Genomic DNA, 57,671 nt, shown 5'->3' on the forward strand with positions numbered 1-57,671 from the left:
GGGCGTGGTGGAGAACTGGACGCGGTAGCGCGGCGCGTTGTTCCAGGCGTTCCAGGCCAGCTTGATGCCGAATTCGCTTTGCTCCGTGAACTTCAGGCCCGTGGGGAACGGGGAATCGGTCTTGGTGCTCACTTTGATGGCGTCCGAGTAGGGACTGAGGGCCGTCGAATTGTCGGCCGCGAGGGCTCGGACGCGGAAGTAGTAGGTGGTGTCCTTGGTGAGCCCCGTGATTGTCGCACTCGTGGTGCCGTACCTGTAGTACGTGGCACCGGACATGTCGGGTTTGGTGGAGAACTGGATGCGGTAGCGCGGGGCATTTGCCCAAGCGTTCCAGGTGAGCTTCACGCTCGTAAGCTCCTGGGATGGGGAAGCGAGACCTGTGGGCAGATCGGAGGTCTGACTGATGGTCGAAGGAATCATCAGCGGGGTGGCAGCTGCGCCCTGTGCTCCGACGACGAGAAGCAGCATCAGCAACGTGGTGACGACGCTCGTGATCTTTGTAAGGAAAGGCGTGTTGGAGAGAGGGCTGGTCATGATTCCTCGTGGGCTAGGTATTCCGGAGGCACGCGCTGTAGAGGCGTTCAGGAGACTTAAGGACAGGCACGCAATGAGGGAGTGTCGGCTAGCCGACATCAGCAGGCATGGCAATTTCGTGAGCAGGTACCGCAGCCGGCGCGGCGGCAGAACGGATCTTACGGGTGTTGCGTGGGGGGCCTTCGATGTGAGGTCCGAGCCGGTGACGGGTTGGAAAAGAGAACGTGATCGGTCGTCCTGGTCCTCTCTTTCAGGGAAGACGCAGGCTCGGGCAGTGACAGCGCATTCGGAAGCAGGAGCATAGTGAGACCTCGGCGAATAGTGGTGCCTCCAGCGGGCATGACGAAATCATGACACCTGCGATCACGTCGAACCCTGACCTGCGGCAAAGTTGTCCGAATACTGCGCTGTACTTAAAGGAGTGCTCGCTGCCACGTCAGGAGCCGCGCTGACGATCAAGGTTCGCGTGCTTACCTCGTTAGGGGCGTCTCAGTTCGGCAAGCTTTCGGTCGCACCACTGAAGCTTCGGCGAGGGACCGGACCGAGACCGGCTGGAGCAATTGATCGCCGGGTCTGCCCTGGAGTCGACTGTCCGGCTGCCGGGGTTACAGCGACACTGCACGACCTCTGGGCGGCGTCCTTCACCCTGCTGACCAGCACCACAGAGGGTCTGCCCCTGGTCCTGCTGGAAGCGATGAGCGGTGGCTGCCTGCCGATCGCCTACGACATCCCGTACGGTCCCGCCGATCTCATCGAGGACGCCGGCTACGTCTCCTCCTGCCACGAGGAGACGTAGCCGGCGTCGCTGCGCGCATCGCCACGATCGTGTCGTCGTCCAGCGACGATCTGCGTGCGATGCGGACGGCTGCGCGCGCCACGGCGGAGCGTTTCTCCGATCAGGCCGTGACTGCTCGATGGGCCGGCGAGATGGAGTTGGCCAGCGACAGGAGGCTTCACCAGTTAGCCCTGCCATCGTAGGAGGTGTGGAGACTGCCATGGACAGAAGACCGGGCTCGGGGGACACAACTCGGCTCATGACCGCAGCCAAGAAGTACTGATCTCGAACGGCTCCGACACCCACCCGTTCGAGATCAGTACTTCTTGAGAACAGCACTTTCGGCAGGTGCGTAGTCTCTGCTCCTAAGAGGCCACTCCACCATCACGTGATTCCAAAGCTCGTGTTCCTATCGCCCTGAGAAGCTTCTCCACGCCATCCCCGAACGATCTATGACCCGTCGGGATCGCAACAGCAGGTAGGTGGTACTTGCCTCCGAGTTCGACAAGCCCTGTCTTGCCCATCAGCTCTCTCACTCTCACCTTTGCTTGCTCTGTCCGTCCGATGAGTTTGACTGCTATCCGGCCCGACTCGTCAATGAGGTCGACGGCCATCGGCAGTCCATCGACGCGGAAGTCGACAACAAGGCAATTCGGTCTGTAGAACCACAGGTGCACTCTCTTCAGATTGTCGAACCGAGATTCCGAGAGGCGTGCCTGAATCTCCAGAAGCAGCTCACTGGGTTGAGGCGCTGACGGATCGTCTAAGCCCCAGACCAACGCTCGGTCATCCCTATGACTCGGGCCGAAGACTCGACCGAGTGCGGCGGTCAGGTCCCGGTCCAAATGGTGCACGGTAGGGTCCAGCGGAACTTGATGAGTTCGTGCTCGTTTCCAGTCTGAGTTGATGCCCATGAAGTGGCGATGCTGGATCTGGGTGGAGGGAGTCAGGTCGACTCCTGAAATCTGATGTGTCTTCCACTGCGCGGCGTCCCGGGTGAGGCTTGGTCGGGCCACCCATTTGCGGGTGGTCGGCACTCTCCGATCGTCGAAGTACTGGAAATCCGCGAAGCTGAGAAGGGCATCCGTCGGAGCACCGACCGTTTCTATCCACCGACCGTGATAGGTCATACCGGGCGAACCGGTCTTCATGAGCAGATCGAACACCGAGCCCCCGGCTCCGAGCAAAACGAGCTCATCGATATCGGCGTTGATCACTGCAGCCGCACCCGTGAGGAAGCGATATCGAGCGTGCTCCATGATCCCGTATTCGCAGAAGTCCGAATCCCAGGGAGCGTTGGTCAGGCGATCCCAGTTACCGCCCTGAGGGCCGAAAGGGAACGGCCATCGGACGACCACGATGACATCGAGACCAGGGATTCTGGCCAGAGCCTCCACGACGTCCTCGGGCACGTATTCGGTCGAGCCGTTGTCATACAGCAGGACTGCGTCCACCCCGTGTGTTTCGACATGGAAAAGAGCCCAGTCATGGATCCAGTCGAGTCGATTGTTTTTCGACTTGGTGAAGAGCACCTTCCGGTTCGCGAAGAGGTGGCCGAGGTCGCGGCTGACTTCGGTACTGAGGGTCACCAGGGGGGTCGTCATCGTCAGGAGCTGCGCGCTCGGGGCGTCGTGGATCAGTGAGCGCTGGGTCCGGTCCAGATCCGTGAAGGTCGGGGTGAGGGGAGCGCCGAGCTCGGTCGAGAAATCGGCACGTTCCATCTCCGGCTTGAGGTTCAGCAGGGGTGGCCCGCTGAGAACGATGTCAGAACCTGAGTGGAAGACATCGTAGAACAGCGTGCGGAAGTCGAATTTTTCCTTATAGGACTTCTGTTGCTGCCCGGGCGGCCTCGGAGGCTTCCGCGCCATGCCGGCGTGACGAGGAATCACCATGGAGGATGGAGTCACAGTGAGATGTTTCTTCGCAGACCCGATCATCGATACTCGCCATTCCGTGTCGTCGAGACACCTCGGAATGCCCGACATGTCGCCCAGCCGGACCTCAAAGAAAGATCCCGCCGAATTTTTTCGCGAGAAGCAGGTGCCTGTCACGATGTCCTGAACCGTCGAACCCGTGGCCGTTCGACGTTGCGCCGAAGGCTGGGTGCAGTCCCTCGGACAAAATCCCCAGAATCGACACCATCAGCGGAACGTTGTACTGGAGAGTCTCGGCATGGTTCCTGGCGAGATTGGATGCTGTCGATATTAGGTTGAAGTTTGTGTAGCGATTCAAGCTTTGTTGCAGCGGCTCCAGATAGTCGATGCAGTGAGGGTCGTATGGCGACGTCAGGAGGTACATATGACGCTCTTTCCGCTCATCTGAACGGATCGCCTGCGGAACGAGGTCATTCAACCACTCCACATCGGACGGCTCGGCAGATCCGGCCATGTGCTCGATGATGGGGAACCGTTTTCGGTTTTTGAGGTAGGTGCCGATGGCGATCTGCGGCGATGAGGCGACGATGTTGCCACAGTTCGCCTTGATACCGATACGAATCGCAGCTGACGCTCCTTTCGACATTCCTGCCGTCGTGCATTCGTCATCGGCGAGGCCGAGCGCTTCCTTGAAGACCTCTACGAGTGCGGTAACTCCCGATTCGATATCGAACTCGCGGTTCCGGCAGGCGTAGTACGAGTAGTCGGCGTCGAAATCGTCGTAGATCCAGAGCAGGTGGGCTCTATTGTGCTTCAGGAGTGGCTTGTCGTGGAGGAAGTCGAGAAGGGCGTTCGATTTCCTGATGGAGGTGAAGATGACGATGAGGTGACGGGTCTCCTTGCGTGCCGCCTGATACTCGAAACGGACGTCGACAGGGCCGGACCGGTAGGGGCTCGAAGGAATCACTGGCACCTCCCTCGATCGGCCGACCCGTGGTTCTTCCCGAGTTTGACGAACGGGCGGCTCACCGCTGACCTGCCGAAGATCGTTGCGATCCGGGTTCGCCGACCGTTACGGGAGCCAGGCAGGTGAGAAGAAACTGCTGCAATGCCGACGTACGGTACAGCTCGTAATCGAAAGTGAATCGGGGGAAGTCCGCATCTTCCAACGAGTCGAATCCCCGGGCCAATCCCTCCTCGGAATTCTCCACGATCAGACCGTACCGCCCGTCCAGGACCTCGCGCGGTCCTGGTACGTCGGTACTCACGATGCGCTTGCCGAGGATCATCGCCTCGAAGAGGACCATCGGCTGGCCCTCGTGCAGGGATGGCAGAATAAAAGCATCAGAGCGGGCGAGTATTGCATAGGGATTGTTCCTTTGTCCAGCGAGCCAGATGTAATCGGAAGCGTCCAGATGGTGGATGAGTTGTTGCAGATCCGTCATCAGCGGTCCGGTTCCCACGATGACCAGCCTCGAGAGCGGGTGTGACCGGTGGTATCGGCTGAAACTGCGGATGAGCTTGGCGTGGTCCTTTTCCGGGGACATTCTTCCGATAGCCAGGAAGTTGGTGCTGGCTCCATTCATCCAGTCGTCGATGTCCTGATCCACCGGCTCGGTCGCCGACAGCAGCACTGACTCGGGATGAATCTGATTGTCGACGTTGACGAAGGATGATGGCGTCAGGGAAAACCTGGTCGATAGCGCATCTCTGTTCCTCTCCGAGACTGCACGTGCCACTGAGACGTATCGATCATAGAACCGGTACAGCCGGAAGACGGCCTCCAACTCGGGGAACTTCATCTTCTCCTCGTTCCCCATGTCGTTGTGGAGATAGATGGTGCGCGTACCGCTGCCCGGACTGAAGGCGGCAAGCGACGTCCAGAACGCGGAGTAGCCGTCGAACTCGATGATCGCGTCGAAGTGCTTCGTGCCGAAGATACGTCTGTGTTCCCGTTCGAAACTCGTTCTGTACAGACCCCATTGTTCGGGAGACGCCAGGTCGTGCTGCGAATTGAATTTGTTCACCGTCCACTTCTCTTCCGGGGTGAGCGCGTGCACGCCTGTCCGCCCGATGATCTGGACGTGATCCGGAAGGGCGACCAGATTGGCCAGCCGCAAGGCATCCCGGGCGAGCACCTGCGGTTCGACCACGAGAACGATCCGGTAATGCTCGGGATCTATGCTGTGCATCAGGTTGCGGAAGGAGGTCGCGATCCCGTTGGGGATGAGACCGTGGTGGAGAAGTACGGTGGGCCGATCGACCGGCCTCTTCGAGGCAATGGCGTCCGGATCATCGTCGAAGAAAAAGCGCTTCACCCGCTCCGAGGACAGGCCATCCTCTTGGGAGCAGAAGCGCGCGATCGCCGACTCATAGGTCGCATCGGACCTCCAATCGCTCGAGAGGCCCGCAGTAATGGCCGGCTGCAGTTCTTCTGCTGTAGCGCAGACCTGGCCCGGCATGTCGGTCAAGTCGAAGTAGAGGCCGCGGTCCGACGCATATTCTTCCTCGTCATACGCGAAGAACACGATCGGTTTCTTCGTGGGCAGGAAGTCGAAGAAGATGCTCGAGTAATCAGTGATCAGGAGATCGACCGCCATCAGCAGGTCGTTCGTATCGATTGCCTGAGGTACGACGGTCACATCGAGTTCGACGTCCTGCAGCAGGGACTCGGTCAGTCGGTGGGCCCGGAAGAAGAGATGATGACCAGGGCTGGTCATGCTTTCAAGGTCCTCCCGGAGCTGACCCACGTCTACGCTGCGGTCGTGAGTCTCACCCCGCCAGGTCGGAGCGTAGAGCACCACCGGGCGACCATCGTCTGGGGCGATTCCCAGGTCTGAACGGAGCCGCGCTCGGTCCTCGTCGCCGGACACTACGAGTCGGTCGATCCTCGGTGATCCGGTGACGGCTATCTTCCCTTCGAACAGCCCCTCGATGTCATGCCGCGCAATGAGAGCATGCGATGTGTGTTCGTTGGGACTCATGATGTGCGTGCTGTGCAGGAAGTTCCGTGCAAGATTCGCGTGCGGAACAACTCCCTGTTTCATGTCTCGGCCCAATGTCTTCAGCGGTGTTCCGTGCCAGGTATTGAGGTATCGCTGCCCCTCCTTCCGAATGAAGTAGGGCGGAAATGAGACGTTGTTCACGAGGAAACGGGCGCTGGCCAGGTAGCGCTTGTAGGCGTCGGTATGGAGTTGGGCGAAGACGACGTCCCGTCGTCCGGCAATCTCCGCCGGAACTACCGCTTCCGGTGTCACTGCCCACACATGCAGGAAATTTGCATAGGCCGGGTCGGCCACCACATTCCGGAAGAGTGCAAGCGGATGACAGCCGATGGACGCGCCATGGTTGCTCTCCCACAGGATTACATCGGGCCTGATCCTCAGCGAGGCGTAGAGGTCCGTGTACTCAAGACTGTTCTTCGTCTTCGGCGATCGGAGATACTTGCCGACATCGACGCCGTCCGACGTGTTGAAGAGTCTGGAGTCCACGAAGGCGTCCGCGGCCGCATCGAATTCGCCGGCTCTCGTCAGTGCCATTGCCCTCAGCTGTCGGAGGTTCACATCGAACGACTGAGAGCGGTCGACTGCGGCCGAGAGTTCTTCTATCGCAGCTCGCCAGTCGCCTGCCGAAAGAGCAAGTTCGCCGGCTTTCCTCCGCTGTGTCGTCGAGTTCGACCCCTCGCGGACCGTTCGGGACTGGCGGACCACGTCCACGATGTACGCACGGGCGCTTTCTGTCAGCGGGGACGTCTCGGGCAGGACGTGGTGCTGCTCCTCCATTGCACGAAGGAAGGACACCGCGGCCAAGTCACTAGAGCCCATTCGGGTTAGTGAATATCCAGACCTGTACGCCCAGTATTTCTTGGATGGATCGAGGCTGTAGGCGTGATCGTAGGCTTGGGCGGCTTCGCCCCAGCGTTCCAGGCGCTCGTACGAGAGGCCGAGCTTGTAATGCCAGTAGGGCACATCGTCACGTAGGACGATGGCGAATTGGTAATGTCGCGCAGCGTCTCCCCAGAGATGGCATCGATCGAATGACAACGCGATCCTGTACCGTATTTCTGCCGTATCAGGTGCGACTTTCGCCGACTCCTCGTAGGCCTGGATCGCTCTCTGCCACAATCCCCGATTCTGGAAGAATGCGCCGATGCCCAGCACAGCCGAGTTCAACTTCTTGTCGGCTGCCATTGCTTTCGCGTAGGCTTCGGCGGCGCGCTGCGGATTCCCGCTGAGCTCCCAACTGTGTCCTTCGAGAAAATAGTTGTCCGCACTACCGGGTTCGAGTAGCGACGATCTGCTGAAGGCGAGCGCAGCCTCATCATATTTCTTCATTGCATACGATGTTGTCGCCAGATCGATCTGCCATGCATAATCGGTTGCGTGGGCGGCATTGCCGCTCCTGAGGATGTCGAGCTGCTGCCACTTAGGGCCTTTGTCCGCTCTCAATGACTGCAGACGGTGAGCGTCGTCGAGGACTGCGACATCATCAACGTCCTGGTCGACCGAGCCCCTGGTGCTCCTGACCGCCTGTCTCAGGCCTTCGAGCTTCGCGCGATAGCGCTCGTGGCTCGGCTCGAGCTCGACGGCATTCTGGTAATGCTGAAGGGCCTGACGCGTATAGTTCAGTCGCTGGTACACGAAACCCAGCTGGTACTGCCATCGCGCATTTCGCGGATCAAGCTGGAGTGCACGCGTGAAGTCTGCCGCGGCTGCCGGAAGATCACCCTCGTGCAGCGATCGATGACCGGCCTCGAAGATGCGATGGGCCGAGTCGGCCGGAGAACCACCGTCTGTCCAGGTTCGGTCACGCCTCGATGCTGCTGTGCCGGGGCTCAACTCCTCTCCTGAGTTGACCTCCGAATCCCTATGGGGGCTCATCTGACATACCTTTCGCGTATCCGGCGTGAGCGGGACCACCCCCTACGCCGCTGGTGGTGATGTGCCGCTGTGCAGTTGGTGGGACTGTGTTGAACAGTCGGGCGTGGGGTCCGCGCTAGTGCTGCGCAGAGACGACGTCGTCGGTCGCCGGAACGCCGAGCGGGAGCGCATCGACCACCCGCTGGGTCGCAGATCCGTCACACATCGGCGCGTAGGTCTCCACGAAGGTCCGGTACCGATCCGCGTACCGCACCTGGATCGACGGCAGGGACTTGATGGCATGCACGACCTCGGGCGTTGTCATCAGCAGTGGACCGGGAGCCTGCGCTTCGAGATCGAAGTAGAAGCCGCGGGTCGAATCGCGGTACTGGGCGATGTCGGGGGTCAGGAAGATGATCGGCTTACCCGTCACGCAGAAGTCGAACATCACCGACGAGTAGTCGTTGATCAGGACGTCCGCAGCAAGATACAGATCATTGACCTCGGGATACTCCGTCACGTCGATGACGAACCGGTTCCCCGCCGTCTGTCGCTGGCCGGCGATGTTGTGGTGTCCACGCAGCAGGATGACATAGTCCTCGCCGAGTTGCTCCTGGGCTGCCTCGAAGTCCAGGTAGGTGACCAGCTCGTACTGCTTCGACGTGTTCTTGGCGTCGTCGCGCCACGTCGGTGCGTAGAGGATGGCTCGACGACCTTCGGGAATCCCGAGGAGGTCACGCACCGCTGCGCGGCGGAGATCGGCGTCGGGGGCCCTGAGGGAATCGTTCCGCGGGTACCCCTCGGTGATCACCTGCCCGGTAAAACCGAAGCACGTGGCGAGGACGTGCGCCGCATAGTCGTTCTGTGCGAGGAGCGCGTCCCAGTAGGTCGCTTCACGCTGCATGAGGTTCCAGTAGGACAGCGAGAAATTGGTGCGGGCGACGTCGTTCCCGAGCTTCTTCAGCGGTGTACCGTGCCATGTCTGGATGTACACCTGCCCGTCCCGCTTCCGGAAGTAGAAAGGGAAGTTGTTGTTGTTGACGAGCAGCCTTGCCTCGGCCAACAGGCGGTACCAGAGCCGTGAGCCGATCAGGACCGGCTGGGCGCCATCAGGTACGGGCACGGAGTGATCAGCGATCGCCCAGTACATGTCCCCGACGGTCGCGCGCCGCTGGAACTCCTCGAGGATGCGCCGCGTGCTGTCGGTTGCGCGACGTCCCCCGAAGCACATGAAGAGGACGGAGTCCTGCAGCGGCAGCTTCGCGCGGTCGATCTCGCTGCGCAGCATCTGCTGGTTGTAGCGTCCGAGTTCGTCCGCAGCCAGTGGCGGGCGGACGTGGACGGTGACGGCTCCGGCGACAGCCGTCCTGCTGATGCCGACCTCGAGGGTGTCACGCAGCTCGCGGGAAGGCAGCATCTCCTGGAGGGCAGGTGCCGCGGGGAGCCAGTACCCTACGTTGTCCTCTGTCTTCTGGGGGATGTACCGGAGGCTGTAGGCTCCCGGCTCCGGCATCTGATCCCGGCCCTCCCAGGGAGAACTCACGAGAGGGAAGCGGACGGTGAAGCGGTTGCTCCCCTGGTTGCGCGTGACGTTCAGCGCCACCTGGTCCGCCTCGATCACTGCCTTCCCACTGGACAGCACCAGCCGCGGGGCATGGATGCTCGTGAAGTCCGCCGTACCGAGGACGGTGAGGTAGCAGCCGTCCTCGGAGACACGGAGATCGTCCGCCTCGACCCGGTAACGCCGCTCTTCGAGGGCCAGGAAGCCGTAGCCCGTCAACTTCAGGCGCAGGCGGCGCGATCGGTCCAGCTGCTCCGTGAAGTCCGTGCTCCCGGGGCGCCACGCGATGGGCTGGGGAGTCTTGAAGCCGCTGTCCAGGCGCAGGTCCCACTGGTGCTCGGCGCGCGGTGAGGCCTCTGCGGTGAGGCGGGGGATCACGAGGCGGTAGTCGGCCACGTTACCGCGTACGTCCACGCACACGGCGGTCTTCCGAAGGGCCAGTTTCGCGCACTCCACCGTGATCTTCGAGGCGAGCGGCGCGGAGTGTGCTTCGACCGTGATCGTCAGTGTGCGCCCGTCGAGCCGCACGTCCGTCGCCGAGTACATGGGGGCTACCCGCACCAGCGTCAGACCGCGTCCGGGCTTGAACTCGACGGCGATGCGGTGCTCCCCGTTCATGGGGGCGATGGGTACGGTGCCGGCAGCACCCGAGGTGTCCCGGCGGGTGACTGGTGATTCCAGCACCTGACCCCGCGCTGTGAGGCGCAGCCCGAGCGACCATGACGACGGCGCGGCGTCCCCGGCGGGCAGGGCGGCCGGGTCGATGCTGACACTGAAGCCACTGTCCGCATAACTGGTCCAGTTGTCGTTCGCGTCCCAGTCGATGGCCGGATCGCGGTGCCTCCCGACAACGAGCGGCAGGACCTCGTTGCCGTCGTCGTCGATCAGCATGGCCTCGATGACGAGAGCGCCCGCAGCAGGGTCGATCGAGGAGATGTAGGCGTGGCCGGTGATCCTGAGGCAGCCGTCGTCGCCCCACTCCATTTCGGTGATCTTGCTGATGACGCGAAGGTCGATGTCCTGGCAGGCGAGCAGGTCCTCGGACGGCTGTCTCGTGAGGTCCGACAGATAAGGAGGCTGCGCACGGAGCGGACCCGGCTGCGACGACGTGGCGAACGAGGACCCGAGATCGCTGCGGGAGCTGCAGATGGTGACCACATCAGGCCGGTTGTCGTCCAGGACCGCCGCGAGGATGAGGCGATTGTGGAGCCGGATGCCCTCCCAGGCGAAGGGGGCCAGGGCATGGAGTTCCTGGACCCCCGCCACGAGCCGGGACCAGTAGACGTCGTCGGTGCGAGGGACGACCTCGAAGAAGGGAAAGAGATCGGTGCCGAGGAGCCGGGTCAGCAGTCGTTCCGCCGCCTCCGGGGCCAGACGTCCGAGACCCTCGGTGATCACTGCCGACATCCGCCGGAGGTACTCGTCGAGCACCCCGATGCTGCACAGCTGCTCGCGGGTGAGGGAGTCCCCACCGCTGTCGCCGACGACGTCGCTGAGCCTTCCCGGCAGGAGGTCGATGGTCCCTGCACGAAGATAGGCGGCCCGGACCGCTTCGGCCTGCCAAAGATCGCCTTCGACGTCGACGTCCATCAGGTGCTCGAGCCAGAACGACCTCGAGAAGACCTTGTTGCTGAGGTAGGTGTCCGACGCAAGGTCCGGGGCATGCTGCAGCGTGGTCGTGAGCTCGGCCGTTCCGTGCAGGGCGGTCTGCGCGGCCGGGGTGACGAACTTGGCGCCCTTCCGCACCCCGACGGTGCCGACCGCGACGTCGGACCGTGACCCCTTGAGCGACCGGACCGCGGCGGCGGCAGCGCCCGGGGCAACGAGGTCCCCGGCGGTGACGAACATGATCCACCGCGTCCTGGCGGCTTCGACCACCGCGTGACGTGCAGCCGGCGCCGGGATGCCGGTGGCAGGCCGAAGCGCGATGCGCGCGTCCCGCTTGGCGTAGGAGGAAGCGTCCCTGACGATGCCGTCGTCGCCGGTCGTGTCGACCACGACCACCGCGAGGGCCACCGACTTCTGTCGCAGAATGCTCTGCAGAGTGGCGACGAGATCCTGCGTGCCGTCCTCGACCACCACGCCGATGGTGAGGACCGGCTTCTGGACGGGTGCCGCGGTGAGGGTCCGTGGAGAGGTGAGGGTCGACGCCGCCCGTTCGACCTTCGCAGCGTCCGCCGGATGGAGGGATTGCCGGATCTTCTTCCGCTGCTCCACCGGGAGACTCTGCCACGCTGTCCGCAGCTTCCGCTTCGCTATCCGACGGATCCCGGATACTGCGTCCTCTGCGGTGGTCCAACGTGCCATAAGTGCTTGTCCTTCGGAAGGTGGATCAGACGTCCGCTGTGACGCGCGCGTCGAGTTCCTGGTTGGCGCGCTCCAGGTCGTCCGCGAAGTCCACTTCGACGGCGTAGAAGTTGCTGATGTCGACAGGCGTGTACTGGACACCGTCCTTGGCGATGGTGAGCTCGATGCCGCGCTCGAAGTAGTCCTGGTCACCGACCTGGGCAAGGCGCTTGATGAGCTTCTTCTTGTCCTTGGACGAGATGTAGTTGATGCCCACCGCTTCTCCGAGCGCGTGCTCGACGGACTTCGACAACTGGTCGATGTGCCCGTTGTCGTCGACGGTGTACTTGACCTCCTCGTCACTGACGGAGGACATGTCCACGGAGACGAAGGAAAGATCCTGCTCGATGAAGGGCCGCAGGTACTTGACGATCTCGGGGGCGAAGACGACGTCTCCGTTCATCCACAGGACGCCGCCCTTGGCGGAGTTCCGGAGAGCCTTGAGGAGGCTCTTGGACGTGTTCGTCTGGTCGAAGGCCTCGTTGTAGACGAAGGATGCGTTCGGGACATGCTCGAGGATCATCTCGAGCTTGAAGCCGACGACGATCGACAGGCGGAGCTTCTTCCTGAATTCGGACGTGAGATTCTCCACCTGCTGCTGCATGATGGTCCGACCGTCGCTCAGCTCCGTGAGTGGCTTGGGGTGGGGACGAGCGAGCCGTGTGCCCATGCCCGCCGCGAGGATGACTACCTGCACCGTCATGATGTGTCCTGTCGATTAGTACGCCGTGTGGGTAGGGAACATGATCGACGAACTGCCACCACGAGACCGTTGCGGTCGCACCACCACACTGAGGTACCCCCGGCAGCGATAGTACAGGAGCGGGGGCTCGAGGGGGCTGCCGGGGATGGTGCTCCACGTCTTAAAGGTCAGAACGGTGCTGCCACCAGCAGCTCCACGTTCTGGTCCCCGGCGGCTCCCTGGACCGACCCGGGGTCCAGCCCGGGTCTGTTCGCGGCGAGTTCGAGGCTCAGGGCAGCAAGGGACGCCGGGCTCTGCTCGCCGTCGCGGCGGACGTCGTCCGCCGCCGAGTGATCGAGGAGCGTTGCCAGGATGGAGAGTGTGCCGTCCCGGTTGTCGACCAGTTCGACAGCGCGTGACTGCTGCGGGAAGTCGATCAGGGAGGCCGTGGTGATCTCCCAGAGTCCGCCCGAACCGTTCCGCCCCCGGTGTGCCTCCACCCGGTGCCTGTGCTCGTGGCCGTTCAGCCACAGGACGAGGTTCGGGAACCGCGAGAGGATCGAGAGGACTTCGTCCCGTGCCAGGGACTCCCCGCCGTCGTCCGCCGTCGTCGCATCATCCTCGAATGACCGGAGCGGGTGGTGGCTGAAGAGCACCGTGATCCTGTTCTCGGCCTCCGACATCTGGGTATTCCCCTCCTCGTCGAGGTAGGAACCGGACACGGCCTCGAGCTGACCGACGAGCCAGGAAGCCTGCTCACGGTCCAGGCACCCTCGCCCGCTGCCGTCGGGGCTCGCCGTGTTCAGCATGATGCCGCGGACCTCCGGGGAGAGATCGAAGGAGTAGTAGAGCGCGTCCTCCTCGATCGGCTGCTCCACGGCGGATTCGGAGCGCGCGAGTGCCTTTCGGAAGGCCGCCTTGTCGAACACGTCGCGCTCTTCGGACGCCGCGGTGGTCCGCGACGGCAGCTCGGCCAGGAGTCGCTCCCGAGCCGCCTCTCCACCCTTGGCCTGCTCCCAGAAATCGGGTTCCTTCATCCCGGCCGGGAGCTCCAGCGGGAGACGCGAGCCCGTGCGCACCAGGTCGACGAACTGTTCGCCGGGAGAGATCCGCGACCCCCCGTACCGCCCGGTCTCGTCATGGTTGCCGAACCCCACGAACCAGGGGACGTCGGCACCCGGGGCGTCGATGGGACTGCTGGCGGCATCGAGGAGCCCTTCGACGGTCGGAAAGCCGTACCGCGCCTTCCAGTTGTCCGGGTCGGCACCGTCGGGCTCGGGGTCGGGATGCCAGACGTCGGCGAACAGGTCCCGGGGGGAACGGCCGTGGTCCTGGATGCCTTCGTAGCGCCCCACCGGGTTGGCGGTGGCTCTCCCACCGTCCAAGGCTGCGACCACCGCATCCAGCTCGCTGGTGCAGAACGAGTTGCTGAGGTCCCCGGTGACCACCAGGGCATCGAGCGGGCGCCCGCTCTCGGGCCCCTGCCCGAGGGCGTTGAACGCCCGGACGGTCGCGTCGAGGACGTGCACGGTCAGGACGTCCTGGGGCCGGAACCTTCCGGAGGTCGGGTAGCCTTCCTCGAAATCGAGGTACTGCCAGAGGAAGGAGAGCCGCCCGGGATTCGTCGCGTCCAGGACATGCGGGTCGGTGATGTGCCCGAAAGCGGCCAGGGCAACCGGTTCCGGCCGGGTCCCGCCAGGCCGGTCCGCGAGATCCTCGCGGACCACACGCTCCAGCCCGTCGCCGTCCTCCAGCACCCGGTACGGCAGATCCTCGGAGAGGCGGTCTCCCAGCCGGATCGAGCGGTCCCGGGTGGTGGGCCGTCCGCCGGCACTCGCGGAGGGGGAGGGCGGACCGGGGCGGGTCTCGGCGGTGCAGCCGCTGAGAGGGGTCACCGCGACGGCGGTGGCAGCGGCGAGGGAGAGCTGCAGGAGTCGGCGGCGCGACACGGGGCGGGCAGGGGTGCCGGGGGAGATCAGGGGGAAACATCCTTCTGGAGTGCTGATGCCGAGCGGTTCGCGCTGCGGGCGCCGCCGGTCTGTCGCTCCACCAAGCCTAGAGGAGAACGGGCGATCGCACGCCCGGCAGTTTCACGGGAGTGGTGTGAAGTCAGGGAGGCGCGTGCCCACGCCGAGCAGTTGCTCGACCGCCGCCACCACGCGCTCAGCCGCCCTTCCGTCGCCGTAGGGGTTGACTGCTGTGGCCATGGACGCGTAGTGCTCGTCGTCGTGGAGGAGTGCGGTCACACTGTCGACGATGGCATGCTCGTCCGCACCCACGAGGGCGACCGTCCCCGCCGTGACGGCTTCCGGCCGCTCCGTGTTCTCGCGCATCACGAGCACAGGCTTCCCGAGGCTCGGGGCTTCTTCCTGCACCCCGCCGGAATCGGTCAGCACGACGGCGGCCAGCGACAGCAGCCGGGCGAATTCCCCGTAGGCGAGCGGTTCGGTGAGGATCACGTTCTGCCGGTCCCTGAGGGCGGGGACGATGGCCTCCCGCACCACCGGATTCATGTGCAGGGGCAGCACCACGGTGAGTTCCGGCTCGTTCTCCGCAATTCGGTCGATCGCACGCGCCATGCCGCGCATCGCCGCTCCCTGGTTCTCCCTGCGATGGGTGGTGACCAGGAGGATCCTGCGACCGCTTCCCACCAGCGCCTCCAGCCGCGGATCCGAGAACGGGTGGTGGTCCCGGACCACCTGCAGCAGGGCATCGATGACGGTGTTCCCGGTGATCGCGATATCTGCGGCAGCGATCTTCTCGTCGAGAAGATTCTGCCGGCTGGTGCTGGTCGGGGCGAGGTGCAGTGCCGCGATCTGCGACGTGATCCTGCGGTTCGCCTCCTCCGGGAAAGGGGACTGGAGATTTCCCGAGCGGAGGCCCGCCTCGAGGTGCACGACGGGGATCTGCCGGTAGAACGCAGCGATCGCCGCTGCCGTCGAGGTGGTGGTGTCGCCCTGGACCAGCACCGCTGCGGGCGGGTCGTCGCGGAGGAGGGGGCTCAGTCCGTTGATCGTCCTCGTCATGATGGAGTGCAGTTCCTGGCCCTGCTCGAGGATGTCGAGATCGTGGTCGGGCCGGATGCCGAAGAGGGTGTTCACCTGGTCGAGCATCGCCCGGTGCTGGCCGGTCACGGTCACGCGGACGTCCAGCGTCGTCGTCCTCCTGAGCGCGCTGATGACCGGTGCGATCTTGATGGCCTCCGGACGGGTCCCGAAGACGAGCATGACAGTTTTCAATTCATCCTCCGAGGCGGCGACTGGGCAAAGGCCGAGTATAGGCGGTGGGGTGGCTGACCGGCTCGACGGGGTGGGGGAGGCGGGCCGGACGGGAACGGGAATCCGCGGAATCATCGCTGTGATCGTCAGGACCTCGACGTACCGTGGGGATATGGCCACGTCCGATCCCTCGCTCGATCCCGCCCGGGTGCCCGGTCGCATCGCTGCGCCGCCCCCCTCGTCGCCCGACGGCGCGGTCGCCGGGCCGCTGGTCGGTGCCACGACGGAAAATGCCGTGCTCTCGAGGATCCTGCCCCTGTTCCAGCAGGGCGCGGCCGCCCTGCTCGGGCCCGGCGACGACGCCGCTATCGTGGCGTCCCCCGACGGCAGGACGGTGATCAGCATGGACACGCTCGTCGAGGACCATGACTTCCGCCTGGTCCGGCCGAACGGCTTCCGCACCACCGGCTACGACGTCGGCTGGAAGTCAGCGGCACAGAACCTGAGTGACATCAACGCCATGGGCGGTTCGGCGACCTCCCTGGTGGTGAGCCTCACCCTTCCGCCGCAGACACCCGTGGACTGGGTGGAGGACTGCGCCCGGGGCCTCGCCGCAGCCATCCGCGGTCTCGGTGCCGCCGGCTGTTCCGTCGTCGGCGGGGACCTCGGCGCCGGAGCGCAGCTCGTCATCACGGCGGCCGTCACGGGGACACTGGGAGGCAGGGCGCCGGTGCTCCGATCGGGGGCGCGACCAGGCCACCTCGTCGCCGTGACCGGGATGCTCGGCCGCGCCGCCGCAGGCCTCGCGATCCTCGAGGACGGCCGTCCAGTCCAGGACTTCGGCCCGCTGGGGGAGGTCTTCGTCGCAGCGCAGCTGCGCCCGCTCCCGCCGCTCACCGCAGGCCCCGCAGCTGCCGACGCCGGGGCGAGCGCGATGCTCGACATCTCCGACGGCCTCGTCCGTGACGCCGGGCGGATCGCCACCGCCAGCGGGGTGCACCTGGACCTCGACCCCGAGGCCCTCCTGGACCATGCGGATCCGCTCCGGCCGGTCGCCCGGCTGCTCGGTGTCGATCCGATGGAGTGGGTCCTCGGCGGCGGCGAGGACCACGGCCTACTCGCCACCTTCCCGCAGGATGTTCTGCTGCCACCCGGTTTCACTGCGGTAGGCTCGGTGAGGCCGGGCAGTCCGCTGGTGACACTGGCGTCGCAGGCGACAGCTCTCAGGGGATGGGACCACTTTGCACACTAAGATCACCGCCAACGCCGTGGCGATGAAGCGTTGGTTGAGCAAGGCCGAGGAATCGCTCGGGAACCACAGTGACCGCCTGAACGCCATCAACATCTTCCCGGTGGCGGACGGGGACACCGGCACCAATCTGTACCTGACGGTCCGCTCCGCCGCCCGCGCCGCTCATGATGCCGACACCGCGGACCTGGGTGAACTGCTGGCTGTCGCCGGTCGGGCGGCGATGGAAGAGGCCCTGGGAAATTCGGGCACCCTGTTCGCCGTCTTCCTCTCCGCGTTCGCCGAGCCGCTCCACGGCACCAGCCGGCTGACCTGCACCCTCTTCGCCTCCTCCCTGCACCGCGCCCAGATCCGTAGCTGGTCCGCTCTCAGCGACCCCGTGCCGGGCACCATGCTCTCCGTCCTCGAGGCGAGTGCGAGGGGTGCTGCCGAGACGGCCGCGGGACACGCATCGGATGACAGCAACTCGACGCTGGCGCTCACGCTCCGGGCCTCGGTCCAGCACGCGCTGCAGGCCGTGGTGCACACCGAGAGCCAGCTCGGGCCCCTGACGGACGCGGAAGTGGTCGACGCCGGCGGTGTCGGCTTCCTGCTCATCCTCGACGCCCTGCGAGCTGCAGCCCTCGGCGAGGAGCTGCAGGACGAGCTGCTCGACGGCCTGCACGGCTACGACATCCAGTCACCCCACATCCACAACGGGGGAGACGCGGACGGCGTAGAGGTCATGTGCACCATCAACCTCAGCCCCCTGGATGCCGCAACGCTCAGGCTCCACCTGGACGAACTCGGCGACTCGGTCATCATGAGCGCGGTCACGGCGGTCGAGGAGGGCTATCGCTGGAGGATCCACGTGCACGTGCCGGACGCCGCGCCGGCCCTGGCCCTCATCCACGAGGCTGGACATCCCGTCAACATCTCCGTGACGCAGCTCGCGGTGCCGGTTCCGGGAGCCGAGGCCGGTGAGTCCTGACGCGGCGCGGTCCACGGCCGCCTCGGAGCTCGATGCACCTCTCGACCGCCATCTGGGCCCCGTCGCGAAGCTGCTCGCCAAGCACTTCTCCATCACCACGGTGGGCGAGCTGCTGAACCACTTCCCCCGCACCTACCTCAAGCGCGGGGAGTTGACCCCCATCGCGGAGGTGCCGGTGGACGAGGAGGTGACGCTGATCGCCCGCGTGCAGTCCGCGAACTCACGGCGGATGCGCACGCGCAAGGGCATGCTGCTGGAAGTCGTGATCACCGACGACGCCGAGGGCGGCATCGGTGCGATGAGTCTCACCTTCTTCAACGGCTACGGCGCCGAGCGCGATCTCCGGCCCGGTGTCCGGGCCATGTTCTCCGGCAAGGTGACGGTCTACCGCGGGAAGCTGTCCCTGACGAATCCCGCCTACGTGCTGCTGGACGAGGGCGACGGCGACCCCGAGTACGTGAACCGCCCGATCCCGGTCTATCCCGCGGTGGAGAAGCTCGGCAGCGAGCGCATCGCGATAGCGGTCGGGACGATCCTGGACACGTTGCGACTCACGGACCTTGACGATCCCGTCCCCGCGTCCATCGCCCGCCGCGACAAGCTGATGAGCCTCGCGACCGCCTACGAGCTGGTGCACCGGCCGCAGCAGGTCGAGGATGCCTACAGGGCGCAGCACCGCTTCCGCTACCAGGAGGCGTTCGTGCTGCAGGCGGCTCTCGCGCGGCGCAGGGCTCTGGCGGCGAGGGAGGACGCAACCGCCAGGCCGGCGCGAGCAGGCGGACTGCTCGACCAGTTCGACGCGCGCCTCCCGTTCACCCTGACGCAGGGTCAGCTCGACGTCGGACGGACCCTCGCCGACGACCTCGCCCGCGACCACCCGATGAACCGGCTGCTGCAGGGTGAGGTGGGCTCGGGCAAGACGCTGGTGGCGCTCCGGGCCATGCTGCAGGTGATCGACGCCGGTGGACAGGCCGCGCTGCTCGCGCCGACCGAGGTGCTCGCAGCCCAGCACCTCCAGTCGATCACGCGTACCCTCGGACCGCTGGCCGAGGGCGGGATGCTCGGTGGCTCCGCGGACGGCACGCGCGTGGTCCTCCTGACCGGTTCGATGAGCACGGCCCAGCGTCGGACGTCCCTCCTGGAGGCTGCCTCCGGCGACGCGGGGATCATCATCGGCACGCATGCGCTGCTCTCGGACAACGTGCAGTTCTTCGACCTCGGCCTGATCGTGGTGGACGAGCAGCACCGGTTCGGCGTGGAGCAGCGGGACTCCCTGCGCACCAAGGCCCGCACCTCTCCCCACGTGCTCGTGATGACCGCCACCCCGATCCCGCGCACCGTGGCGATGACGGTGTTCGGGGACCTGGAGACGTCGACGCTCTCCGAGCTTCCCGCGGGCAGGAGCCCGATCGCCACGCACGAGGTCGGGCTGACCGAGCACCCCGCATGGATCGACAGGATCTGGGCCAGGGCCCGCGAGGAGATCGACGCCGGCCGCCAGGTGTACGTGGTGTGCCCGAAGATCGGCGACGAGGGCAGGTCCGAGGAGGATGTCGCTGCCCCGCTCTACGGGGACCCGGTGCCGGAGAAGGCCCCCGGCGGCCAGCAGGAGCTCACGAGCGTCGTCGGCCTGTCCGACGACCTGGACGCGGTCCCGCAGCTGCAGGGCGTGACGCGAGGGATGCTGCACGGGCGGATGGATCCCCAGGACAAGGCCGATGTCATGGCGCGTTTCGCCGACGGCAGCGTGCAGCTCCTCGTCGCCACGACGGTCATCGAGGTGGGCGTCGACGTGCCCAACGCGACCCTCATGGTGATCATGGACGCCGACCGCTTCGGGATCTCGCAGCTGCATCAGCTGCGCGGGAGGATCGGCCGGGGCGGCCACGCCGGCACGTGCCTCCTCGTGACGAAGCTCGAGCCCGAGCACCCCAGCCGCGAGCGGCTCTCCGCCGTGGCGTCCACGACCGACGGCTTCGAGCTCTCGCAGAAGGACCTCGAACTGCGCCGGGAGGGCAACATCCTCGGCGCGTCCCAGTCGGGCGGCCGGTCCGCCCTGCGGTTCCTGAAGATCACCCAGCACGGGAAGGTGATCGAGAAGGCGCGGACGGACGCCCAGGAGGTCGTCGGGGAGGATCCGGACCTCGAGGGATACCCCGGCCTGGCACTGGCCATCGAGCTGTACCTGAACCCCGAGAAGGAAGCCTTCCTCGAGAAGGGCTGAATCAGTATCGCTCCGCATCCGAGGATGTAGGGTTTCGATCATGACGCAGATACGGATCGGGGACGCGGCCCGCTATCTCGGGGTCAGCGATGACACCGTCCGACGCTGGATCGACGGCGGCATCCTCGCGAGCACGAAGGACCCAGCGGGACGGCTTGTGGTGGATGGGTACGAGCTGGCGACGCTCGCTCACCGCAACGCCGTGCTGCCGGGTGATCCCTCCGACATCGGGCGGTCCGCGCGCAACAGGTTCGTCGGGATCGTCACGGATGTCCTGCAGGACACGGTCATGGCGCAGGTCGAGCTGCAGTGCGGCCCGCATCGCGTGGTGTCGCTGATGAGCAGCGAGGCCGTCCGGGATCTCGGGCTGGAGAAGGGATCGATCGCCATCGCCGTCATCAAGGCCACCACCGTCATCATCGAGACCCCGGGAGGGAAGGCGTGATCATCGCCCGCCTCGCGCCGGGGGTCCGGAGCCACGGACGGGACGCTCGCCGCGGCCGCCCCGGGCGGACCCCGGGGCGGCAACTGTGTGCGGTACCGGCCGCCGTCGCCTTCATCGTGCTCCTCCTGACGGGCTGCGGCGGAGCCCGGGATGCCACGGGCGCCGGAGGCTCCGCCGCGGCGGACGGCGCGGAGATCGACGGGAGCATCACGGTGTTCGCCGCCGCCTCCCTCACCAGCACCTTCACCGACCTCGCCGGGCGGTTCGAGGACGGGCACCCCGGCACTGAGGTCCGGCTCACCTTCGCAGGATCCTCCGACCTCGTGACGCAGATCATCGAGGGGGCGCCGGCCGACGTGTTCGCCTCCGCCGACACCCGCACGATGCAGCGGGTGTCCGACGAGGGACTGCTCGCCGGGACCGCGGTCGATTTCGCCACGAACACGCTCCAGCTCGCGGTCCCGCCCGACAACCCCGCGGGAATCTCGTCCCTCGCCGATGCCGCGCGCCCCGGCGTGAAGACCGTGGTCTGTGCCGAGCAAGTGCCCTGCGGAGCCGCCGCCGTGGCCGTGGCCGATGCCGAGGGCGTGGACCTGGACCCGGTCAGTGAGGAGTCCTCCGTCACCGACGTGCTGGGCAAGGTGACGTCGGGGGAGGCGGATGCCGGCCTGGTGTACGGGACCGACGTCCGCGCTGCAGGGGGATCGGTGCTCGGCATCGACCTGGCCGAGGCGGGGGCGGGAGCCACCACCTACCCCATCACCGCCCTCGCGGAGAGCCCGGAGGCGGCCACGGCGCAGGCGTTCGTCGACTTCGTCACGGGTCCCGAGGGCCGAGCCGTCCTGACGGCGGCTGGTTTCGGTGCGCCCTGACGCCGCACGAGCGGCCCGGCCAGGGACGGCCAGGCCCGTGAACACGGCTGCCCTCCCGCGCTGGGTGGTCGCTGCCGCCGTCGTCGGCGCCGTGTTCGTGGTCCTCCCCCTGGCGGCCATGACGCTGCGCATCGACTGGCCCCGGTTCATCCCGCTCGTGACGTCCGAGGGGGCCCGGGCCGCTCTCCTGCTCAGCCTCCGCACCTCGGTGTCCGCCACGATCCTCTGTGTGCTGTTCGGTGTGCCGCTCGCGCTCGTCCTCGCGAGGACCTCCTTTCCCGGCCGACGGTTCGTGCGGTCCCTCGTCCTGTTGCCCCTCGTGCTGCCGCCGGTGGTCGGGGGTATCGCCCTGCTCTACACCTTCGGTCGGCGCGGACTGATCGGGAGCGGCCTCGCGTCCCTGGGGATCGACGTCGCCTTCTCCACGACGGCCGTCGTGCTGGCCCAGGCGTTCGTCGCCCTGCCGTTCCTGGTGCTCAGCCTCGAAGGAGCCCTGCGGACCGTCGGGACCCGCTACGAGGCCGTCGGTGCTACGCTCGGCGCCGGTCGCTGGACGGTCCTCCGGCGGATCACCCTGCCGCTGGTGCTCCCCGCTCTCGTCTCCGGCGCGGTCCTCTCGTTCGCCCGGGCGCTCGGCGAATTCGGTGCCACCCTGACGTTCGCGGGGAGCCTCCAGGGCAGCACGCGGACGCTCCCGCTCGAGATCTACCTGCAGCGGGAGACAGATCCCGATGCGGCCGTGGCCCTGTCCCTCGTCCTCGTGGTCGTCGCCGTCGTCGTGGTCGGCGTCGCCCACCGCGTCCGCCCGCTCGGCAGCCTCGATCCGCGGGGCACGGCGTCGCCGAAGGCGCCGGCCGCCGCGCCGGGGCGGGTGGACTGATGCCGCTGACCTTCGCGGGGGCACTGCCAGAACGCGGCTTCGACGTCGCGTTCGATCTCGCCGACGGTGAGACCGTCGCGGTGCTCGGTCCGAACGGGGCTGGGAAGTCGACCCTCCTGGGCCTGCTCGCCGGTCTCCTGGCACCGTCGGCGGGCCGGGCGACGCTGGGCGAGGATGTCCTGTTCGACGTCGGGCCCGGGCGGCGCGTGCTCATCGAGCCGCGGCGCCGGGGCGTCTCCCTCCTCGCACAGGAGGCGCTGCTGTTCCCGCACCTCTCCGTCCTCGAGAACGTGGCCTTCGGTCCGCGCAGCCGCGGCCTGTCGCGGGCCGAGGCGCGCGCCACCGCGTCCGCCTGGCTCGAGCGGGTCGGCACACCCGAACTGGCCGGGCGCAGCCCCGGACGGCTGTCCGGCGGTCAGGCCCAGCGGGTCGCGATCGCCCGGGCCCTGGCCACGGACCCGGCGCTGCTGCTGCTCGACGAACCACTCGCCGCCCTCGACGTCACCGTCGCGCCCGCGATCCGCACGCTGCTCCGTGAGGTGCTGCAGGGGCGCTCCGCCGTGATCGTGACGCACGATGCGCTCGACGCCTTCCTGCTCGCCGATCGCGTGCTGATCCTGGACGGCGGCCGTGTCGTCGAGGCCGGGCGGACCATGGAGGTCCTGACGCGGCCCGTGACAGCGTTCGGTGCGCGGCTGGCCGGACTGAATCTCCTCCTCGGCCGGCGGACGGAGATGGGGTTCACGGGCGCCAACGGTCTGGTGGTGCCGTGGGAGGGTCCGGGACGCGCGGGGGAGGAGTTCGCACTCGCGATCCGTCCCGCCGCGGTCTCGGTCGCGCGACCCGGTGGTCCTTCCACCGGGACGGATCACGGGGCCGCCTCGGGAACGAGCCGCGTCACGGCCATTGTCGACGACATCGAGCATCGCGGTGAGGCGATCCGGGTCCATGCCGCCGGGATGGCCGCTGACCTGGCTCCTGCGGACGCCGTCGCGATGGGTATCGTCCCCGGCTGTGCCGTGGAGGTGTCGCTCCGCCATCAGGACGCCGTCGTCTACGCCCTTCCCGCTGCGCCGGACGCCGGGAGGGGGACCGGACGGACGGGCGACGGGCGATAGAGTCGGAGGATGACGCGCATCATCGCCGGAGCCGCGGGCGGTTCGACCCTTGCCAGCGTGGAGGGGAACGGCACCCGGCCCACCACGGACCGCGTGAAGGAGGCGCTCTTCTCCCGGCTGGAGTCCTACGGCGTCCTGCACGGCGCGCACGTCCTCGATCTGTACGCCGGATCGGGCTCGCTCGGGGTCGAGAGCGCCAGCCGTGGGGCCGCGACCGTGGACCTGGTCGAATCGGCCGATCGCGCGGCGCTGGTGGCGCAGAAGAACGCCGATCTGGTGAACCGCGTCCTCGGCTGGACCGCCGTCAGGGTGCACAGGTCGAAGGTGGAGACGTACCTCGATCGGGTGGCGCCGGAACTGACCTGGGACCTCGTCCTGATGGATCCGCCCTACACGGTGGACGCCGACGGGGTGATCGCCGTGCTCGCAGCCCTCGCGTCACGCCTCGCGGAGGGAGCCGTGGTCGTCGTCGAGCGTTCGGCCCGATCACCGGAGCCGTCCTGGCCGGGCGGGCTGGAGCGCTTCTCGGAGAAGAAGTACGGCGAGACCCGCCTCTGGTTCCTGGAGCCGGCGGCGTCCTGACCCGTCACCCACGGGTCGGGCAGGGGCACGGCCTCCGGTCGTGGCGGGGGCGCTCGGGCTCCCGAGGGCGCGGTACCGGTTCGCACGCCGGTACCGCGCCGGTATCAGGGGTGTCAGGCCTGGCGGCGCGTACGGACGAGAGCGGTGGCGCCTGCGGCGAGGCCGAGCAGTCCGGCGACGAGGCCGATCCAGCCGACGGCGGAGACCGAGCCGGTGTCCGTGCTGGCTGCGGCGGGCTCGGCGTCGATCGCCTCGGGGGTCTCGGCCGCCGCACCGTGTGCGCCGTGCCCGTCCTCGCCCTCGACCGCCGCGGTGGTCAGGAACGAGGGCGCCGGCTTCTCGGGCTCCTCCGCGCCCTCGACGACCTCGTCGTCCCACTCCACCACATCGCCGTCCGTGTAGGACTGCGTGGCCGGCAGCATGACCGTGGTGCCGGCCTCGGGGAGCCGGCCCACGGAGATCGAGAAGGTCTGGTATTCCTGCTGGGAGATCTCGGCGCCCGGTTCCGCCGTCCACACGACCGAGAGGGGGGCCTCTGTCAGCGTCGCGCCATCGGCGGTGGTGACGGGCTCGGGCAGCGCCCCGGTGACGACTTCCGCCGTCCATCCCTCCATGGGCTTGACCCGTACGGACGTGAACGGCTGCTCGGTGGGCAGCTGGACCTCGAGCTTGTTCGTCGCAGCTGTCTCTGACTCGTTGGGGACGCTGAACGTGAGCTGCGAGTAGCCGTCCTCGGTGGTCGATGCGGGCGCGACGCTGACGTGCGCGCTCGCCGCGCCGAGGCCCAGCGCCATGAGGCCGGCCGTGGTGAGCGCGACGGCGGAGGTCGAGAGGGTGCGGCGATTCCGCAGGGATGTGTTCGACATGGTGGAGCCTTCCAGAGGTGCGCCCGATCCACCGCGAAGGGCGGTCTGATCTCGGGCAGCGGGTGATGGGGGATGACGGGTCGGTGACCGCCCGCAAACCCCTGTCCCTGTGGAGGACGCGGCTCAGGCGGTCGTGGCGGCCGGCGACGGCGGGCCGCGCAGCGGGGGGACTGCGCCGAACACGGTGGACGGAGCGACGGGCGTCGGTACGAGGACGACGGCGGAGCGGTGCGGGGTCGCGGGCAGGGGGATGACACCGGCGCCGGTGAGAAGAGGTCGGAGCCAGGCTCGGAGCAGGGTGGCGGCGTGATCGCTCGTCGCCACGGCCGCCGCGAGGACGATCGTCGCGACAGCGTGCAGGAACAGCATCAGGGCCCCACCGGTAGCTCCCCCCATCCCGTCCTGCGTGACCGGCGAACAGGCCAGCTCGAAGGCGGCGTGGTGGCCCGGCATCGCCGAGGAGCTCTGGCAGACAGCGGGCACTGCGGTCAGGGAGAACAGGCTGTGCAGCAGGCCCTGCCCCGCACCCATCGCGAGGAGGGCGGACCGGAAGGAGACGGTGCGCCGCGCGAGCACCATCATCGGCAGGAGCAGGAGCACGCCGAGCAGCAGGATGACTCCGGGCGCCGGCAGATGACCGGCAGCGAGAACATGCGATGCGGAGGAGACCGAGAGGATCAGGGAGACCAGCACCAGCGACCGGATATACGGAAGGGCAGGTGCAGTCATGACTGTTCCCTCCCCTCTCGTTCCCGTGCGTCGGCCGCGGCTTCGACCGTCGGGTGACGATCTCCTTCAGCGTACAGCCGTCGACCACCCCGATGATCTGCACATGATTCGGTCAGCTGTGCGCCACGGATGGGCGTTCGCTGCTCGCACCGCTCCCGGACCGGGCGTCAGCGGTGGCCCCTCACCTCGTGCCAGCGCACGGACGACAGGACGCGCCACCCCGGGGCTGACGCCGTGACGATCAGGCACGCGATGCCGTTCACCGACGCCGTCCGTGGAAGGTCACGAGCATCCCCGAGCCGGCCGTGAGGGAGGCGCGGCGTGCCGGCCCCGGTGGCCGTTCACACCGCGGACCGGTGGACGCCGCCCGGGCGGGCCCGGAGCGAGGGGCACTCCGGGAGGTCGTCCGGCACGACGAGCGAGCAGGTGCCGGTCCGCTCCGTGAGCAGGGGATGCGCGGTGGGGCCGACGATGCCGAGGTTCCGCAGGGTGTCCACCCCCTCACGATCGATGTGCGTGGCGCCCGTCAGGTCGATGACGACGTTCGGCTCCTGCAGGATGCGGAAGCTGCGGTCGACGATCGGTACGAGCGCGCGGCAGCTGCCCCGCGTGAGGCAGCCGCGGACGTCGATACGCGCCCATCGGAAGTCGATGTCCAGCTTGATGGTGATGCTCAGCGTGTGCCGCATGGCTCCGGTCTCCCCAGGGTGGGACGGTCCCTCGCGCCCGGCTGCTCAAGCTCTTTCAGGCTAGTGACGGAAAGGGTGTCGGTGCCGGACCGGATCTTCCTTGACAGGAGGGCGTGCGCCGGGACCGCAGGCGCTGATCGAGGGCTACCGCGCGGGACGCGGCTCCCCGGCGTCGAACGCCTCCCTCACCGGTCCGACCAGGACCGCGGCGGGGTGCGGGCCGGCCGCGAGCAGCGCGGCGGTCCATGACGCGGGCCAGGGAGCGGGACGGGCTGCCACGACGACGTTGCCCGCCGAGCTGCCGTCCACCATCCCGGCCTCGGTGAGGACCGCTGTCGATTCCGCGAGGGAGGACAGCTGCCGGCTCTGCGCCCGGGCGAAGGCGAGCGGCGGATCGTCGCCCACGTTGACGAGCACCACGCCGTCCGGTGCGCAGACGCGCAGGAGGTGGGCCGCGAAGTCCGGCGAGGTGAGGTGGGCCGGGGCGTCGGATCCGGCGAAGATGTCCAGGACGACGGCGTCGAAGGATCCGTCGGCCTCCTCCAGCACGACATCGGCGGCGTCGCCGATCACGATGTCGCAGCCGGTACCGTCCGCGAGCGGCATCTCCGCGAGGACGAAGTCGATCAGCTCGGCATCGAGGTCGACGGCGACCTGCGCGGACCCGGGTCGCGTCGCGTGGACGTAGCGGACCAGGGTGAGTGCCCCCGCGCCGAGGTGGAGCACCCTCAAGGGTGCGCCGGGTGCTCCGAGCAGGTCGATCACGTGGGCGATGCGCTGGAGGTACTCGTAGAAGACGCGGCCCGGGTGCGCGACGTCGACGTGGGACTGCTGGGCGCCACCGATGCTGAGGATCAGTGCGCCGTCGATGTAGGCGTCCTCGTCGATCTCCGCGTACGCACCCGAGACGGGGAGCCAGCGGGTCGGCACGTCGAATCCGTCGTCGCCGTCGGCGGCCTTCGGGCCGTCGTGGCCGGCCGTGGCGTCCGGGACGTTCATACGCGGTCCCGGAGGGTGGCCAGGCGCCGGGCGCCCTCCTCGATCACGTCGAAGCGCTTGCAGAAGGCGAAGCGGAGGAGCGACCTCGTCCGGGCGGCGCCGTCCTCGTGGCAGAACATCGCCACCGGTATGGCGGCCACGCCGATGAGCGAGGGCAACCTGCGGGCGAGGGCCGTCGCGTCGTCGATACCGAGGGGGGACGCGTCGACCGTCGTGAAGAACGTCCCCTCGGGCTCGAACACCTCGAATCCCGCGGCGCGGAGTCCCTCGCCCAGGAGGTCGCGCTTCCGCCGGAGGGTGGCCGCCACGGAGCCGAAGAACTCGTCGGGCAGGCCGAGGCCTAGGGCCACCGCACTCTGGAAGGGAGTGCCGGAGGTATAGGTGAGGAACGTCTTGACGGTGCGCACCTGAGCCACGAGTTCCGCCGGCCCGCTGAGCCACCCGACCTTCCATCCCGTCACGGAGAAGGTCTTGCCTGCCGAAGAGATGGTCAGGGTGCGCGACGCCGCTCCGGGGAGCGTGGCGATCGGGATGTGCTCGGGGCCGAAGCGGAGGTGCTCGTACACCTCGTCGGTGACGATGATGGCACCGTGCCGCTCCGCCAACCGGACGATCGTCTCCAGTGCCTCCCGCCGGAAGACGCTTCCGGTGGGATTGTGCGGGTTGTTGACGACGACGATCCTCGTGCGGTCCGTGAAGGCCGCCGCGAGCGAGGCGGCATCCGGCTGGAAGTCCGGCGCCAGCAGGGGAGCTGTCGTATGGGTGGCTCCGGAGAGGCCGATCACGGCGCCGTAGGAATCGTAGAAGGGCTCGAAGGTCAGCACCTCGTCGCCCGGCCCGGCGAAGGCGAGAATGGCCGCGGCGATGGATTCCGTGGCGCCGGTGCTCACGATCACCTCGGTCCGGGGATCGACGGTGAGCCCGTAGAAGCGCTCCTGATGGGCGGCGATGGCGTCACGCAGCACGGCGAGGCCCTGTCCGGGAGCGTACTGGTTGGCCCCGTCGGCGATGGCCGACCTCGCGGCGTCGAGGATCTCCCGCGGCCCGTCCTCGTCGGGGAAGCCCTGCCCGAGGTTGATCGCCGCGTGCTTCTGCGCGAGGGCGGTGACCTCCTCGAAGATGGTGATCCCGAGCCCGCCGTCCCCGCCGAGCAGGTTCGCGCCGGCAGCGGTTCTCGCCCACGGGGCGGCCGGGCGGGTGGTGGGGAGGTGCGGAGAGGTTCGCTCGGCATCGGTGCTCATGCCACCAGTATCCCGGTGACGGCGGCCGAGGGGTGGACCCGGGAGCGGGACTCGGTACCGTGGAGGCATGAGTCGCGCCGTCTGCCCCGGATCCTTCGACCCCCTCCACAACGGACACATCGAGGTCATCGGGCGTGCAGCGCGCCTGTTCGACGAGGTGCTCGTCGCGGTGTCGACCAATTACGCCAAGAACTACCGCTTCTCCGGCGAGGAGCGCATCGCTTTCTGCGTCGACAGCCTCGCGCACCTGCCGAACATCCGCGTGGTCCCCATGGGCGCCGGCCTCCTGGCGGACTTCTGCCGCGAGAACGGAGCGACGGCGCTCGTGAAGGGCCTTCGCTCGAGCCTCGACTTCGACTACGAGCTGCCCATGGCGACGATGAACCGGCACCTGGCCGATGTCGAGACCGTCTTCCTACCGACGGGCACCGACTTCGCCCACGTCTCCTCCACCCTGCTGAAGGAGGTGGCCGCACTGGGGGGCGACATCCGTCCGTTCGTGCCCGACGCCGTCCTCCGACGCCTCGTCGACCGGGTCTGAGGGCCGTTCGACGGCGCGGTCTGTCAGACCCGGTTGGCGCAGACCGGACGGAGGACGGACGTAGCGAGTGCGATGCTCTCCTCGGTGAATCTCGCGATCCACTGCCCTGGACCGAGATCAGGGTGCGATGCAGCCATGGTGACCGTGGCTTTCGAACACTGGGAGATGTTGAGGTGTGAGCGCGTCACATGGTACGTCGAGGTCACGACGATGATGTCGTCCCAGCCGCGATCCCGGGACATGTCGCTGATGGATCGTGCTTCGCCGCGGGTGGTCAGCGGATCCGGGCGGAAACACGTGGTCCTCCGGGTCTCCGCTCCACACAGGGCGTCCGCCCGCGTGTTGCCCGGCAGGCCCGTCGACGACAGCACGAGGAGGGGTGCGGCGCCCGTGTCGACGAGATCCTGTCCCACCGCGAGGCGCTCGTCCGAAGCACCCGCCAGCACGAACACCGCATCTGCGCGACCCGTCTCGGCGAGAGGCGGGTTGTAGAAGAGCTCGTAGGCTGTGAGGAGCCACAGGACGAGCAGCACCGTGCAGAAGTGCAGAGTCCGGCGGAGCACCCGCGGGAGGCCATCCGGTGTCCCAGCAGGATGCGGAGGGATGGAAGGGCTGGTCACCCTCCGAGGGTAGACGTACGGCCGCGTTTTGGGCCTGCCGGTCCCATCGGGCTAGGATGGTACGTCGGTCATATGTTCTACAGGAGTCACCATTAGCAGCGATCTCAGTTCGCCCCTGACATTCAGTGTCAAGGATCTCGGACGCAGTCCGGGGAGCATGCGGACCATCGAAGAACATGTTCCGGCACCCAAGGATTTCGGCGTGGCGCTGATCGGCGTGCAGGAGGGCTCCGACATGGAGCTGGACCTGCGGTTCGAATCGGTCCACGAGGGAATCCTGGTGTCGGGAACGGCAAACGTCGAGGTGACCGGCGAGTGCGGCCGTTGCCTGGAGCCATTGCGGTTCGACCGCGACGTGGACCTCCAGGAACTCTTCTTCTACAGCGACTCTGCGTCGCTGTCGGTGGAAGAGGACGAAGAACAGCACCGGGTGGAGAGCGATTCCGTCGATCTGGAGCCCGTGCTGAGGGATGCGGTGGTCACCTCGCTGCCATTCCAGCCGGTGTGCCGGGAGGATTGTCAGGGCCTGTGTTCCGAGTGCGGAGCACGGCTGAACGACGATCCGGACCACCACCACGAAGTACTGGATCCCCGCTGGTCAGCCCTCGCAGGGCTGGCGGGCACTGCCGCCGAGAACGATGCGGCACCCAAGTCAGAGTCAGACGAGAAGGAAGAGAGTTAGCCGTGGCTGTCCCGAAACGGAAGATGTCCCGCGCGAATACCCGTGCACGCCGGTCCCAGTGGAAGGCAACCGCCCCCAGGCTGGTCAAGACCCTCGAGAACGGTCGCGTCACCTACAGCCTCGCCCACCAGGCCAAGGTTGTCACCGACTCGGCCGGCACCCCGCTGTTCCTCGAGTACAAGGGCCGCAAGGTAGCCGACGTCTGACATCGGTGCACCTTCCGCTGCTGTGCTCCGCGCAGCGGCGGAAAACGCCGGTCCGACGCGTGATCAGCTGATGCGGTCGTGAAGAATACAGAAGAACTCTCGAAGCGTCTCGGTGTCACTATCGACACCGAGACGCTTCGTCTTGCCCTGACGCACAGGTCCTACGCGTACGAGAAGGGCGGCATCCCCACCAACGAGCGCCTCGAGTTCCTCGGTGACTCGGTGCTCGGCCTCTCGGTGACGGACGCGCTGTACAGGGACAACCCGGATCTGTCCGAGGGTGAACTGGCGAAGCGACGGTCCGCCGTCGTCAGCACCAGGGCGCTCGCCGGCGTCGCCAGGGCACTGGACCTCGGCAGCTACGTGCTGCTCGGCCAGGGGGAGAAGCTGACCAACGGGCGGGACAAGGCCTCCATCCTCGCCGACACCATGGAGGCCGTGATCGGCGCCGCGTACCTGAGCCACGGCATCGAGACCGCCCGCGCCATGGTCATGCGCCTCATCGGTCCCCTCCTGCGGGACTCCGCCGTGCTCGGTGAGGGGACGGACTGGAAGACCCGGATCCAGGAGACGGCAGCGGGCAGGCGGCTCGGCGCCATCGACTATCAGGTCGACGGGACGGGTCCCGACCATGCGCGCACCTTCACCGCGCGTCTCGTCATCGGCGGGGTGGAGTACGGCGCGGGCGGTGGGCACTCGAAGAAGGAGGCCGAGCAGGCGGCTGCGGCTGCTTCGTGGAAGCTCCTCGCCGACGTTCAGGACGTGCCTGCGATCGTCACGGGAGCCGGCGACGTCGGCGTGCGTCCTGCAGGTGTCGTGACCGGTCGCTCTGGCGGCGCGCGGAGGCACACCGACCACGCGGGGCTCCCCGAGCGCTCAGACTCCGACGACGGAGCATGAGTGCCTGAACTCCCCGAGGTGGAGGTGGTCCGGCGGGGACTGTCCCGCTGGGTCACCGGGCGGGCGGTCGAGAAGGTCGACGTCCTCGATCCACGATCCCTGCGTCGTCATGTCAACGGGGTCGAGGATTTCGTCGGCGACGTCACCGGCGCGCGCATCACCGATGTGGTGCGGCGCGGGAAGTTCCTCTGGATGGTCCTCGAGGATCCGGCGGCGGATGACGCCGCCCCGCCGCTGGCGCTGATGGCCCACCTCGGCATGAGCGGGCAGCTGCTCATCGAGGACGCAGCGGCGCCCCTGGAGAAGCACCTGAAGGTTCGCATTGCCCTGTCGCGGGCGACAGGGGAGGACGGCTCCGCCCTGCCCACGGATCTGCGTTTCGTCGACCAGCGGATCTTCGGCGGGATGTTCGTCACGGGCTTCGAGCCGACACCGGACGGTCACCCCGGTGGGCTGGGGGGAAGCGACACCGCGCTCGTGCCCCACCAGGCCGCGCACATCGCCCGCGACCCCCTCGATCCTGCATTCTTCTTCGAGGAGTTCCACCAGCGCCTGCGCCGCCGTCGCACGGGGTTGAAGCGTGCCCTGCTCGACCAGGGACTCGTCTCGGGGATCGGGAACATCTACGCCGACGAGGCGCTGTGGGCTGCGCGCCTCCACTATGCGCGGCCCACGGAGACGATGCGCCGACCCGACACCCGGCGCATCGTGGACGCCGCCACCGAGGTGATGACCCGTGCCCTTGCCGCTGGGGGGACGAGCTTCGACTCCCTCTACGTCAACGTCAACGGTGCATCGGGCTACTTCGCCCGCGATCTCGAGGCCTACGGGCGTTCAGGCCGGCCGTGCCGCAGGTGTGCTGCAGAGGGACGGACCACGTTGATCCGGCGGGGGCATTTCATGAACAGGTCCTCCTTCTTCTGCCCCGTCTGCCAGCCCCGGCCGCGGAACGCGAGACCCTGAGCAGCGCCGGGACAGCGGCACCCGGCCGTCCGTGATCCAAACGTGACAAGTCGGGGATCACCGCGTACCGTTGAACCCGCGCCCGCTCCACCACGGAGGGGCGCCCCTCCTCTCTCTGCCTAACCCTGTCGATGAGGACGGACCGTTCGCTACACACATCGACAGGGGCGGGGGAACCGATAGCGGACCCACTCACGGGTCCTAGGGGTCAAGACGCGCGTGCACCAGCTCTGGGGCGGTGGTGCACGAACACCACGTCCGGATGTCCCATCCGAACCCGACAGCTAACTTCGTAGGCATTGGGAAAGGCATCAGCATGTCCAAGAAGAGCCATATCGCACGCCACCGGGCAGTCCCCACGCGTGTCAACCCCCTCGTTACCGCCTCACGGGCCGTCTCCGCGAGCGCCTCGATCGCCGGCAAGCCCGCCGCCGTCGTCGTCGCGGCCTCCGGCCTCATGGTCGGCGCGGCACTGCCCGCCAGCGCTTCCGGCGAGATCAGCGTCCAGTCGGTTCCCGTCCAGCAGGTCGTGGCCACCCCCGCCGCAGCCGGTACCTACACCGTCCAGTCCGGTGACACCCTCGGCAGCATCGCCGCGGCCCATGGCGTCAGCCTGGACACCCTGTTCTCGGCGAACGGCCTGGGCTACGCCTCGGTCATCTACCCGGGCCAGTCCATCGCACTCGGCGGATCCGCCGCTCCCCAGCAGCAGTACTCGGTGCAGTCCGCCTCGATCGTCGCCGCTCCCGTAGCAGCGCCCGTCGCCGCCCCTGTCGATGACGCGCCGACCTACAGCCTCCAGTCCTCGTCGATCGGCGCCACCGGCATCGTCGGAACGGCCATGCAGGGCGAGGGATCGGGCTACGTCTACGGCGGCACGGCCTTCGGCGGCTGGGACTGCTCGGGCTTCGTCCAGTGGGTCTACGCGCAGAACGGCATCAACCTGCCGCGCACCACGTGGTCCCAGTTCGCCGCCCTGCGCCCCACCGGTAACCCCCAGCCGGGTGACCTGGTGAGCCAGAACGGTGGGAGCCACGTCGGCATCTACCTCGGCAACGGCCAGATGATCAGCGCACTGAACCCGTCGCAGGGTACGCAGGTGCACTCCGTGTCCGTCATGTCGGTGGACGGATACTACACCCGCTGATCGATCGGTCGGCCCACCCGGTCCGCGGTCACGCTGCGAGCCGAAGGAGTGGGGTCGAGCTCCAGCGGTGACGCCTGACGAAGGGCGGGATGCACAGCATCCCGCCCTTCGTCGTACCCCCGTTCCGACGCCGGCCGGCACCATGTCCGAGCGGTCGGGAGCGCCGTGCACGTCGAGCTCGGGGCAGGCTCTGCAGGCTCCGGCCGCGGACGACGGCGCGTGCTCGGCGTGATGGAGGTCGGTCCGGCTGCCGGACGACCGGGCGGGTGGGACAGGAGTGCGCGAAGCCTGCGAAGGCAGGCGGTCTGCAGGCCGGTGTCAGGTCGAGTAGTGGCGGGCGAGCCGCTCGAACCCCTCGTCGATGCCGACCGCCGGACGCCAGTCGAGGACCGCCCTGGTGTGCCGCTGGTCGAACCAGTGCGCGGTCGAGAGCTGCTCCGCCAGGAAGCGCGTCATGGGTGGCTCCCCGGACCGCTCGAGGGCGGTCCAGAAGCGCTCGATCACGGCTCCCGCTCCCCGGGCGAGCGATCCGGGCACACTCCGGGTCGGTGGGGTCACGCCTCCCGCGCGGCAGATACCGGCCAGGAGCTCGGCGATGGGCCGGGGTTCGCCGTTCGTGACCACGAGTGACAGTCCCGCGGCGCGGTCCATCCGGACCAGGCACGCCACGATCGCAGCCGCCGCGTTGTCCACGTAGGTCGTGTCGATGAGGGCGGTACCGGCGTCGAGCAGCGGGAGGCGGCCGGCGCGTGCCCGCTCCATCACGCGCTCCACGAGCTGCGTGTCCCCGGGACCCCAGACGATGTGGGGACGGACCGCCGCAACCCGGAAGCCACGGGTGCTGCGGCCGAGCGCCAGCAGCTCGGCGGCGGCCTTGCTCCGCGCATAGTGACCCCGCGCATGCGCAGGATCGGCGGGGCCTGCCGGTGCGCCGACCAGCGATGTGCCGTCATGCGCCACGGAGGGTGAGGAGACCTGGACGACGTCGGTGACGCCGGCCTGCTCCGCCGCGTCCAGGAGGAGGCGCGTCCCCTCGACGTTGATCCGGTGGAACTCGGCAGCGGGACCTGCGAAGGAGACCTTGGCGGCGAGGTGGATGACCGACGAGCAGCCGGCCACCGCGCGGGCTACGGCTGCGGGATCATCGACGGAGCCGAGGACCTCCTGGGTCCCGGCGATCCCCGCCGGGCGCCGCTGGAAGCAGCGCACCTCCCGCCCGGTGGACAGCACCTGCTGCGCCACCGCGCGGCCGAGCATGCCGCTGGCCCCCGTGACGAGGACCGTCACAGGGACCCTGCCCGGCCGCCCGAGAGGAACCGGGCGCTCCAGGCGGCCACGCGTGCGCGGTCGATCTTGGCATTGTGGCGGATGTCCACCGGCAGGGCGGGAACCTCGACGACGGCGGCCAGGTCCACTCCGCGCTCCCGAGCCACCCGGCGCGCCGCGGCCGCCAGATCCGGGGCGGCCAGGCGGGCCCGCTGCTCCGGCCTCCGGAGCAGGGACGAAGCGGACGCTCCGGCCCGCCGTCGGACCGGCCGCCCGGACGCTGCTGCCGCGCTTCGGGACGCTGCTGTCTCGAGGACGGCGACGACGGCCTGCGTGCCGGCCGGCCCGACGCCGACGACGGCGGCGAGGCGGACGTCGCCGAGCATCTCCAAGGCCTGCTCCAGGCCGACGGGCGTGAGGATCCCCGCGGCGGAGGTGATGACGTGGCCCAGGCGGCCCTCGACCCAGAGCCTGCCCTCGGCGTCGAGGTGGCCCACGTCCCCCGTGCGGTGCCACGGGTGCGTCCGCACGGATTCCTGCTGTGTTCTCCACAGCCGGAAGTAGCGGTCCTTCACGTGCGGCGCGTCGACGAGGATCTCGCCGGTGACACCGGGGGCCGTGGTGGGCTCACCGGTCGCCGCGCCCGGAGCGGGCCGGTGTGGTCGGGCGCCGTGCCCGTGGTCCTGGACGTCCGGACCGGACGGGGCCAGCGGACTGATGGCGATGACCGCTCCGTGCACGGGACGGCCCACGCAGACACCGTTCCCTGCGCCGTCGAGCCCGGCGGCCGCCGCAGCGGCAGCCCGCCGGATGCCGCCGAGATCGGTGTCGGCGACGAGCAGGGATTCCGTCATGCCGTACGGCGTGTGGAGGGCGGCGGCCGGGACCAGGGCCTGGACCTCCTCCAGCAGCGGCACGGGGATGGGGGCTCCGGCCGAGAGCAGCAGCGAGATGCGCCCGAGCGCGGTCCGGCCGTCCTCCGACAGGGCACCCGAGGTGGCGAGGACGTTCCTGAGCGCCGCGGGGGAGGCGAACACGACGGTCGCGTCGATCGCTGCTGCTGCGTCGGCGAGGGCCTGCGCCGTCAGCGTGCGGGGCGTGGTGACGTCCATGTCCGGTGTCACGGAGGTGGCGCCGAGCGCCGGGCCGAGGAGGGCGAACGGCGCGAATCCCGCGACGAGGGATGATCCGGGGCCGAGTCCGAGCGTGGCACCGACGGTGTCCCGCATCGCCGAGAGCTGACGGTGCGTGTAGACCACCCCCTTCGCCGGTCCCGTGGAACCCGAGGTGAAGAGGATGGCGGCATCGGCGTCCGGCTCGGGCTGCACCCCGGCATCCGCCGTCGCACGCGCGGCCCTGAGGTCGCCCAGCGACGCATCGACCCGCAGGGCCCGCCGTCCTGCCGCGGTCAGGGACGTGGCGCTGATCCTGCGGCCCGGCCAGCGGAAGGCCCGCGCGGCGAGCAGGGCGCGTTCGATCCCGATGACGACGTCGGGTGCTGAACTGCGCACGGCGCGGCTCAGGCCGCGCGCGCCGAGGCCGGCGTCGGCGACGACGATGATCGCCCCGATCCGCAGGCACGCGTAGATGAGGACCGTGAGGTCGATCCCCGGCGGGACCAGGAGGCTGACGCGGCTGCCCGGTCCGTAGCCCAGGGCCGTGAGCCCGGCCGCCACGGCGGCGACGTCGTCGTCGAGGTCCTTCCACGACAGCGTCCTGATTCCGCTCGGGGTGAGCTCGGCCACGGCTGTCGTCCCGCTGTCCGGGCCCGACGCCAGATCCCGGAGGCGCCGGCCGAGCGGCGAGAAGGCCGGGCGTTCGTCCTGCCCGGCGGAGCGCGCGGATGCGGTGGTCTCTGCGTCGCCGGTCGGCACCGCGACGGAACGCGCGGCGAGCCACTGCATGGCGGTGGCTGCCGTGTCCGCGTCCTCCTGCACGAGGTGGCTCGCGTGCTCGAAGCGGTGGATGTCCGCCTGGGGCAGCCGCTGGGCGAGGTCCTCGAGGTACGTGTCGGAGAAGACGGGATCGTGCGGGCCCCACATCATCAGCACCGGGACGTCGAGCGTCCGGATGCCCTCGGCGGTGGTGGTCAGTGCGGCGTGGCTCGGATGCGAGGGATCCGCGGGTATGTCGGAGACGAAATTCGCAATGCCCCGACGATCGTCCGGCGTGCGGTAGGGCGCGCGGAACGCGCGGCGCACCGACGGGTCCAGCGCGGGCCGGGCCAGGGCCAGGGTCACGTCGAGGAAGGCCGTGCTGGTCCGCGTGCCCAGGCCGTGGACGCCCGGCGCCAGTGCCAGCCGCAGGGGAGCGGGGATGGAGCGGGCCGGATCCTGGTGGATGGCGGTGTTGGTCAGGATCACGCCGACGAGGTCCGCGCGGTTGCGTTCGGCGTAGCCGAGGCTGACGACGCCACCCCAGTCGTGCCCCACCGTCACGACGGGACCGTGCAGGCCGAGCGCCGCGACGAAGTCCTCGAGATCGGTGATGCGGTGCTCGAGGCGGCGGAAGACGCCGGTGCGGGCGGAGTACCCCATGTCGAGCTGGTCGACGGCGACGACGCGCCAGCCCTCCGCGAGCCCGGCCGCCAGGTACGTGCGCCAGAGGTAGGACCAGGTGGGGTTGCCGTGGACGCAGAGCAGTGTCCCGCGGACGGGAGCGCCGTCGGCACCCGCGCCGTTGTCGAGGTAATGCCAGCGGTGGTGTGTCCCGGGGGCGTCCGCGCCGCTGGTCGAGGGCACGTCAAGATACGCCGACCACGAGGGATCGACGCCGGGGAGTGCTACCACGCAATCTCCATCATCGACGTGTTGAGGCCGGAGCCCACGCCGAGGCACAGCACGCGATCGCCGGGACTGAGCGACTGCGCCTCCTGGGCGAGGGTCATCGGCAGCGACGCCGGGCCCACGTTGCCCCAGTGCGGGAAGGTGATGGGCACCCGTTCGCGCTCCAGGTCGACGGCCTTGATGATGGCGTTGGTGTAGGAGTTGGAGACCTGGTGCGTGACGTAGCGGTCCATGCCGTCCCAGTTCCAGCCGTCCGTCTGGGCTTCGTGCCACGCCGTGACGACGAGCTCAAGCCCGCCGTCGAGCAGTCCCTTGGTGTCGGTGTACATGCCGTCGATGCCACCGATGCACAGCTCGTGGTGCTGGGTCCCCGCGCGGGACACCCCGCCGAGGATCCGGTGGGAGCCCGGATGGAGGTCCGCCGGGCCGATCACCGCGGCGGCGGCGCCGGAGCCGAGGGTGAGCGTGGCGAACTCGGCGAGGAAGTCCTCGCGGGTCGAGTCCTCGCGGTTGAGGCGGTTGAAGGTCGCCTCCTGGGTCCGCTGGGCGTCCTCGCCGGCGACGATCAGGGCGTACTTGATCTGGCCGGAGTCGATCATGTTGGCCGCCAGCGTCATGCCGTTGACGAAACCGAGGCAGGCGTTGGCGAGGTCGAAGTTCATCGCGGAGGACGGCAGGCCCAGGGAATGGTGGATCTTCACGGCCACCGAGGGCTCGAGGTTCCGGCGGGTCACCGAGGTGTTGATGAGGAGCCCGACGTCGCCCGGCTCGATCCCCGCCTCGGCCATCGCCTTGGCGCCGGCCTCGATGGCGGCATCGTCGAAGTCGGACCCCGGGGACCACCAGCGCCGCTCGGTGACACCTGCCACGCGCTCGAGGAGCCGCTTGGAGAGCCGGAGCCTCTTGAGGCTGGGTGCCAGCCGTTCGTCGAACTCTGCGGAACTGACGACTACCGGCGCCTCCACACTCGTGACGGCGAGCAAGGCCGTGTTTTCATGTCGAAACGTCGCGTTACCGGTCAAATTTCCTGCCTCGTCAACTGGTCAGCGCCGGTGAATGGCCGTGAAGGACCCACGGGTGGATCGGCCTGGACGCCTCTGGATACTGCTGAAACTTTTGTAAGCCTACTTCTTAATACCTGGGCGGGTCACTCGGGATTCCGGGAGCGCGCCCTCTTGTCCACCCGATGCCGTGCCCTCTGGTCCGCCCAATACCGCGCACGGTCGGTGTGGTCCAGTAGATTGGGGAAGTCCTACCCCACCTGGAGATCCTGACACCGTGCATCTGAAGAGTCTAACCGTGCGAGGGTTCAAGTCTTTCGCTTCGGCGACCACCTTCGACTTCGAGCCGGGCGTCACCGCCGTCGTCGGGCCGAACGGTTCCGGCAAGTCGAACGTCGTCGACGCGCTGGCCTGGGTGATGGGGGAGCAGGGGGCCAAGACCCTCCGCGGCGGCAAGATGGAGGACGTGATCTTCGCCGGCACCTCGGGCCGTGCGCCCCTCGGCCGGGCCCAGGTCTCGCTCACGATCGACAACGCGGACGGCGCCCTGCCCATCGAGTACGCCGAGGTCACCATCTCCCGCACGCTCTTCCGTGCCGGCGGATCCGAGTACGCGATCAACGGCAAGAACTGCCGCCTCCTCGACATACAGGAGCTCCTCTCCGACTCCGGGTTGGGCCGTGAGATGCACGTGATCGTGGGGCAGGGGCAGCTGGACCGCGTCCTGCACGCCACCCCGGAGGACCGGCGTGGCTTCATCGAGGAGGCTGCCGGGATCCTCAAGCACCGGCGGCGTCGCGAGAAGACCGTGCGCAAGCTGGACGCCATGCAGGCCAATCTCGCCCGGCTGACGGATCTCACAGGGGAGCTCCGGCGTCAACTGACCCCCCTCGGCAAGCAGGCGGAGGTGGCCAGGCGGGCCCAGCAGGTGCAGTTCGCCGTCCGCGACGCACGGTCCCGCCTGCTCGCCGACGAGCTCGTGACCCTGCGGTCCGGCTTCGAGCGCGACGTCGCCGCGGAGGCGGCCCTGCAGGCACGCCGCGAGGAGGTCGAGGTGCAGCTCGCGGCCGGTCGGCAGCGCCAGGCCACCCTCGAGCAGGCCGCCGCCGCCGCCGTGCCCGCCCTCAACCGGGCGCGCGAGACCTGGTACGCACTCTCGAGTGCGCGCGAGAAGCTCGCCGCCCTCGCCGCACGCGCCGAGGACCGCGGTCATCTGCTGGGCCAGGGCGGCGCGGACTCCGACACCGGGCGCGATCCGGACCAGCTCGACCGCCAGGCCGAACGCCTCCGCGCGGAGGTGTCCGCCCTGGAGTCCGAGGTGGTCGACCTGGGGCGCGCGCTCGAGGAGACGCTCGCTGCCCGGCGCGCCGCCGAAGACGCCTCCGCCGCCGAGGACGCACGGCTCGCGCGGCTCCTGAGGGCTGCCGCGGATCGCCGGGAAGGCGACGCCCGGCTCGCGGGGACGGTCGGAGCGGCGCGGTCCCGGGTCGAATCGGCCGTCGCGGAACTCGGACGCCTGCGTGCGTCCATCGCCGGGGCGGAAGAACGCCGCCGCACCGCCGAACGCGACTTCACCGCCCTGGAGGGCCAGGTCGCAGGCGACGAGGAGGGGGAGGAGGGGCTCGACGCCGAGTACGAGGAGGCCTCCGCCGTCCTCGATACCGCCGCCCGCGAGCTCGAGGTGCTGGTCGACCAGGAGCGCACCGCGGAGCGCGGACGTGGGGCTCTCGCTGCGCGTCTCGAGGCGCAGCGCGAGGGTCTGCGGCAGCGCGACGGGTCGGGCGCGCTCCTCGCGGCCGGCCTCGACGACGTGCACCGGCCGCTCGGCGAATTCCTCCAGGTGGCGCCCGGCTTCGAGAAGGCGGTGGTCGCGGCGCTCTCCGGCGCGGCGGACGCGGTCACTGTCGGGAGCCTCGACACGGCCCTGCGTGCACTCACCCTGATGAAGGACGACGACGCCGGCCAGGTGTCGCTCGTCGTCGCGCCCGGATCCGGGGGTGCCACCCGGTCGGGAGCGCGCCCGCCGGGACCGGACGCGACGACGGGCCCGGAGGTGCCTCCCGCCGGCGTCGCGGCCCTCGACGTCGTCGAGGTGCCGCCGGCCCTCCACTCCGCACTGGGGCACCTGCTGCACGGCGTGCTCGTGGTGCAGGACCTCGACGCCGCCGGAGTGGCTGTCGGGGAGGGGCTCGCCGACGTCGCCGTGACCCTCGAGGGCGACATCCTCTCCGAGCACACGGCCCGGGGAGGGACACCGGGAGCCGCAGGCTATGTGGAACTGCGCGCTGCCGCGGAGGAGACCGAGCAGGGGCTCGCACGGGTCATCGCCGAGGCCGAGAAGCTGCGCTTCCGCCTGTCCGCGGCGCGGAGCACGCGGCAGGAGGCCCAGCAGCGCGTCGACGCCGCTCTCGAGCGGCTGCACGAGTCGGACGCGCGGATGGCCGCCGTCGCGGAGAAGCTGGGTCAGCTGAACGCCGCCGTCCGCTCCGCCTCCGGTGAGGGGGACCGCCTGACCGCGCTCGTCCGTGCGGCCGAGGTCGACCTCGAGCGTGAGGAGGCACGGCTCCGGGAGGCGGCCCAGCGGCTGGAGGACCTGCAGCGGCAGCCGGTGGAGGCCGAGCCCCCGACCGGACAGCGCGACGCCCTGCAGCGCGCCGCCGTCACCGCCCGCCAGGGCGAGCTGGAGGCACGGCTGGCACTCCGGAGCCGGGAGGAGCAGCTCTCCGCCCTGGCCGGCCGGGCCGCGTCGCTCGAGCGTGCGGCGCAGTCGGAGCGGCGGGCCCGCGAGCAGGCGGCGGAGAAGGCGAGGATCCGGAGGGCGCAGGCGCTCAGGGCCGCCGCCGTCGCCCGGGCGGCCCGGCGGGCCGAGCACCACGCCGTGGCCTCCATCGCCGTTGCCGCGAACCAGCGCGACACCGCCGAGCGGCTGCGCGAGCAGCAGGACACCGAGCTGCAGGAGGTGCGGGAGAGGAACGCCGGGCTCGCCGTCGAGCTCGGCCGTCTCACCGATTCCGTGCACCGCGACGAACTCGCGCGCGCGCAGCAGCGGCTCCGGATCGAGGCCCTCGAGAACCGCTCCATCGAGGAGCTCGGGCTGACGCCGGACCACCTGGTGGACGAGTTCGGGCCCCACCTGCCCGTACCCGAGGACACCACCCCGGCCACCGACAAGTGGGCGGCCCTCCGGGCGCCGGTCGACGACGACGGCAAGACCGTCCCCGCGGGCGTCCCGTACGTGCGCGAGCAGCAGGAGAAGAGGCTCAGGCGCGCCGAACGCGACCTCGCGGCGCTCGGCAAGGTCAATCCGCTGGCCCTCGAGGAGTTCGCGGCGCTGGAGGAGCGCCACCAGTTCCTCAGTACGCAGCTGGCTGACCTGAAGGCGACGCGCAAGGACCTGCTGGACATCATCCGCGAGGTCGACGAGCGCGTGGAGCAGGTGTTCACCGCCGCGTACCGGGACACCGCCGAACAGTTCGAGCGCGTCTTCGCGACCCTGTTCCCCGGCGGCGAGGGTCGCCTCGTCCTCACGGATCCGGCGGACATGCTCACGACCGGGATCGAGGTCGAGGCGAGGCCCGCCGGCAAGAAGATCAAGCGCCTGTCCCTGCTCTCGGGTGGTGAGCGGTCACTGACCGCCGTCGCGCTCCTCGTCGCGATCTTCAAGGCCAGGCCCTCGCCGTTCTACGTGATGGACGAGGTGGAGGCCGCCCTGGACGACACGAATCTCGGCCGGCTGATCATGATCTTCCGTGAGCTCCGGGAATCGAGCCAGCTGATCATCATCACGCACCAGAAGCGCACCATGGAGGTGGCGGACGCGCTCTACGGGGTGACGATGCGCGGCGACGGCGTGTCCACCGTCATCAGCCAGCGGCTCACGGCGGAAGTGGAGCGGGTCCTCGACTGACCGCGGGGTCCTCCACTACCGGACCTCGCCGCCCGCCGTCGCGGGTGCGTCCGGACCGGCGGCGGCCGGCCGGGGAAGCGTCTCGCGGGCACCGACCCACACCGCCGCCGCCACGAGGGCCAGCACGCCGGTCACGAGGAAAGCCGCCTCGTAGGAGCCGGCGAGGAGTCGGTCGATGACCACCCCGGCGACGATCGGGCCGACGATGGCGCCGAGGTCCGAACTCATCTGGAACGCGGCCAGGACCTTGCCGCCGCTGCGCCCGTTGCCGATCACGTCCGCGACCGCCGCCTGCTGCGCCGGGTTGAGCAGGCCCGTCCCGATCCCGCCCACCACGCAGATGCCCAGGAAGACGACGACGTTCCCGGACAGGCCGAGGGCGGCCATCGCGGCGCCGTTGACGATCAGCCCGGTGATCACCAGCGGCTTGCGACCGATGCTGTCGGCGAGGCGTCCCGAGACGGTGAGCGAGAGCGCCGTGCCGGCGGCGAAGAAGGCGAGGGAGGTCCCGGCGATCTCCGGCCCGGCGTTCAGCACCGCGGACGCGAAGAGCGGCACGAGCGCCATCCTGATGCCGAAGGACGACCACCCGTTGGCGAAGCTCGAGACGAGGGCGGCCCGGTACCCCGAGTGCGCGAGGGCCTCGCGGACCGTGAGGGGCGCCTGGTCCCGGGCCGCCCTGCGCTCGGCCAGAGACGTCCCCTTCAGCTGGAAGAAGACCACCGCCGAGGCGACCAGCAGCGCACCCGCGTAGACGAGGAAGGGCACGCGGAGCCCGAACCTCGCGAGGACCCCGCCGAGGATCGGGCCCCCGATGCTGCCGAGCAGGAAGGCGGTCGCGTAGGCGCCGGACACACGGCCGCGGATGGAGGGCGGGGCGAGCCTGACGATCAGGCCCATCGCCGACACCGTGAACAGGGTGGAACCGATGCCGCCGAGGCCACGGAAGACCAGGAGCTGCCAGTAGTCGCCGGCGAAGGCGCAGGCGGCGGTGGAGAGGGCGACGATCAGCAGTCCGACGATGTACACGGGCCGCTCGCCGAGGCGTTCCACGAGCCACCCGCCGGCCGGTGCGAAGACCAGTCGCGTGAAGGCGAAGGCGCTGACGATCACTGCTGCGGCCGTCACCCCGACGTCGAAGCTGCGGGCGAACTGCGGCAGGATCGGCGCCACCAGACCGAAGCCGATGGCGATCACGAAGGCCGCGGCGATGAGCACCCGGATCTCCCGCGGGATGCGCTCGCGAGGGGGACCGTCGTCGTTCCCCCTCTTCCTGCCCCGGGGGACGATGCTGAACGAGGGGCGATTGCGCGCGCGAGGGGATCCGGCCATGGTCCTCGCATTCTGTCACCGCCCGTGGCCTGATGCTCAATCGGCCGCAGGAGCATCCCCTGCGGCCCCAGGGACCGTGTGAGAAGGTGGATCAGTGAACGAGATCCTCCTGCCTGTCATCTTCGTCGTCCTCGCGCTCGCCGTGATCGGGTCGGTCGCCGCCGTCCTGGTCCGCGGCCGCCGCACGCCGCCCGGCCTGTACTCCTCGCCGCGTGATCCCGATGACCAGCCCCTCGCCGGTGCGCACGGTTCGACGTCGACCGACGTGCTCGACCGCCCCGACGGCGTCACCACGGACGTCCTCGTCCCCGACGACCTCAGCGGCCTCGAGGACACCCCCGCCGGCCCGAGCCTCGACACCGTCGACCCGGTGCAGGGTCGCCTGGCCCGCCTCCGCGCCCGGCTGGTGCGCTCCAACAACGCGCTCGGCAAGGGACTGCTGGCCCTGCTGTCGAGGGACAGGATCGACGAGGACGTGTGGGACGAGGTCGAGGAGACCCTCCTCATGGCCGATCTCGGCACCGAGCCCACCATGGAACTCGTCGACGCCCTCCGCGAGCGGGTGAAGGTCGCCGGCAGCAGGGACCCCGCCGAGGTCAAGGACATGCTCCGGGAGGAGCTGGTGAAGCTGGTCGACCCGTCGATGGACCGGTCCCTCGCGACGCAGCGCCACGCCGACCGTCCGGCCATTGTGATGGTCGTCGGAGTGAACGGCGTCGGGAAGACGACGACCGTCGGCAAGCTCGCCCGCGTCCTCGTGGCCGACGACAAGGACGTGCTCCTCGGAGCGGCGGACACCTTCCGTGCCGCCGCCGCGGAGCAGCTGGCCACCTGGGGTTCACGCGTCGGTGTGCCGACCGTCAAGTCCGACGTCGACGGAGCCGACCCCGCGTCGGTCGCCTTCGAGGCGGTCAAGGCCGGGATCGACCAGGAGGTCGACGTCGTCCTGATCGACACCGCAGGGCGCCTCCAGAACAAGGTGGGCCTGATGGACGAGCTCGGCAAGGTCAAGCGGGTGATCGAGAAGCAGGGCACGGTGGACGAGGTCCTGCTGGTGCTCGACGCGACGACCGGCCAGAACGGCCTGAGCCAGGCCCGGGTCTTCGCGGAGGTCGTGAACATCACCGGGATCGTCCTCACCAAGCTCGACGGCACCGCGAAGGGCGGCATCGTCGTCGCCATCCAGCGGAGCCTGGGTGTCCCGGTCAAGCTGATCGGCCTCGGCGAAGGTGCGGACGACCTCGCCCCCTTCGACGCCGAGGCCTTCGTCGACGCGCTCCTGAACTGAGGCAGCGGGCCCGCGACGACCGCCCCGCCCGGAGCGGTCGGCAGTGCTGAAATGTTCCTGAAACATGCGCGTCACGCGTCTTTTACGTGCGTGAGACTGATGTAACCTGCCCGCAATGCGCGGCCCCAGGGACGGAAACACGGCCACCCCATTCTTGAGGGGCGGGAAGTACCCGCCCCTTTGGAAGGATCGTGTTTGATGGATCTGACAGCAGGCCACGTCTGGGTGATGGTCTCCGCCGCCCTCGTTCTCCTCATGACCCCCGGCCTCGCCTTCTTCTACGGCGGGATGACGCGCGCCAAGGCCGCCCTGAACATGATGATGATGAGTTTCATCGCCGTCGGACTCGTGGGTGTCGTCTGGGTCCTCTGGGGCTACTCGATGACCGGCGGTGACGGCGTCGCCCAGCTCTTCGGCAACCCGTTCGCGTCCTTCGGCCTCACCAGCCTCCTCGGCACCGAGGACCTCATCGGCGCCGGCTACGGCGCCACCTTCGCCATCATCACCGTCGCGCTGATCAGCGGTGCCATCGCCGACCGTGCGAAGTTCGGTGCCTGGACGATCTTCGTCCCCATCTGGGTCACGGCCGTCTACTGCCCGCTCGCCTTCATGGTGTGGGGCGGAGGCCTCCTCAGTGCGGACGGAGCCGTCGGTGGAGCCGTGGGCGAGGCCGTCGACTTCGCCGGTGGGACCGTGGTGCACATCAGCGCCGGCGTCGCCGCGCTCGTCCTCGCCCTGATCCTCGGCAAGCGCCAGGGCTTCGGCAAGGACCCCGCACAGCGCCCCCACAACATCCCCTTCGTCATGCTCGGCGCAGCGCTCCTCTGGTTCGGCTGGTTCGGGTTCAACGGCGGAGCGGCGGGCTCGGCCGAGGAGGCCGGCCTCATCTGGATCAACACGATGGCGGCTCCCGCAGCGGCGATGGTCGGCTGGCTGATGACGGAGCGCATCCGTGACGGACGCCCCACCTCCCTCGGGGCAGCGTCGGGCATCGTCGCCGGCCTGGTGGCCATCACGCCGGCCTGCGCCAACGTCAGCCCGGTCGGTGCCGTCGGCCTCGGCCTCGTCGCCGGTGCCGTCTGCGCCCTCGCCGTCGGCCTCAAGTACCGCCTCGGCTTCGACGACTCGCTCGACGTCGTGGCCGTCCACCTCGTCGCGGGGATCCTCGGCACGCTGGCCATCGGCTTCATCATGCTTCCCGTCGACGGCGAGGGTGGTGGCCTGTTCTACGGTGGTGGCGCAGCCCAGCTCCTCGCGCAGGTCGTCGCCGCTGCCATCGCGATCGCCCTCTCGGCGGTCATGACCGCGATCATCGGTCTCGCGATCCACAAGACGATCGGCTTCCGTATCAGCGGGGAGAACGAGGTGTCCGGCGTGGATCTCTCGGAGCACGCGGAGACCGCCTACGAGTTCGGCGGCCTGGGGGTCGGCGGGTCCTTCCACCCGTTCGCGGAGCAGATGTTCGCCCGGCCCGCACAGCAGCCGGCTGATGCCCAGCCCGACCGGCAGTCCACGCAGCAGAACGTCACGGAAGGCGTCCATTCATGAAACTGGTGACAGCGATCGTCCGTCCGGACAAGCTCGACGGCGTCCGGGGAGCTCTCGAGAACTACGGTGTGCAGGGTCTCACCGTCAGCCAGGCCAGCGGCTACGGCCGCCAGCGCGGCCACACCGAGGTCTACCGCGGTGCGGAGTACACCGTCGACCTCCTGCAGAAGGCACGCGTCGAGGTCCTGGTGGCGGACGCCTGGGTCACCGACATCGTCGACGTGCTGGTCTCCACGGCGAACACCGGCCGCGCCGGTGACGGCAAGGTGTGGGTGATCCCGGTCGAGGAGGCGGTCCGGGTCCGCACGGGCGAGCGGGGGGACGCGGCCCTGTAGGCCGTCCCGGAGGCTCCGGCCCCCATCGACCGACAGACAGACAGACAGACAGACAGATAGACAGACAGACAGGAGGAGGGCCACCCGATGGGGTGGCCCTCCTCCTGTCTGTGCTCCCTGCGGGTCCTGTGGGCTCCGTGGGCCTTCCGTGTGCTGCGAGTGGCGGGTGCCGGTCAGGCCCGACCGTGCGACGACGGCCAGTCCTCGGGCCCGGCCGATCCGGCCGTGTACTCCTCGAGCGGCACGCGGTTCTCGGCCCAGGCCTTCAGGACTGGCTCGACGATCCGCCAGCAGTCCTCGGCGGTGTCGCCGCGGACCGAGAGTGTCGGGTCGCCCGCCAGCACGCCGTCGAGCACCTCACCGTAGGGGAGCAGATCGGTCTCGTTGAGGTCCGCGCTGAGCGTGGCGCGGTCCAGCGAGAAGATGTCACCCGGGCCGTTGACGTCCAGTTCCAGCTGCAGCGTGTCGGGACCGAAGCCGATCCTCAGCTTGGTGGGTGCGTCCTGCCCGGTGAACCCCAGCGGCAGGTGGCTGACCGGCCGGAACGTGATCACGGCTTCCTTGCGCTTGGCCCCGAGCGCCTTCCCCGAGCGCAGGATGAAGGGCACGCCCGACCACCGCTCGTTGTTGATCGACACCGTCACCTCGGCGAGCGTCTCCGTGTTCTTCGAGGGGTCCACACCCGGCTCCGCCGTGTAGTCGGGGATGGAGCGGTCCCCGATCGTGCCGGCGGTGTAGCGGGCGCGTCGGCTGCTCGCCGGGCTGTCGAGGTCCACGGTGCTCGCCCGCAGGATGGATCCGATGTGGTCGCGCAGGTCGCGCTCGTGCAGGGTGGACGGCGCGTTGAGCGCGAGGAGGGCCATCACGTGGACGAGATGGCTCTGGATCATGTCACGGAGTGCGCCGGCGCCGTCGTAGTAGCGCGCCCGGTTCTCCAGGGCGAGGTCCTCGTCGAAGATCACCTCGACCTTCTCGATGTGCAGGTTGTTCCACACCGGCTCGAGGATCCGGTTCGCGAAACGCAGGCCCAGGATGTTGAAGACCGTCGCCTTGCCGAGGAAGTGGTCCACGCGGTGGATGTTCTGCTCCGGGACCAGCCGGGCGAGCTTCTCGTTGAGTCGGTGCGCGCTGGCCTGGTCGGTGCCGAAGGGCTTCTCCATGACGAGGCGGGTGCTCTTGGGCAGCGAGTCGGGGCCGAGCGCGCTGCACGCCAGCTGGCTGACCGCCGGAGGAAGGGCGAAATAGACGGCGACCGGGCCCTCGAGCGTGTGGACGAGGTCGGCCAGGCCGTCCTTCGTGACGTCGAGGAAATGATAAGAGCTGCGGTCCCGCACGTCCTGGAGCGCCGCACGGCCGGCGTCGTCGGCCTTCTCCATGGCGGTCGCGAAGGCCCCGTCGATCCGCTCGCGCCAGTGCGCGTCCGTCCAGTCGTCGGAACCCGCCCCCACCAGGGTGAGCCCGTCGCCGCGTCGCATGCGGATGAGCCGCGCGAGGCCGGGGAGGAGGAGCCGCCCGGTCAGATCCCCGGACGCTCCGAGGATCAGCAGGGTCCGCACGCGGGTGTCGGCTTCTGCGGGGATGGAATCGTGTTCTGCGAGCGAGTGAGTGTCCACGCCTTCACTGTGCCACTTATCCCTGCGTGTGTCCCGCTCCCGGAGGGGGCGCCGGGACTTGCGCGCCGCGCCGGGCCACGGCCCCTGTGCGGGCGGTGCTGCCCGGTCGCCAGTTGATACCCTAGGGAGTTGAGTCTCCCTGTCCCCCGATGAAAGTAGTTCACGGCACGTGTTCAATTCACTCTCCGACCGGCTGACTGCGACCTTCAAGAACCTGCGCGGCAAGGGCCGCCTCACCGAGGCGGACATCGACGCGACGGTGCGTGAGATCAGGCGGGCACTGCTGGACGCCGACGTCGCCGTCCCGGTGGTCCGGGCGTTCACGTCCGCCATCAAGGAACGCGCCCTCGGGCTCGAGGTCTCGCAGGCACTCAATCCCGGCCAGCAGATCGTCAAGATCGTCAACGAGGAGCTCGTGGGGATCCTCGGCGGCGAGACGCGCCGCATCCGTCTCGCGAAGAACCCGCCGACGGTCATCATGCTCGCGGGGCTGCAGGGTGCGGGTAAGACGACCCTCGCCGGCAAGCTCTCGAAGTGGCTCAAGGGCCAGGGGCACAGCCCCCTCCTCGTGGCGTGCGACCTCCAGCGGCCCAATGCGGTCCGGCAGCTCCAGGTCAACGGTGAGCGCGCCGGTGTCCCGGTGTACGCACCGCATCCCGGCGTCAGCTCCGAGTTCGAGTCCGCCACGGGCGATCCCGTCGCCGTCGCACGCCAGGGCATCGCCGAGGCGCGCGCCCGCCTGCACGACGTCGTGATCGTGGACACCGCGGGCCGCCTCGGCGTCGATGCCGAGCTGATGCAGCAGGCTGCGGACATCCGTAAGGCCGTCACGCCGGACGAGGTCCTCTTCGTCATCGACGCGATGATCGGCCAGGACGCGGTCAACACGGCGCTCGCCTTCAACGAGGGCGTGGACTTCACCGGTGTGGTCCTGACCAAGCTCGACGGCGACGCCCGCGGTGGTGCCGCGCTCTCCGTCGCCTCGGTCACCGGCAAGCCGGTCATGTTCGCCTCGACGGGCGAGGGCCTCGACGACTTCGAGCTGTTCCACCCGGACCGCATGGCTTCGCGCATCCTCGACATGGGCGACATCCTCACGCTCATCGAGCAGGCGGAGCGGTCCTGGGACAAGGACGAAGCCGCCCGGATGGCGAAGAAGTTCTCCGACCAGGAGGACTTCACGCTCGACGACTTCCTCGCCCAGATGCAGCAGATCCGCAACATGGGCTCCATGAAGAAGATGCTCATGATGATGCCCGGTGCGGCGAACATGCGCGAGCAGCTGGAGAACTTCGACGAGCGCGAGATCGACCGCGTCGAGGCGATCGTCCGTTCGATGACCCCGCACGAGCGTGTGGCCCCGAAGATCATCAACGGCTCGCGCCGCGCGAGGATCGCCCGCGGCTCCGGCGTGCACGTGTCCGAGGTCAACGGCCTGCTCGAACGGTTCACGCAGGCCCAGAAGATGATGAAGAAGATGGCCTCCGGCGGCGGTATCCCGGGGATGCCGGGCATGGCGGGCCCGGGCGGATTCGGTGGCCCGCGGAAGACCAAGGCCGCGGCTGCCAAGGGGAAGAAGAAGCCCCGCTCGGGCAACCCGGCCAAGGCTGCGCTCGAGGCGCAGGAGGCGGAGCAGCGACGGGCCGCCGCGCGTGCCGCTGCGCCGACCGGGGCGGCCTTCGGAGGCGGCCAGCCGGACTTCGACCCGTCGGCGATGAATCTCCCGAAGGGCTTCGAGAAGTTCCTCGGGAAGTAGCCGCTGCAGTGCTGGCCGGCCGGTGCCCGAGCGGTGGGGTCGCGGCGTGACGGGCGGTGAGCGCGTGGTGTTCGTGCACGGCGCCGGGTCCTTCGGCGCCGCGGCGTGGCCCCGGCAGCACGGTCTGTCGCTGGACTTCGACTGCCTGTACGTCCGGCGGCACGGCTTCTCCGCGACGGAGGAGCCGCTGCCGACCGACCATGCCCGTGACCAGGCGATCATCGCGGAAGCCCTCGGCGCGGGCGGACACGTCGTCGCGCACGCGCAGGGCGCCGTGGCCGCGATGATGCTGGCGGTCGAGCGGCCCGACCTCGTCCGGACGCTGACGCTCGTGGAACCCGCGTGCTTCTCGCTGACCGCGGATCTCCCGGCCACGTCCGCCCACATCGCCCTGATGGCGCCGCTGTTCGCCGCCCGGCACGCCGTGTCGGACGAGGAATTCAGCAGGAGCCTCTTCCGCCGAACCTTCTCGGCCGAGGCGGGAACGGCCGACACCGCCGAGGGAAGGCGGGGCGCGGCGCGCCTGCGGCTGCAGAGCCCGCCGTGGGAGGCGCCGCTGTCGATCGTGCCGGGTGTTCCGACGTCCGTCCTCACCGGCGGCTGGGAACCGCTCTACGAGGAGGTCGCGGACTATCTCGCCGGGACCGGAGCGATCCACTGCCAGGCACCGGGCGGTCACCGCCCCCACGATTCCGAGGAGGGAGCCGCGCTCGTCCGGTCCTTCCTGCGGACGGGGCGGGACACGGCGGCATGAGCCCGGACGACGGCGGCTACCTCCACCTCACCGGGACCGTGCTGCTCTCACCCACCCGGACGGTCCGCGACGTCTACGTCCGGGACGGCCGATTCACCTTCGCACGTCCTTCCGGCCGGCCGGCGCGCGTGCTCGAGGGGTGGGTGCTGCCCGGTCTCGTCGACGCGCACTGCCACGTGGGCCTCGACGGTCGCGGCCTGGTGCCCGACGACGTCGCCGAACGCCAGGCCCTGGCGGACCGCGATGCGGGGACGCTGCTGATCCGTGACGCGGGCGTGGTGAACGACACCCGGTGGATCCAGCAGCGCGAGGACCTGCCGCGCCTGGTCCGCGCGGGCCGGCACGTGGCGCGGACGCGGCGCTACTTCCGCGACTACGCCGTCGAGGTGGAGCCGGAGCATCTGGCTGCCGCGGTGGCGGAGCAGGCCCGGCGCGGGGACGGCTGGGTCAAGATCGTGGGGGACTGGATCGACCGCGGCCTGGGTGATCTCGCCCCCGCCTTCCCACCGCGGGCGATCCGCGAGGCCGTCGACGCCGCCCACGCCGAGGGTGCGCGGGTCACGGCCCACTGCTTCGCGGCGGAGACCCTCGACGCCATGCTGGATGCGGGGATCGACTGCATCGAGCACGCGACCGGCATGCTGCCCCGGCACGTGCCCCGCTTCGTCGAGCAGCGGGTCGCGATCGTGCCCACCCTGATCAACATCGACACCTTCCCGGCGATCGCCGACGGGGCCGCCGCCAAGTACCCCGACTACGCCGCGCACATGCGCACCCTGTGGGGTGGTCGTCACGCGATGGTGCGGCGGGCCTTCGACGCCGGGGTCCCGGTCTTCGCGGGGACGGACGCGGGAAGCGTCATCGCCCACGGACGCCTGCCGGACGAGGTCGCGGCCCTTGCCGCCGCGGGCCTCGGACCCGTGGCCGCGCTCGATGCCGCCTGCTGGTCGGCCCGGACGTGGCTGGGCTTCCCCGGGATCGAGGAGGGTGCCGCCGCCGACGCCGTGATCTGTGCCGCTGATCCGCGGGTCGATATCGGGACGCTGGCAGCGCTCCGCGCGGTGGTGTTGCGCGGCCGCGTGGTCGACCGGGGCCCCCGGGAATAAGTTGAAGCTTCAAGTAGCTGTAGGGGGTACAGCCAGATGAAGGAGTAACCGATGCCGGACCTGCTACCCACCGACACCACCATGGGCACGCTGACCCTCAGGGTCGGCGACCTCGCCGCGATGTCCGCCTACTACAGGGTGGCCCTCGGGCTCGCCGTGATCGAGGACGGTATCGACGCCGTCGTCCTCGGTCGGGCGGGACGGGCCGTCCTCCGGCTCGAACACGCGGGACACCTGCGCCTCCCGCCGCCCGGCCAGGCGGGGCTCTTCCACACCGCGCTCCTCTTCGACGACCGCGCGGACCTCGCCGCCGCGGTCGGGTCGGCGGCACGGCATCCGCAGAGCTCCTACGTGGGCAGCGCGGACCACCTCGTCAGCGAGGCCTTCTACTTCACCGATCCGGAGGGCAACGGGATCGAACTCTACGTCGACCGCCCGCGGGAGGCCTGGGCCTGGACGCAGGACGGGACCGGGCACCGGACGGTGGTCATGGACAGCCTTCCGCTCGCACCCCGCGCCTATCTCGAGCAGCACCTGACCGAGGACGCCGTGTCGGAGGCCGCATCGAGGAATGCCGCCGTCGGGCATGTTCACCTGCAGGTGGGGGACGTCGCGACGGCCGAGCACTTCTACGTCGACGTGCTCGGCTTCGAGCGGACCGCAGGGTGGCACGACCAGGCGCTGTTCGTCTCCGCGGGCGGCTACCACCACCACATGGCCATGAACGTCTGGAACAGCAGGGGCGCAGGTCCCCGCCGGGACACGCTCGGACTGGGCGAGGTGCTCATCCGCGTCCCCGGCGCCGACGAGGTCTCGGCGCTGGCCGACCGCCTCGTGCACGCGGGCATCACGAGCCGGCACACGGGGGAGGAGTTGCGCTTCGAGGATCCCTGGCGGAACCAGCTGCGCGTGGCCGTCGGCGCCGACCCTGCCGGAATCGCCTAAAGCACGGCGCATCTGGCACAATGGAGCCGTACTCGATCCGTGCAGCCCCTCTCTCTGTGCGCATTGTGTCCTCTGAACCCCCATGAATGGCCCGCCCCACGGGAGCAGGATGACGGGTTCGCCCCTTTTCGTTAACAAGGAGTGACCACACAAGTGGCCGTAAAGATTCGCCTCAAGCGCATGGGCAAGATCCGCGCACCGTTCTACCGTGTCGTCGTCATGGATGCACGCTCCAAGCGTGATGGCCGTGCCCTCGAAGAGATCGGCAAGTACAACCCCACCGAGGAGCCCTCGTTCATCGAGATCAACTCCGAGCGTGCGCAGTACTGGCTCGGCGTCGGCGCGCAGCCGACCGAGCAGGTCTCCGTGCTCCTCAAGATCACGGGTGACTGGCAGAAGTTCAAGGGACTCAAGGGCCAGGAAGGCACCCTGCGGACCAAGGCACCGAAGGAGACCTTCGTCGCTCCCGAGAAGGGCTCCGTGATCGTCCCCGAGGCCATCACGCCGAAGGCGAAGAAGAACGACGACGCCGCCGCGGAAGCGACCGAGGCAGAGTAAGTTGCTGGCCGACGCTCTGGAGCACCTCGTCCGCGGCATCGTCGACAACCCTGACGACGTCAGGGTCTCCGCGAAGAACAACCGTCGCGGCGAGACCCTGGAGGTCCGCGTGCACCAGGAGGACCTGGGCCGCGTGATCGGCCGTCAGGGCCGCACCGCCCGCGCCCTGCGCACGGTGGTCGCAGCGCTTGCCGACGGCGAGCCGGTCCGCGTCGACGTCGTCGACACGGACCGCCGCCGGGGCTGACCCGGAGCTTCACAGCGTCACGACCGGCCCCACCACCAGGACATGGTGGTGGGGCCGGTCGCATGTCACACCCTTTTCACGCCGCTACCGGCACGAGAGCAGGAGCACCACCATGGACGTACTCGTCGCGAGGATCGGGAAGCCGCACGGCATCAGGGGCGAGGTCACGGTCCAGCTCTTCACCGATGCCCCCGAGGACCGGTTCGATGCCGGTGAGACCTTCCGGGTCGAGGGTGCCGCCGTCGCCGAACTGACCGTGGCGAAGGCGCGCTGGAACAAGGACATCCTGATCGTCGCCTTCGAGCAGGTGGCCGACCGGAACCAGGCCGAGACCCTGCGCGGTGCCCAGCTGTTCATCGACACCACCGGCGCCGGGGACGAGGACGACGACGCCTGGTACGAGCACGAACTCGTCGGGCTCGACGCCCGGGTGGACGGTGTCTCGGTGGGGAAGGTGACCGCCCTGCGCACCCTGGCGGTCCAGGACCTCCTCGTCGTCGAACTCGCCGACGGTCACGAGGCGTTCGTGCCGTTCGTCGGCGACATCGTCCCCGAGGTGAACACCGAGCACGGCTTCATCGTCATCGTGCCGCCGGCCGGTCTCTTCGACCTGAACACGCCGGGGTCGAACCAGGCGCCCGACGACGGCGACGACGTCGCGGACGGTGTGACGGCCAGCGACACCGGCGAGGCACGCGACTAGTGCGCATCGACGTCGTCTCCATCTTCCCGGAGTACCTGGCCGCACTCGATCTCTCGCTGATCGGCAAGGCCCGGCAGGACGGCGTCCTCGACGTGCGCGTCCATGACCTGCGCACCTTCACGACCGACCGGCACCGGACGGTCGATGACACGCCCTACGGCGGGGGCGCCGGCATGGTGATGAAGGCAGAGCCCTGGGCGCAGGCGCTGGAGTCCGTGCTGGCGGCGGCACCGGCGTCGCAGCACAGGCCCACCCTGATCGTCCCGTCGCCCGCCGGGGCCGTCTTCAACCAGGCCATGGCGCACGAACTTGCGGGCCTCGAACACCTCGTCTTCGCCTGCGGCCGGTACGAGGGCATCGACGAGCGAGCGATCGACTGGGCCCGGGACGGCTTCGACGTCCGTCCGGTCTCCCTCGGCGACTACGTGCTCAACGGCGGTGAGGTCGCCGTCCTCGCGATGGTCGAGGCCGTCGGTCGGCTCATCCCGGGTGTGGTCGGCAACCCCGAGTCCCTCGTCGAGGAGTCCCATGCCGACGGACTGCTCGAGTACCCCGTCTACACGAAGCCGTCGTCGTGGCGGGGCCGGGACATCCCCGAGGTGCTGCTCAGCGGGAACCACGCGAGGATCGCGCGGTGGCGCCGGATGGAGCAGTTCCGGCGGACCGCCGACAGGCGACCGGACCTCCTCGGGGACATCGACGCGACGTCGCTGCCGGCAGCGGACCTGAAGGCACTGCGGGAGGCGGGGTTCGACGTCGTCGGAGGCCGTCTCATGCGCCCTCCGCATTAGTGGTTGGCGGGCGGCCTGTGGAAGAATGGTGATTCGTGTCCACTGGGCCGGACCCTGCCACAGGGGGCGTCCGGCCAACAGTCGCACACCGGCCACCGAAGCATCGGATCGGCCGGGACAACCTCTTCGGCGGCATTGCCCGGACCCCGTCCCGTCCTTGACCGCCGTGACCCACGTGAGTGACCTGTGGCGTTCACCAGGAGTACGACAATGCACATTCTCGATTCCGTCGACGCCGGATCCTTCCGCGACAACGTCCCCGACTTCCGCGCCGGTGACACCGTCAACGTCCACGTCAACATCATCGAAGGCAAGAACACCCGTGTTCAGATCTTCAAGGGCTTCGTCCTCGGCCGCCAGGGTGACGGCATCCGCGAGACCTTCACGGTCCGCAAGGTGAGCTTCGGCGTCGGCGTGGAGCGTACGTTCCCCGTCCACAGCCCCGTCCTCGACAAGATCGAGGTCGTGTCCAAGGGCGACGTCCGCCGCGCCAAGCTCTACTACATGCGCGAGCTGCGCGGCAAGGCAGCCAAGATCAAGGAGAAGCGCGACCCGAAGACGGTCAAGTAACCCCCTGACAGTGCATGAAGACCCTGCTTCCCGACCCCCGGTCGGAGAGCACCCGGAACGCCGGCCCCATCGTGTGGGCTGGCGTTTCGTGTTCTCCGCCGTCGTCGTCGCCGCCCTGATCACCGGACTGGTCCGCGCCTTCCTGATCGACGTCTACTTCATCCCGTCGGCCTCGATGGAGCCGCTGCTCACCGAGGGGGACCGCGTCCTCGTCGGCAAGCTCCACGACACGCGCGGGGAACTCCGCCGGGGCGACGTCGTCGTCTTCGACGGCCGGGGATCCTTCGACCCGATCACGGACCCGCGATCCCTCCCGGAACGGATCGTGGCGGGTGCCGGCCAGTGGCTGGGACTTTCGGGCAGCGACACCGTGTACGTGAAGCGGATCGTCGGGGTCGCGGGGGACCACGTGGTCTGCTGCACGGCCGACGGCCGGATCAGCGTGGACGGGAACGGGATCGACGAGCCGTACGTCTATCCGGGGGATGCGGCGAGTGAGCAGCCGTTCGACGTCGTCGTCCCCGAGGGGCGCGTCTGGCTCCTCGGCGACCACCGCTCCGCGTCCATGGACTCGAGGTCCCTGCTCGGCGCGCCCGGTGGTGGCCTCGTCTCCGAGGATCGGATCATCGGCAGGGCCTTTCAGCTAGTCTGGCCACTCGACCGGTTCGCGCCGATCGAGCGCCACGTCGGCTGAGGTGGGCAGCACCGCGGCGCTGACGCCGCCCAGGCAGTAACGCATCCGGGCGCGCAGCCGCCGGAATCACGACCACGAAGGACATCAGCACATGGCACGGAGCTTCCGCAGGAAGTCGGCTTCGGGGGCCGAGGCACCCGCAGCACACCCCTTCGACCCGGACGCACCGCAGACATCCGAGGACGGCGCCGAGCGCCCACGGGCGAAGAAGGAGGCCGATCGCGGTTTCGGTGCCTGGCTGAAGGAGATCGCGACGATCGTCGTCATCGCCCTGGTGCTCTCCTTCCTCATCAAGACCTTCCTCTTCCGCGCGTTCTTCATCCCGTCGGGCTCCATGGAGGAGACCCTGGAGATCGACGACCGCATCTTCGTCAACCAGCTCGTCCCGCAGCCGTTCGACCTCCAGCGCGGGGACATCGTCGTCTTCCGTGATGCCGAGGGATGGCTGCCCCCGCAGACCCAGACGCAGGTGAGCTGGTTCAAGGAGGCCCTGATCTTCATCGGGCTCGCCCCGGACGAGTCCCAGCAGCACCTCGTCAAGCGCGTCATCGGCCTCGCCGGCGATCACGTCATCTGCTGCGATGCCCAGGGCCGTATCACCGTCAACGGCGAGCCGCTCGACGAGCCCTACCTCTTCCCGGGAGCCAACCCGTCGGACGTGCCGTTCGACGTCGTCGTGCCCGAGGGCAAGGTCTGGGT

The 57,671-nt window shown here is 68.9% G+C and carries 49 protein-coding genes and 1 riboswitch (1 of these 50 running past the window's edge); of the genes, 30 read left to right on the top strand and 19 right to left on the bottom strand.

Annotated elements, in window-relative coordinates:
* Nucleotides 1-534: fibronectin type III domain-containing protein (locus ASF21_RS15180; RefSeq protein WP_162237558.1), on the bottom strand; the 534-nt coding region annotated here is incomplete at its 3' end.
* A gap of 466 nt (nucleotides 535-1,000) precedes the next feature.
* Between ASF21_RS15180 and ASF21_RS17455 the strand changes: the two genes are divergently transcribed.
* Complete coding sequence (locus ASF21_RS17455) at nucleotides 1,001-1,330, top strand: glycosyltransferase (protein ID WP_200914854.1); 330 nt, start codon at nucleotides 1,001-1,003, stop codon at nucleotides 1,328-1,330.
* Nucleotides 1,331-1,674: 344 nt separating this feature from the next.
* On the opposite strand, the gene ASF21_RS15185 is transcribed toward ASF21_RS17455, so the two are convergent.
* The 7 genes from ASF21_RS15185 to wecB form a co-directional block, all read right to left on the bottom strand.
* On the bottom strand, nucleotides 1,675-3,360 hold the full coding sequence (locus ASF21_RS15185) for a hypothetical protein (RefSeq protein WP_157365944.1): 1,686 nt from the start codon (nucleotides 3,358-3,360) through the stop codon (nucleotides 1,675-1,677).
* Nucleotides 3,311-4,150 (bottom strand): hypothetical protein, encoded by an 840-nt coding sequence (locus ASF21_RS15190; protein WP_055773238.1) that lies wholly within the window; start codon nucleotides 4,148-4,150, stop codon nucleotides 3,311-3,313. Before ASF21_RS15190 ends, ASF21_RS15185 begins: the two co-directional genes overlap by 50 nt.
* 58 nt (nucleotides 4,151-4,208) lie before the next feature.
* Nucleotides 4,209-8,021 (bottom strand): CDP-glycerol glycerophosphotransferase family protein, encoded by a 3,813-nt coding sequence (locus ASF21_RS15195; protein WP_162237559.1) that lies wholly within the window; start codon nucleotides 8,019-8,021, stop codon nucleotides 4,209-4,211.
* A 157-nt stretch (nucleotides 8,022-8,178) separates the two neighbouring features.
* Nucleotides 8,179-11,820 carry a CDP-glycerol:glycerophosphate glycerophosphotransferase gene (locus tag ASF21_RS15200; protein ID WP_055773246.1) on the bottom strand — a complete coding sequence of 1,214 codons (3,642 nt, stop codon included), beginning with the start codon at nucleotides 11,818-11,820 and terminating at the stop codon, nucleotides 8,179-8,181.
* A gap of 115 nt (nucleotides 11,821-11,935) precedes the next feature.
* Nucleotides 11,936-12,652, bottom strand: a complete 717-nt coding sequence (locus tag ASF21_RS15205) for an NTP transferase domain-containing protein (protein WP_055773251.1) — start codon at nucleotides 12,650-12,652, stop codon at nucleotides 11,936-11,938.
* A gap of 167 nt (nucleotides 12,653-12,819) precedes the next feature.
* Complete coding sequence (locus ASF21_RS15210) at nucleotides 12,820-14,580, bottom strand: metallophosphoesterase (RefSeq protein ID WP_055773254.1); 1,761 nt, start codon at nucleotides 14,578-14,580, stop codon at nucleotides 12,820-12,822.
* Between the two features lie 141 nt (nucleotides 14,581-14,721).
* A complete protein-coding gene (gene wecB, locus ASF21_RS15215; RefSeq protein ID WP_157365945.1) occupies nucleotides 14,722-15,870 on the bottom strand; it encodes a non-hydrolyzing UDP-N-acetylglucosamine 2-epimerase in 1,149 nt (382 codons plus the stop codon).
* Nucleotides 15,871-16,021: 151 nt separating this feature from the next.
* Between wecB and thiL the strand changes: the two genes are divergently transcribed.
* From thiL to rsmD, 8 genes are all read left to right on the top strand, one after another.
* The gene (thiL, locus tag ASF21_RS15220; protein WP_082471637.1) at nucleotides 16,022-17,101 is read left to right on the top strand and encodes a thiamine-phosphate kinase; all 1,080 of its coding nucleotides are present in this window, start codon (nucleotides 16,022-16,024) and stop codon (nucleotides 17,099-17,101) included.
* A 22-nt stretch (nucleotides 17,102-17,123) separates the two neighbouring features.
* Nucleotides 17,124-18,068, top strand: a complete 945-nt coding sequence (locus ASF21_RS15225) for a DAK2 domain-containing protein (RefSeq protein ID WP_055773259.1) — start codon at nucleotides 17,124-17,126, stop codon at nucleotides 18,066-18,068.
* The gene (locus ASF21_RS15230) at nucleotides 18,058-20,292 is read left to right on the top strand and encodes an ATP-dependent DNA helicase RecG (protein WP_055773262.1); all 2,235 of its coding nucleotides are present in this window, start codon (nucleotides 18,058-18,060) and stop codon (nucleotides 20,290-20,292) included. Before ASF21_RS15225 ends, ASF21_RS15230 begins: the two co-directional genes overlap by 11 nt.
* Before the next feature lie 40 nt (nucleotides 20,293-20,332).
* Complete coding sequence (locus tag ASF21_RS15235; protein WP_055773265.1) at nucleotides 20,333-20,737, top strand: TOBE domain-containing protein; 405 nt, start codon at nucleotides 20,333-20,335, stop codon at nucleotides 20,735-20,737.
* 83 nt (nucleotides 20,738-20,820) lie between these two features.
* Nucleotides 20,821-21,609, top strand: coding sequence for a molybdate ABC transporter substrate-binding protein (gene modA / locus ASF21_RS15240; protein ID WP_055773387.1), 789 nt, complete (start codon nucleotides 20,821-20,823; stop codon nucleotides 21,607-21,609).
* A gap of 37 nt (nucleotides 21,610-21,646) precedes the next feature.
* Nucleotides 21,647-22,489 (top strand): ABC transporter permease, encoded by an 843-nt coding sequence (locus ASF21_RS15245; RefSeq protein WP_055773267.1) that lies wholly within the window; start codon nucleotides 21,647-21,649, stop codon nucleotides 22,487-22,489.
* Complete coding sequence (locus ASF21_RS15250) at nucleotides 22,489-23,607, top strand: sulfate/molybdate ABC transporter ATP-binding protein (RefSeq protein ID WP_055773269.1); 1,119 nt, start codon at nucleotides 22,489-22,491, stop codon at nucleotides 23,605-23,607. Before ASF21_RS15245 ends, ASF21_RS15250 begins: the two co-directional genes overlap by 1 nt.
* A 9-nt stretch (nucleotides 23,608-23,616) precedes the next feature.
* Nucleotides 23,617-24,189 carry a 16S rRNA (guanine(966)-N(2))-methyltransferase RsmD gene (gene rsmD, locus ASF21_RS15255; protein ID WP_055773271.1) on the top strand — a complete coding sequence of 191 codons (573 nt, stop codon included), beginning with the start codon at nucleotides 23,617-23,619 and terminating at the stop codon, nucleotides 24,187-24,189.
* A gap of 113 nt (nucleotides 24,190-24,302) precedes the next feature.
* Here rsmD and ASF21_RS15260 read toward each other — a convergent pair whose 3' ends face one another.
* From ASF21_RS15260 to ASF21_RS15280, 5 genes are all read right to left on the bottom strand, one after another.
* A complete protein-coding gene (locus tag ASF21_RS15260; protein ID WP_082471638.1) occupies nucleotides 24,303-25,055 on the bottom strand; it encodes a YcnI family protein in 753 nt (250 codons plus the stop codon).
* Between the two features lie 123 nt (nucleotides 25,056-25,178).
* On the bottom strand, nucleotides 25,179-25,784 hold the full coding sequence (locus ASF21_RS15265) for a hypothetical protein (protein ID WP_055773273.1): 606 nt from the start codon (nucleotides 25,782-25,784) through the stop codon (nucleotides 25,179-25,181).
* Between the two features lie 341 nt (nucleotides 25,785-26,125).
* Entirely contained in the window at nucleotides 26,126-26,473 is a 348-nt protein-coding gene (locus ASF21_RS15270) for a hypothetical protein (RefSeq protein ID WP_055773274.1), read from the bottom strand.
* A gap of 144 nt (nucleotides 26,474-26,617) precedes the next feature.
* The gene (locus ASF21_RS15275; RefSeq protein ID WP_157365946.1) at nucleotides 26,618-27,472 is read right to left on the bottom strand and encodes a spermidine synthase; all 855 of its coding nucleotides are present in this window, start codon (nucleotides 27,470-27,472) and stop codon (nucleotides 26,618-26,620) included.
* Complete coding sequence (locus tag ASF21_RS15280; protein WP_055773276.1) at nucleotides 27,469-28,713, bottom strand: aminotransferase class I/II-fold pyridoxal phosphate-dependent enzyme; 1,245 nt, start codon at nucleotides 28,711-28,713, stop codon at nucleotides 27,469-27,471. Before ASF21_RS15280 ends, ASF21_RS15275 begins: the two co-directional genes overlap by 4 nt.
* A 67-nt stretch (nucleotides 28,714-28,780) precedes the next feature.
* Between ASF21_RS15280 and coaD the strand changes: the two genes are divergently transcribed.
* Nucleotides 28,781-29,254 carry a pantetheine-phosphate adenylyltransferase gene (gene coaD, locus ASF21_RS15285; RefSeq protein ID WP_055773278.1) on the top strand — a complete coding sequence of 158 codons (474 nt, stop codon included), beginning with the start codon at nucleotides 28,781-28,783 and terminating at the stop codon, nucleotides 29,252-29,254.
* Nucleotides 29,255-29,277: 23 nt separating this feature from the next.
* On the opposite strand, the gene ASF21_RS15290 is transcribed toward coaD, so the two are convergent.
* A complete protein-coding gene (locus ASF21_RS15290; protein WP_055773281.1) occupies nucleotides 29,278-29,817 on the bottom strand; it encodes a YdcF family protein in 540 nt (179 codons plus the stop codon).
* 172 nt (nucleotides 29,818-29,989) lie between these two features.
* Between ASF21_RS15290 and ASF21_RS15295 the strand changes: the two genes are divergently transcribed.
* The 5 genes from ASF21_RS15295 to ASF21_RS15315 all read left to right on the top strand — a co-directional run bounded on the left by ASF21_RS15295 (nucleotide 29,990) and on the right by ASF21_RS15315 (nucleotide 33,772).
* Entirely contained in the window at nucleotides 29,990-30,556 is a 567-nt protein-coding gene (locus tag ASF21_RS15295; RefSeq protein WP_055773283.1) for a YceD family protein, read from the top strand.
* A gap of 2 nt (nucleotides 30,557-30,558) precedes the next feature.
* On the top strand, nucleotides 30,559-30,762 hold the full coding sequence (gene rpmF / locus ASF21_RS15300) for a 50S ribosomal protein L32 (RefSeq protein WP_055773285.1): 204 nt from the start codon (nucleotides 30,559-30,561) through the stop codon (nucleotides 30,760-30,762).
* 78 nt (nucleotides 30,763-30,840) lie between these two features.
* Entirely contained in the window at nucleotides 30,841-31,662 is an 822-nt protein-coding gene (gene rnc, locus ASF21_RS15305) for a ribonuclease III (RefSeq protein ID WP_082471640.1), read from the top strand.
* Nucleotides 31,663-32,625, top strand: a complete 963-nt coding sequence (gene mutM / locus ASF21_RS15310) for a bifunctional DNA-formamidopyrimidine glycosylase/DNA-(apurinic or apyrimidinic site) lyase (protein ID WP_055773287.1) — start codon at nucleotides 31,663-31,665, stop codon at nucleotides 32,623-32,625.
* A gap of 107 nt (nucleotides 32,626-32,732) precedes the next feature.
* A riboswitch (cyclic di-AMP (ydaO/yuaA leader) is annotated at nucleotides 32,733-32,938 on the top strand.
* A 3-nt stretch (nucleotides 32,939-32,941) separates the two neighbouring features.
* A complete protein-coding gene (locus tag ASF21_RS15315) occupies nucleotides 32,942-33,772 on the top strand; it encodes a C40 family peptidase (protein ID WP_055773289.1) in 831 nt (276 codons plus the stop codon).
* Between the two features lie 318 nt (nucleotides 33,773-34,090).
* Here ASF21_RS15315 and ASF21_RS15320 read toward each other — a convergent pair whose 3' ends face one another.
* Genes ASF21_RS15320 through ASF21_RS15330 form a run of 3 tightly spaced genes read right to left on the bottom strand, consistent with a single transcriptional unit; the run spans nucleotide 34,091 to nucleotide 38,846 of the window.
* Nucleotides 34,091-35,059 carry an NAD-dependent epimerase/dehydratase family protein gene (locus ASF21_RS15320; protein WP_055773291.1) on the bottom strand — a complete coding sequence of 323 codons (969 nt, stop codon included), beginning with the start codon at nucleotides 35,057-35,059 and terminating at the stop codon, nucleotides 34,091-34,093.
* Nucleotides 35,056-37,827 carry an alpha/beta fold hydrolase gene (locus tag ASF21_RS15325; RefSeq protein ID WP_055773293.1) on the bottom strand — a complete coding sequence of 924 codons (2,772 nt, stop codon included), beginning with the start codon at nucleotides 37,825-37,827 and terminating at the stop codon, nucleotides 35,056-35,058. Before ASF21_RS15325 ends, ASF21_RS15320 begins: the two co-directional genes overlap by 4 nt.
* On the bottom strand, nucleotides 37,821-38,846 hold the full coding sequence (locus ASF21_RS15330) for a 3-oxoacyl-ACP synthase III (RefSeq protein ID WP_055773295.1): 1,026 nt from the start codon (nucleotides 38,844-38,846) through the stop codon (nucleotides 37,821-37,823). The genes ASF21_RS15325 and ASF21_RS15330 overlap by 7 nt, the downstream gene beginning before the upstream one ends.
* Before the next feature lie 256 nt (nucleotides 38,847-39,102).
* On the opposite strand from ASF21_RS15330, the gene smc reads away from it, so the two are divergent.
* Nucleotides 39,103-42,732, top strand: coding sequence for a chromosome segregation protein SMC (smc, locus tag ASF21_RS15335; RefSeq protein WP_055773297.1), 3,630 nt, complete (start codon nucleotides 39,103-39,105; stop codon nucleotides 42,730-42,732).
* 15 nt (nucleotides 42,733-42,747) lie between these two features.
* On the opposite strand, the gene ASF21_RS15340 is transcribed toward smc, so the two are convergent.
* Nucleotides 42,748-44,064 (bottom strand): MFS transporter, encoded by a 1,317-nt coding sequence (locus ASF21_RS15340; RefSeq protein WP_082471641.1) that lies wholly within the window; start codon nucleotides 44,062-44,064, stop codon nucleotides 42,748-42,750.
* 94 nt (nucleotides 44,065-44,158) lie between these two features.
* Between ASF21_RS15340 and ftsY the strand changes: the two genes are divergently transcribed.
* From ftsY to ASF21_RS15355, 3 genes are all read left to right on the top strand, one after another.
* A complete protein-coding gene (gene ftsY / locus ASF21_RS15345; protein ID WP_055773299.1) occupies nucleotides 44,159-45,352 on the top strand; it encodes a signal recognition particle-docking protein FtsY in 1,194 nt (397 codons plus the stop codon).
* Between the two features lie 198 nt (nucleotides 45,353-45,550).
* Nucleotides 45,551-46,900 carry an ammonium transporter gene (locus ASF21_RS15350; protein WP_055773301.1) on the top strand — a complete coding sequence of 450 codons (1,350 nt, stop codon included), beginning with the start codon at nucleotides 45,551-45,553 and terminating at the stop codon, nucleotides 46,898-46,900.
* Nucleotides 46,897-47,235, top strand: a complete 339-nt coding sequence (locus tag ASF21_RS15355; RefSeq protein ID WP_055773303.1) for a P-II family nitrogen regulator — start codon at nucleotides 46,897-46,899, stop codon at nucleotides 47,233-47,235. The genes ASF21_RS15350 and ASF21_RS15355 overlap by 4 nt, the downstream gene beginning before the upstream one ends.
* Before the next feature lie 173 nt (nucleotides 47,236-47,408).
* Here ASF21_RS15355 and ASF21_RS15360 read toward each other — a convergent pair whose 3' ends face one another.
* Nucleotides 47,409-48,848, bottom strand: a complete 1,440-nt coding sequence (locus ASF21_RS15360; RefSeq protein WP_235499041.1) for a glucose-6-phosphate dehydrogenase — start codon at nucleotides 48,846-48,848, stop codon at nucleotides 47,409-47,411.
* Between the two features lie 169 nt (nucleotides 48,849-49,017).
* Between ASF21_RS15360 and ffh the strand changes: the two genes are divergently transcribed.
* The 11 genes from ffh to lepB (ASF21_RS15415) form a co-directional block, all read left to right on the top strand.
* Nucleotides 49,018-50,604, top strand: a complete 1,587-nt coding sequence (gene ffh / locus ASF21_RS15365) for a signal recognition particle protein (protein ID WP_055773305.1) — start codon at nucleotides 49,018-49,020, stop codon at nucleotides 50,602-50,604.
* 46 nt (nucleotides 50,605-50,650) lie between these two features.
* A complete protein-coding gene (locus tag ASF21_RS15370; RefSeq protein WP_055773397.1) occupies nucleotides 50,651-51,358 on the top strand; it encodes an alpha/beta fold hydrolase in 708 nt (235 codons plus the stop codon).
* On the top strand, nucleotides 51,355-52,464 hold the full coding sequence (locus tag ASF21_RS15375) for an amidohydrolase family protein (protein WP_055773307.1): 1,110 nt from the start codon (nucleotides 51,355-51,357) through the stop codon (nucleotides 52,462-52,464). Before ASF21_RS15370 ends, ASF21_RS15375 begins: the two co-directional genes overlap by 4 nt.
* A gap of 51 nt (nucleotides 52,465-52,515) precedes the next feature.
* Nucleotides 52,516-53,409 (top strand): VOC family protein, encoded by an 894-nt coding sequence (locus tag ASF21_RS15380; protein ID WP_055773309.1) that lies wholly within the window; start codon nucleotides 52,516-52,518, stop codon nucleotides 53,407-53,409.
* 153 nt (nucleotides 53,410-53,562) lie between these two features.
* Nucleotides 53,563-53,967, top strand: a complete 405-nt coding sequence (gene rpsP, locus ASF21_RS15385) for a 30S ribosomal protein S16 (RefSeq protein ID WP_055773311.1) — start codon at nucleotides 53,563-53,565, stop codon at nucleotides 53,965-53,967.
* A 1-nt stretch (nucleotide 53,968) separates the two neighbouring features.
* On the top strand, nucleotides 53,969-54,214 hold the full coding sequence (locus tag ASF21_RS15390; protein WP_055773313.1) for an RNA-binding protein: 246 nt from the start codon (nucleotides 53,969-53,971) through the stop codon (nucleotides 54,212-54,214).
* Nucleotides 54,215-54,326: 112 nt separating this feature from the next.
* Nucleotides 54,327-54,917, top strand: a complete 591-nt coding sequence (rimM, locus tag ASF21_RS15395; RefSeq protein WP_055773316.1) for a ribosome maturation factor RimM — start codon at nucleotides 54,327-54,329, stop codon at nucleotides 54,915-54,917.
* Entirely contained in the window at nucleotides 54,917-55,708 is a 792-nt protein-coding gene (trmD, locus tag ASF21_RS15400) for a tRNA (guanosine(37)-N1)-methyltransferase TrmD (RefSeq protein WP_055773318.1), read from the top strand. The genes rimM and trmD overlap by 1 nt, the downstream gene beginning before the upstream one ends.
* A 210-nt stretch (nucleotides 55,709-55,918) precedes the next feature.
* Nucleotides 55,919-56,278, top strand: a complete 360-nt coding sequence (rplS, locus tag ASF21_RS15405; RefSeq protein ID WP_055773319.1) for a 50S ribosomal protein L19 — start codon at nucleotides 55,919-55,921, stop codon at nucleotides 56,276-56,278.
* Between the two features lie 73 nt (nucleotides 56,279-56,351).
* Complete coding sequence (lepB, locus tag ASF21_RS15410; RefSeq protein WP_235499043.1) at nucleotides 56,352-56,972, top strand: signal peptidase I; 621 nt, start codon at nucleotides 56,352-56,354, stop codon at nucleotides 56,970-56,972.
* 91 nt (nucleotides 56,973-57,063) lie between these two features.
* Nucleotides 57,064-57,671, top strand: the 5' portion of a protein-coding gene (gene lepB, locus ASF21_RS15415; protein WP_055773323.1) for a signal peptidase I. 226 nt of this gene lie beyond the right edge of the window; only the first 608 of its 834 coding nucleotides appear in the window; it begins with the start codon at nucleotides 57,064-57,066; its stop codon lies off the right edge, out of view.

This window comes from Arthrobacter sp. Leaf234 (assembly GCF_001422665.1).
Classification (GTDB): domain Bacteria; phylum Actinomycetota; class Actinomycetes; order Actinomycetales; family Micrococcaceae; genus Arthrobacter_D.

Bases quoted from the DNA above. Each gene is read 5' to 3' on its own strand.
- ASF21_RS15205 (WP_055773251.1), bottom strand. From the start codon at position 12,652: ATGACGGTGCAGGTAGTCATCCTCGCGGCGGGCATGGGCACACGGCTC.
- thiL (WP_082471637.1), top strand. From the start codon at position 16,022: ATGGCCACGTCCGATCCCTCGCTCGATCCCGCCCGGGTGCCCGGTCGC.
- ASF21_RS15225 (WP_055773259.1), top strand. From the start codon at position 17,124: ATGAAGCGTTGGTTGAGCAAGGCCGAGGAATCGCTCGGGAACCACAGT.
- ASF21_RS15235 (WP_055773265.1), top strand. From the start codon at position 20,333: ATGACGCAGATACGGATCGGGGACGCGGCCCGCTATCTCGGGGTCAGC.
- ASF21_RS15250 (WP_055773269.1), top strand. From the start codon at position 22,489: ATGCCGCTGACCTTCGCGGGGGCACTGCCAGAACGCGGCTTCGACGTC.
- rsmD (WP_055773271.1), top strand. From the start codon at position 23,617: ATGACGCGCATCATCGCCGGAGCCGCGGGCGGTTCGACCCTTGCCAGC.
- ASF21_RS15260 (WP_082471638.1), bottom strand. From the start codon at position 25,055: ATGTCGAACACATCCCTGCGGAATCGCCGCACCCTCTCGACCTCCGCC.
- ASF21_RS15265 (WP_055773273.1), bottom strand. From the start codon at position 25,784: ATGACTGCACCTGCCCTTCCGTATATCCGGTCGCTGGTGCTGGTCTCC.
- ASF21_RS15270 (WP_055773274.1), bottom strand. From the start codon at position 26,473: ATGCGGCACACGCTGAGCATCACCATCAAGCTGGACATCGACTTCCGA.
- ASF21_RS15275 (WP_157365946.1), bottom strand. From the start codon at position 27,472: ATGAACGTCCCGGACGCCACGGCCGGCCACGACGGCCCGAAGGCCGCC.
- ASF21_RS15280 (WP_055773276.1), bottom strand. From the start codon at position 28,713: ATGAGCACCGATGCCGAGCGAACCTCTCCGCACCTCCCCACCACCCGC.
- coaD (WP_055773278.1), top strand. From the start codon at position 28,781: ATGAGTCGCGCCGTCTGCCCCGGATCCTTCGACCCCCTCCACAACGGA.
- ASF21_RS15315 (WP_055773289.1), top strand. From the start codon at position 32,942: ATGTCCAAGAAGAGCCATATCGCACGCCACCGGGCAGTCCCCACGCGT.
- ASF21_RS15340 (WP_082471641.1), bottom strand. From the start codon at position 44,064: ATGGCCGGATCCCCTCGCGCGCGCAATCGCCCCTCGTTCAGCATCGTC.
- ASF21_RS15350 (WP_055773301.1), top strand. From the start codon at position 45,551: ATGGATCTGACAGCAGGCCACGTCTGGGTGATGGTCTCCGCCGCCCTC.
- ASF21_RS15355 (WP_055773303.1), top strand. From the start codon at position 46,897: ATGAAACTGGTGACAGCGATCGTCCGTCCGGACAAGCTCGACGGCGTC.
- ASF21_RS15375 (WP_055773307.1), top strand. From the start codon at position 51,355: ATGAGCCCGGACGACGGCGGCTACCTCCACCTCACCGGGACCGTGCTG.
- ASF21_RS15380 (WP_055773309.1), top strand. From the start codon at position 52,516: ATGCCGGACCTGCTACCCACCGACACCACCATGGGCACGCTGACCCTC.
- rimM (WP_055773316.1), top strand. From the start codon at position 54,327: ATGGACGTACTCGTCGCGAGGATCGGGAAGCCGCACGGCATCAGGGGC.
- rplS (WP_055773319.1), top strand. From the start codon at position 55,919: ATGCACATTCTCGATTCCGTCGACGCCGGATCCTTCCGCGACAACGTC.